The 52,858-nt window shown below is 70.8% G+C and carries 57 protein-coding genes, 1 tRNA gene and 1 riboswitch (1 of these 59 only partly in view); of the genes, 33 read left to right on the plus strand and 25 right to left on the minus strand.

The genetic code is table 11. The annotated features are described in order from the left end of the window. Window positions 1-102, plus strand: partial view of a Cmx/CmrA family chloramphenicol efflux MFS transporter gene (locus ACWFRU_RS21890; RefSeq protein ID WP_453689367.1) — the 3' end only. The gene continues 1,125 nt to the left of window position 1, outside the view; the window shows 102 of its 1,227 coding nt (coding positions 1,126-1,227); its start codon lies off the left edge, out of view; the stop codon is at window positions 100-102. On the opposite strand, the gene ACWFRU_RS21895 is transcribed toward ACWFRU_RS21890, so the two are convergent. The 3 genes from ACWFRU_RS21895 to ACWFRU_RS21905 are packed head-to-tail and all read right to left on the minus strand — an operon-like array spanning window position 85 to window position 1,051. Next, the gene (locus ACWFRU_RS21895; protein WP_453689368.1) at window positions 85-387 is read right to left on the minus strand and encodes an NIPSNAP family protein; all 303 of its coding nucleotides are present in this window, start codon (window positions 385-387) and stop codon (window positions 85-87) included. The two genes, ACWFRU_RS21890 and ACWFRU_RS21895, sit on opposite strands and share 18 nt — an antisense overlap. A gap of 41 nt (window positions 388-428) precedes the next feature. Next, window positions 429-695 carry a DUF4031 domain-containing protein gene (locus tag ACWFRU_RS21900; RefSeq protein ID WP_453689370.1) on the minus strand — a complete coding sequence of 89 codons (267 nt, stop codon included), beginning with the start codon at window positions 693-695 and terminating at the stop codon, window positions 429-431. After that, complete coding sequence (locus tag ACWFRU_RS21905) at window positions 692-1,051, minus strand: hypothetical protein (protein WP_453689372.1); 360 nt, start codon at window positions 1,049-1,051, stop codon at window positions 692-694. Before ACWFRU_RS21905 ends, ACWFRU_RS21900 begins: the two co-directional genes overlap by 4 nt. 111 nt (window positions 1,052-1,162) lie before the next feature. On the opposite strand from ACWFRU_RS21905, the gene ACWFRU_RS21910 reads away from it, so the two are divergent. From ACWFRU_RS21910 to ACWFRU_RS21925, 4 genes are all read left to right on the plus strand, one after another. Further along, window positions 1,163-2,086: a MurR/RpiR family transcriptional regulator gene (locus ACWFRU_RS21910; protein ID WP_367043178.1), complete on the plus strand. Its 924-nt coding sequence runs from the start codon at window positions 1,163-1,165 to the stop codon at window positions 2,084-2,086. An 85-nt stretch (window positions 2,087-2,171) separates the two neighbouring features. Then, window positions 2,172-3,182 (plus strand): N-acetylmuramic acid 6-phosphate etherase, encoded by a 1,011-nt coding sequence (gene murQ / locus ACWFRU_RS21915; protein WP_453689374.1) that lies wholly within the window; start codon window positions 2,172-2,174, stop codon window positions 3,180-3,182. Window positions 3,183-3,245: 63 nt separating this feature from the next. Continuing rightward, window positions 3,246-4,754 carry a PTS transporter subunit EIIC gene (locus tag ACWFRU_RS21920; RefSeq protein WP_453689376.1) on the plus strand — a complete coding sequence of 503 codons (1,509 nt, stop codon included), beginning with the start codon at window positions 3,246-3,248 and terminating at the stop codon, window positions 4,752-4,754. A gap of 164 nt (window positions 4,755-4,918) precedes the next feature. Beyond that, complete coding sequence (locus tag ACWFRU_RS21925; protein WP_453689377.1) at window positions 4,919-5,674, plus strand: polysaccharide deacetylase family protein; 756 nt, start codon at window positions 4,919-4,921, stop codon at window positions 5,672-5,674. Window positions 5,675-5,677: 3 nt separating this feature from the next. Here the strand turns inward: ACWFRU_RS21925 and ACWFRU_RS21930 are convergent, their stop codons facing one another. Then, window positions 5,678-5,905 (minus strand): hypothetical protein, encoded by a 228-nt coding sequence (locus tag ACWFRU_RS21930; protein WP_351168581.1) that lies wholly within the window; start codon window positions 5,903-5,905, stop codon window positions 5,678-5,680. Continuing rightward, window positions 5,902-6,114, minus strand: a complete 213-nt coding sequence (locus ACWFRU_RS21935) for a hypothetical protein (protein WP_351168579.1) — start codon at window positions 6,112-6,114, stop codon at window positions 5,902-5,904. Before ACWFRU_RS21935 ends, ACWFRU_RS21930 begins: the two co-directional genes overlap by 4 nt. A 115-nt stretch (window positions 6,115-6,229) precedes the next feature. Between ACWFRU_RS21935 and ACWFRU_RS21940 the strand changes: the two genes are divergently transcribed. From ACWFRU_RS21940 to ACWFRU_RS21960, 5 genes are all read left to right on the plus strand, one after another. Next, a complete protein-coding gene (locus ACWFRU_RS21940; protein WP_453689380.1) occupies window positions 6,230-7,072 on the plus strand; it encodes a helix-turn-helix domain-containing protein in 843 nt (280 codons plus the stop codon). Beyond that, window positions 7,053-7,319 carry a DUF397 domain-containing protein gene (locus ACWFRU_RS21945; protein ID WP_453689382.1) on the plus strand — a complete coding sequence of 89 codons (267 nt, stop codon included), beginning with the start codon at window positions 7,053-7,055 and terminating at the stop codon, window positions 7,317-7,319. Before ACWFRU_RS21940 ends, ACWFRU_RS21945 begins: the two co-directional genes overlap by 20 nt. Window positions 7,320-7,600: 281 nt before the next feature. Continuing rightward, on the plus strand, window positions 7,601-8,416 hold the full coding sequence (locus tag ACWFRU_RS21950; RefSeq protein ID WP_453689384.1) for a hypothetical protein: 816 nt from the start codon (window positions 7,601-7,603) through the stop codon (window positions 8,414-8,416). A 59-nt stretch (window positions 8,417-8,475) separates the two neighbouring features. Continuing rightward, entirely contained in the window at window positions 8,476-9,150 is a 675-nt protein-coding gene (locus ACWFRU_RS21955) for a Uma2 family endonuclease (protein ID WP_453689386.1), read from the plus strand. Window positions 9,151-9,449: 299 nt separating this feature from the next. Further along, window positions 9,450-10,688 carry an esterase/lipase family protein gene (locus ACWFRU_RS21960; RefSeq protein WP_453689388.1) on the plus strand — a complete coding sequence of 413 codons (1,239 nt, stop codon included), beginning with the start codon at window positions 9,450-9,452 and terminating at the stop codon, window positions 10,686-10,688. Here the strand turns inward: ACWFRU_RS21960 and ACWFRU_RS21965 are convergent. After that, the gene (locus ACWFRU_RS21965; protein WP_453689390.1) at window positions 10,666-11,742 is read right to left on the minus strand and encodes a PP2C family protein-serine/threonine phosphatase; all 1,077 of its coding nucleotides are present in this window, start codon (window positions 11,740-11,742) and stop codon (window positions 10,666-10,668) included. The two genes, ACWFRU_RS21960 and ACWFRU_RS21965, sit on opposite strands and share 23 nt — an antisense overlap. A gap of 310 nt (window positions 11,743-12,052) precedes the next feature. On the opposite strand from ACWFRU_RS21965, the gene ACWFRU_RS21970 reads away from it, so the two are divergent. Further along, window positions 12,053-14,137 carry an ATP-binding protein gene (locus tag ACWFRU_RS21970; RefSeq protein ID WP_453689392.1) on the plus strand — a complete coding sequence of 695 codons (2,085 nt, stop codon included), beginning with the start codon at window positions 12,053-12,055 and terminating at the stop codon, window positions 14,135-14,137. 51 nt (window positions 14,138-14,188) lie between these two features. Here ACWFRU_RS21970 and groL read toward each other — a convergent pair whose 3' ends face one another. From groL to thrC, 4 genes are all read right to left on the minus strand, one after another. Next, entirely contained in the window at window positions 14,189-15,814 is a 1,626-nt protein-coding gene (gene groL / locus ACWFRU_RS21975; RefSeq protein WP_268771946.1) for a chaperonin GroEL, read from the minus strand. A gap of 323 nt (window positions 15,815-16,137) precedes the next feature. After that, window positions 16,138-16,341: a cold-shock protein gene (locus tag ACWFRU_RS21980; protein WP_005315736.1), complete on the minus strand. Its 204-nt coding sequence runs from the start codon at window positions 16,339-16,341 to the stop codon at window positions 16,138-16,140. A gap of 450 nt (window positions 16,342-16,791) precedes the next feature. Continuing rightward, window positions 16,792-17,067 (minus strand): MoaD/ThiS family protein, encoded by a 276-nt coding sequence (locus ACWFRU_RS21985; protein ID WP_361194437.1) that lies wholly within the window; start codon window positions 17,065-17,067, stop codon window positions 16,792-16,794. Between the two features lie 87 nt (window positions 17,068-17,154). Continuing rightward, on the minus strand, window positions 17,155-18,462 hold the full coding sequence (gene thrC, locus ACWFRU_RS21990; protein WP_453689394.1) for a threonine synthase: 1,308 nt from the start codon (window positions 18,460-18,462) through the stop codon (window positions 17,155-17,157). A 17-nt stretch (window positions 18,463-18,479) separates the two neighbouring features. Continuing rightward, window positions 18,480-18,614: riboswitch (SAM riboswitch) on the minus strand. 169 nt (window positions 18,615-18,783) lie between these two features. Here thrC and ACWFRU_RS21995 point away from each other — a divergent pair. The 3 genes from ACWFRU_RS21995 (at window position 18,784) to ACWFRU_RS22005 (ending at window position 21,558) form a co-directional block, all read left to right on the plus strand. Then, a complete protein-coding gene (locus ACWFRU_RS21995; protein WP_453689396.1) occupies window positions 18,784-19,728 on the plus strand; it encodes a glucosyl-3-phosphoglycerate synthase in 945 nt (314 codons plus the stop codon). A gap of 89 nt (window positions 19,729-19,817) precedes the next feature. Further along, window positions 19,818-20,078 carry a hypothetical protein gene (locus ACWFRU_RS22000; RefSeq protein ID WP_453689398.1) on the plus strand — a complete coding sequence of 87 codons (261 nt, stop codon included), beginning with the start codon at window positions 19,818-19,820 and terminating at the stop codon, window positions 20,076-20,078. A 79-nt stretch (window positions 20,079-20,157) separates the two neighbouring features. Beyond that, complete coding sequence (locus tag ACWFRU_RS22005; protein ID WP_453689400.1) at window positions 20,158-21,558, plus strand: alpha,alpha-trehalose-phosphate synthase (UDP-forming); 1,401 nt, start codon at window positions 20,158-20,160, stop codon at window positions 21,556-21,558. 198 nt (window positions 21,559-21,756) lie between these two features. On the opposite strand, the gene otsB is transcribed toward ACWFRU_RS22005, so the two are convergent. Genes otsB through ACWFRU_RS22020 form a run of 3 tightly spaced genes read right to left on the minus strand, consistent with a single transcriptional unit; the run spans window position 21,757 to window position 24,182 of the window. Beyond that, entirely contained in the window at window positions 21,757-22,617 is an 861-nt protein-coding gene (otsB, locus tag ACWFRU_RS22010) for a trehalose-phosphatase (RefSeq protein WP_453689402.1), read from the minus strand. Between the two features lie 16 nt (window positions 22,618-22,633). Continuing rightward, entirely contained in the window at window positions 22,634-22,906 is a 273-nt protein-coding gene (locus tag ACWFRU_RS22015) for a DUF3263 domain-containing protein (protein ID WP_453689404.1), read from the minus strand. 10 nt (window positions 22,907-22,916) lie between these two features. Next, entirely contained in the window at window positions 22,917-24,182 is a 1,266-nt protein-coding gene (locus tag ACWFRU_RS22020; protein WP_453689489.1) for an ABC transporter substrate-binding protein, read from the minus strand. Between the two features lie 132 nt (window positions 24,183-24,314). Here ACWFRU_RS22020 and ACWFRU_RS22025 point away from each other — a divergent pair, with 132 nt between their 5' ends. The 6 genes from ACWFRU_RS22025 to ACWFRU_RS22050 all read left to right on the plus strand — a co-directional run bounded on the left by ACWFRU_RS22025 (window position 24,315) and on the right by ACWFRU_RS22050 (window position 30,062). Then, on the plus strand, window positions 24,315-25,208 hold the full coding sequence (locus tag ACWFRU_RS22025; RefSeq protein WP_453689406.1) for an SIS domain-containing protein: 894 nt from the start codon (window positions 24,315-24,317) through the stop codon (window positions 25,206-25,208). A gap of 249 nt (window positions 25,209-25,457) precedes the next feature. Further along, entirely contained in the window at window positions 25,458-26,426 is a 969-nt protein-coding gene (locus ACWFRU_RS22030) for an ROK family protein (protein WP_453689408.1), read from the plus strand. Beyond that, window positions 26,426-27,568: an N-acetylglucosamine-6-phosphate deacetylase gene (gene nagA, locus ACWFRU_RS22035; protein WP_453689410.1), complete on the plus strand. Its 1,143-nt coding sequence runs from the start codon at window positions 26,426-26,428 to the stop codon at window positions 27,566-27,568. Before ACWFRU_RS22030 ends, nagA begins: the two co-directional genes overlap by 1 nt. Before the next feature lie 157 nt (window positions 27,569-27,725). Next, window positions 27,726-28,658, plus strand: coding sequence for a 1-phosphofructokinase family hexose kinase (locus ACWFRU_RS22040; RefSeq protein WP_453689412.1), 933 nt, complete (start codon window positions 27,726-27,728; stop codon window positions 28,656-28,658). Between the two features lie 79 nt (window positions 28,659-28,737). Continuing rightward, window positions 28,738-29,586 (plus strand): class II fructose-bisphosphate aldolase, encoded by an 849-nt coding sequence (locus ACWFRU_RS22045; protein WP_453689414.1) that lies wholly within the window; start codon window positions 28,738-28,740, stop codon window positions 29,584-29,586. Window positions 29,587-29,669: 83 nt separating this feature from the next. Continuing rightward, the gene (locus tag ACWFRU_RS22050; protein WP_453689415.1) at window positions 29,670-30,062 is read left to right on the plus strand and encodes a hypothetical protein; all 393 of its coding nucleotides are present in this window, start codon (window positions 29,670-29,672) and stop codon (window positions 30,060-30,062) included. 80 nt (window positions 30,063-30,142) lie between these two features. Here the strand turns inward: ACWFRU_RS22050 and ACWFRU_RS22055 are convergent, their stop codons facing one another. Continuing rightward, complete coding sequence (locus ACWFRU_RS22055) at window positions 30,143-31,105, minus strand: CBM35 domain-containing protein (protein ID WP_453689417.1); 963 nt, start codon at window positions 31,103-31,105, stop codon at window positions 30,143-30,145. Between the two features lie 75 nt (window positions 31,106-31,180). Next, window positions 31,181-32,854, minus strand: a complete 1,674-nt coding sequence (gene cdgB, locus ACWFRU_RS22060) for a diguanylate cyclase CdgB (RefSeq protein WP_453689419.1) — start codon at window positions 32,852-32,854, stop codon at window positions 31,181-31,183. 408 nt (window positions 32,855-33,262) lie between these two features. Between cdgB and ACWFRU_RS22065 the strand changes: the two genes are divergently transcribed. Continuing rightward, window positions 33,263-33,787, plus strand: a complete 525-nt coding sequence (locus tag ACWFRU_RS22065; RefSeq protein ID WP_365821506.1) for a flavin reductase family protein — start codon at window positions 33,263-33,265, stop codon at window positions 33,785-33,787. Window positions 33,788-33,892: 105 nt separating this feature from the next. Here the strand turns inward: ACWFRU_RS22065 and arfB are convergent, their stop codons facing one another. After that, a complete protein-coding gene (gene arfB, locus ACWFRU_RS22070) occupies window positions 33,893-34,330 on the minus strand; it encodes an alternative ribosome rescue aminoacyl-tRNA hydrolase ArfB (protein ID WP_453689491.1) in 438 nt (145 codons plus the stop codon). 221 nt (window positions 34,331-34,551) lie between these two features. Between arfB and ACWFRU_RS22075 the strand changes: the two genes are divergently transcribed. From ACWFRU_RS22075 to ACWFRU_RS22085, 3 genes are all read left to right on the plus strand, one after another. Further along, the gene (locus ACWFRU_RS22075; RefSeq protein WP_453689421.1) at window positions 34,552-35,127 is read left to right on the plus strand and encodes a TerD family protein; all 576 of its coding nucleotides are present in this window, start codon (window positions 34,552-34,554) and stop codon (window positions 35,125-35,127) included. Window positions 35,128-35,265: 138 nt separating this feature from the next. Then, window positions 35,266-35,781: an N-acetyltransferase family protein gene (locus ACWFRU_RS22080; RefSeq protein ID WP_453689423.1), complete on the plus strand. Its 516-nt coding sequence runs from the start codon at window positions 35,266-35,268 to the stop codon at window positions 35,779-35,781. Between the two features lie 104 nt (window positions 35,782-35,885). After that, complete coding sequence (locus ACWFRU_RS22085) at window positions 35,886-36,485, plus strand: NAD(P)H-dependent oxidoreductase (protein WP_453689425.1); 600 nt, start codon at window positions 35,886-35,888, stop codon at window positions 36,483-36,485. Window positions 36,486-36,505: 20 nt separating this feature from the next. Here the strand turns inward: ACWFRU_RS22085 and ACWFRU_RS22090 are convergent, their stop codons facing one another. The 4 genes from ACWFRU_RS22090 to ACWFRU_RS22105 form a co-directional block, all read right to left on the minus strand. Then, on the minus strand, window positions 36,506-37,954 hold the full coding sequence (locus tag ACWFRU_RS22090) for a M1 family metallopeptidase (protein ID WP_453689427.1): 1,449 nt from the start codon (window positions 37,952-37,954) through the stop codon (window positions 36,506-36,508). A 64-nt stretch (window positions 37,955-38,018) separates the two neighbouring features. Beyond that, window positions 38,019-39,167, minus strand: coding sequence for a YncE family protein (locus ACWFRU_RS22095; protein ID WP_453689429.1), 1,149 nt, complete (start codon window positions 39,165-39,167; stop codon window positions 38,019-38,021). Further along, window positions 39,164-39,769 (minus strand): ankyrin repeat domain-containing protein, encoded by a 606-nt coding sequence (locus ACWFRU_RS22100; protein WP_453689430.1) that lies wholly within the window; start codon window positions 39,767-39,769, stop codon window positions 39,164-39,166. The genes ACWFRU_RS22095 and ACWFRU_RS22100 overlap by 4 nt, the downstream gene beginning before the upstream one ends. Window positions 39,770-39,813: 44 nt before the next feature. After that, the gene (locus ACWFRU_RS22105; RefSeq protein WP_363312868.1) at window positions 39,814-40,371 is read right to left on the minus strand and encodes a GlcG/HbpS family heme-binding protein; all 558 of its coding nucleotides are present in this window, start codon (window positions 40,369-40,371) and stop codon (window positions 39,814-39,816) included. Between the two features lie 296 nt (window positions 40,372-40,667). Between ACWFRU_RS22105 and ACWFRU_RS22110 the strand changes: the two genes are divergently transcribed. From ACWFRU_RS22110 to ACWFRU_RS22120, 3 genes are all read left to right on the plus strand, one after another. Next, on the plus strand, window positions 40,668-41,894 hold the full coding sequence (locus ACWFRU_RS22110; RefSeq protein ID WP_453689432.1) for a sensor histidine kinase: 1,227 nt from the start codon (window positions 40,668-40,670) through the stop codon (window positions 41,892-41,894). Next, window positions 41,894-42,529 carry a response regulator gene (locus tag ACWFRU_RS22115; protein WP_453689434.1) on the plus strand — a complete coding sequence of 212 codons (636 nt, stop codon included), beginning with the start codon at window positions 41,894-41,896 and terminating at the stop codon, window positions 42,527-42,529. Before ACWFRU_RS22110 ends, ACWFRU_RS22115 begins: the two co-directional genes overlap by 1 nt. Window positions 42,530-42,908: 379 nt before the next feature. After that, window positions 42,909-43,406 (plus strand): hypothetical protein, encoded by a 498-nt coding sequence (locus tag ACWFRU_RS22120; RefSeq protein ID WP_453689436.1) that lies wholly within the window; start codon window positions 42,909-42,911, stop codon window positions 43,404-43,406. Between the two features lie 28 nt (window positions 43,407-43,434). Here ACWFRU_RS22120 and ACWFRU_RS22125 read toward each other — a convergent pair whose 3' ends face one another. Continuing rightward, window positions 43,435-44,160, minus strand: a complete 726-nt coding sequence (locus ACWFRU_RS22125; protein ID WP_453689438.1) for a pentapeptide repeat-containing protein — start codon at window positions 44,158-44,160, stop codon at window positions 43,435-43,437. 114 nt (window positions 44,161-44,274) lie between these two features. Between ACWFRU_RS22125 and ACWFRU_RS22130 the strand changes: the two genes are divergently transcribed. Next, window positions 44,275-45,456, plus strand: a complete 1,182-nt coding sequence (locus ACWFRU_RS22130; protein ID WP_453689440.1) for an FAD-dependent oxidoreductase — start codon at window positions 44,275-44,277, stop codon at window positions 45,454-45,456. A 37-nt stretch (window positions 45,457-45,493) separates the two neighbouring features. Here the strand turns inward: ACWFRU_RS22130 and ACWFRU_RS22135 are convergent, their stop codons facing one another. After that, entirely contained in the window at window positions 45,494-45,979 is a 486-nt protein-coding gene (locus ACWFRU_RS22135) for an N-acetyltransferase family protein (protein WP_453689442.1), read from the minus strand. Window positions 45,980-46,025: 46 nt separating this feature from the next. Further along, complete coding sequence (locus tag ACWFRU_RS22140; RefSeq protein WP_453689444.1) at window positions 46,026-46,949, minus strand: aminoglycoside phosphotransferase family protein; 924 nt, start codon at window positions 46,947-46,949, stop codon at window positions 46,026-46,028. Between ACWFRU_RS22140 and ACWFRU_RS22145 the strand changes: the two genes are divergently transcribed. After that, on the plus strand, window positions 46,948-47,604 hold the full coding sequence (locus ACWFRU_RS22145) for a rhomboid-like protein (protein ID WP_453689446.1): 657 nt from the start codon (window positions 46,948-46,950) through the stop codon (window positions 47,602-47,604). The two genes, ACWFRU_RS22140 and ACWFRU_RS22145, sit on opposite strands and share 2 nt — an antisense overlap. On the opposite strand, the gene ACWFRU_RS22150 is transcribed toward ACWFRU_RS22145, so the two are convergent. Continuing rightward, window positions 47,582-48,343, minus strand: a complete 762-nt coding sequence (locus ACWFRU_RS22150) for a DsbA family protein (protein WP_453689448.1) — start codon at window positions 48,341-48,343, stop codon at window positions 47,582-47,584. The genes ACWFRU_RS22145 and ACWFRU_RS22150 overlap by 23 nt on opposite strands. 163 nt (window positions 48,344-48,506) lie before the next feature. On the opposite strand from ACWFRU_RS22150, the gene ACWFRU_RS22155 reads away from it, so the two are divergent. After that, the gene (locus tag ACWFRU_RS22155) at window positions 48,507-49,898 is read left to right on the plus strand and encodes an NAD(P)/FAD-dependent oxidoreductase (RefSeq protein ID WP_453689450.1); all 1,392 of its coding nucleotides are present in this window, start codon (window positions 48,507-48,509) and stop codon (window positions 49,896-49,898) included. A gap of 58 nt (window positions 49,899-49,956) precedes the next feature. Here the strand turns inward: ACWFRU_RS22155 and ACWFRU_RS22160 are convergent. Beyond that, window positions 49,957-50,030 (minus strand) — tRNA-Thr (locus ACWFRU_RS22160). A 202-nt stretch (window positions 50,031-50,232) separates the two neighbouring features. On the opposite strand from ACWFRU_RS22160, the gene ACWFRU_RS22165 reads away from it, so the two are divergent. The 3 genes from ACWFRU_RS22165 (at window position 50,233) to ACWFRU_RS22175 (ending at window position 52,803) form a co-directional block, all read left to right on the plus strand. Beyond that, entirely contained in the window at window positions 50,233-51,369 is a 1,137-nt protein-coding gene (locus tag ACWFRU_RS22165) for an ABC transporter ATP-binding protein (protein WP_453689451.1), read from the plus strand. Between the two features lie 214 nt (window positions 51,370-51,583). Continuing rightward, entirely contained in the window at window positions 51,584-52,045 is a 462-nt protein-coding gene (locus ACWFRU_RS22170) for a hypothetical protein (protein ID WP_453689453.1), read from the plus strand. 26 nt (window positions 52,046-52,071) lie between these two features. Beyond that, window positions 52,072-52,803 (plus strand): nucleotidyltransferase family protein, encoded by a 732-nt coding sequence (locus ACWFRU_RS22175; RefSeq protein ID WP_453689455.1) that lies wholly within the window; start codon window positions 52,072-52,074, stop codon window positions 52,801-52,803. Window positions 52,804-52,858 lie beyond the last annotated feature (55 nt).

A 52,858-nucleotide genomic window follows, 5' to 3' on the forward strand; every position in this document is an offset into this window, starting at 1 on the left:
CTGCGCCTGCACCGCAAGGCACCGAGCCGCGTGATCACGACGTCCCCGGCCGGACCCGAGGCCGCCCACACCTCTGCCGCGCCCTCACTCCAGAGGCCGTAGGAACCGCCGCTCGTAGCGCCGGATGCACCGCGTCCGGCGCGCGAGCTCGAAGGCCTCCTGGCACTCGGGGTCACTCGCGCTCTCGGTGCGGTAGCGCTCGTAGTCGGCGAGGCTCGGGAAGGAGAAGAGGGCGTACGCGATGTCGCTGTCGCCCTCGCTGGGCAGGAAGTAGCCGTGATGGTCGCCGCCGAGGCGGTTGACCAGGGCGACCCAACGGCGGCCGTACTCCTCGAAGTCGTCGATGCGGTCGGGGTCGATCTCGTACTTCAGGTGAACCGTGATCATGCGGCTCACCCTAGGCTCGCCCCGCGTCACACGGCCTGCCTTTACGCGGGCCGCCCCTTGGGCCTCCGCAGCCCCGCCTCCGTGAGCCTGCGCACCAGCTCCTTCGAGCCGATCTCGACCGCGCCCGCGCGCACCGCGTCGTCGTAGCGGTGCGAGGGCAGGTCGTAGTGGTCGCGCTCGAAGGCGCGCGCGGGGGCGCCGATGCCCGCCGCGAAGGCGTGCAGTTCCTCGTACGAGACGTCGCTGACCAGGTGCGACCACATGCGGCCGTGGCCCGGCCAGGTCGGCGGGTCTATGTAGACGGTCATGGCGTCAGGCCGCCCACGGGGGCGACGACGACGCCCGCCTTGCCGCACACCCAGTGCGGGTCGGGGCCCAACTCGGGCTCCACGTCCAGGGCGTGCGGGTCGCCCGTGCCGCAGACGGGGCAGAGCGGCCAGCGGCCGTAGCGCTCCAGGAGCGCATCCTGGACGTCCTGGGCGACGAGGCCCGCGACGTAATCGACGCCCTCGGGCCACTGCTCGACCCACCAGCGGCGGTGCGCCACCGACTCCTCGACCAGCGAGACGACCTCGGCCTCGGCGACCTCACGGGTCACGAGGTCGGCGAGGACAAGTGCACGAGCGGCGTGCAGCGCCTGCTCCAGAGGGTCGATCGCGTCCATGCAGCCATTGTCCACCCCACGCGCAACCCGTCGAAGATCCACCGGCACCCTCACGGACTTCGGGACCAAAGGGGTCTTGACCCATCCGGGGTCCGAAAATATCTTTCAAGCGTGACCAATGACGTGAAGGAAATTTTCGCGGGCGCGGCGCCCCCCGCCCCGGCCGCCCTCGCGGCCAAGGTGCGGACCCTCGCCCCGTCCATGACCCGCTCCATGCAGCTGGTCGCCGAAGCCGTCGCCGGCGACCCCGCGGGCTGCGCGGCCCTCACGGTCACCGGCCTCGCCGAGCTCACCGGGACCAGCGAGGCCACGGTGGTCCGCACCGCCCGCCTCCTCGGCTACCCCGGCTACCGCGACCTGCGGCTCGCCCTCGCCGGGCTCGCCGCCCAGCAGCAGTCGGGCCGCGCGCCCGCCGTCACCGCCGACATCGCCGTCGACGACCCGATCGCGGACGTCGTGGCGAAGCTGGCGTACGACGAGCAGCAGACCCTGGCCGACACCGCGGGCGGACTCGACACCGTCCAGCTCGGCGCCGCCGTCGCCGCGCTCGCCGTGGCGCCGCGCACCGAGATCTACGGCGTCGCCGCCTCCGGCCTCGTCGCCCAGGACCTCGCGCAGAAGCTCCTGCGCATCGGCCACATCGCCCACGCGCACTCCGACCCGCACCTTGCCGTCACGAACGCCGTCACCCTGCGCTCCAAGGACGTGGCGATCGCGATCACGCACTCGGGGTCGACCGGTGACGTCATCGAGCCGCTGCGGGTCGCCTTCGAGCGCGGGGCGACGACCATCGCGATCACCGGACGCCCCGGCAGCCCCGTCTCGCAGTACGCGGATCACATACTGACCACCTCCACCGCCCGCGAGAGCGAGCTCAGGCCCGCCGCGATGTCCTCCCGCACGAGCCAACTGCTGGTCGTGGACTGCCTGTTCGTGGGCGTCGCCCAGCGGACGTACGAGACCGCCGCCCCCGCGCTCGCCGCCTCGTACGAAGCACTCGCGCACCGGCACAGCCCGCGCGGCGGCACCCGCTGAGCCGACCCCCGCGACGCCCGCATCCGCCTTCACGTCACCCCCACCACCCCCACCACCCCCGCCGCACACGAAAGAGCCGCACTTCATGACCTCCACGACCGACGCCACGGACTCCCCTGCCCCCGAAAGCGGATCCGGGGACACGTACGGGGAACTCCGCGCCCAGCTGGACACGCTCACCACGGAGGCGTTCCGGCCCGAGCTCTCCGAGATCGACCGGCTGCCCACGGCGGAGATCGCGGAGATCATGAACGGCGAGGACGCGACCGTGCCCGCGGCCGTCGCCGAGCAGCTCCCGGCCATCGCCGCCGCCATCGACGGCACCGCCGAGCGCATGGCCCGCGGCGGCCGGCTCATCTACGCGGGCGCGGGGACGGCGGGACGCCTCGGGGTGCTGGACGCCTCCGAGTGCCCGCCCACCTTCAACACCGACCCGGCCGAGGTCGTCGGCCTCATCGCGGGCGGCCCGAGCGCCATGGTCACGGCGGTCGAGGGCGCGGAGGACAGCAAGGAGCTCGCGGCCGAGGACCTGGACGGGCTCGGGCTCACGGCGGACGACGTGGTCGTCGGTGTCTCGGCGTCCGGCCGCACCCCGTACGCGATCGGCGCGGTCGAGTACGCACGCACCCGCCACGGCGCGCTCACCATCGGCCTCTCCTGCAACGCGGACAGCGCTCTCGCGGCGGCGGCCGACCACGGCATCGAGGTCGTCGTGGGCCCCGAACTCCTCACCGGCTCGACCCGTCTGAAGGCGGGCACGGCCCAGAAGCTCGTCCTCAACATGCTGTCGACGATCACGATGATCCGCCTCGGCAAGACGTACGGAAACCTGATGGTGGACGTTCGCGCGTCGAACGAGAAGCTGCGGGCCCGCTCGCGCCGGATCGTCTCCCTCGCCACCGGGGCGTCCGACGAGGAGATCGAGGCCGCCCTCGCCGCCACCGACGGGGAGGTGAAGAACGCCATTCTCACCATCCTCGGCGGGGTGGACGGCCCCACCGCGGCCGACCTCCTCGCCTCGTCGAACGGCCACCTCAGGGCAGCCCTCGACACGTCCCGCACGACCAGCACCACCCACACCCCCCGCACCCCCTGACTGACCTCCCCCAGCCGCTGGAAGAACAGCGCCACCCGCACGCACAGCAAGGCACCCCGCACCATGGCAACAGACAAGAACCGCGCCACAGCCGCCGCGATCCTCCCCCTCGTCGGCGGTGCCCAGAACGTCACGTCCATCGCCCACTGCATGACGCGCCTGCGCCTGGGCCTCGCCGACCGTTCGCTGGTCGACGACGAGGCCCTGAAGGCGCTGCCCGCCGTGATGGGCGTGGTCGAGGACGACACGTACCAGATCGTGCTCGGCCCGGGCACGGTCGCCCGCGTCACCCCGGAGTTCGAGGCCCTGGTGGCGGAAGCCGGGGCGACGCCCCCGCCGGAACCCACCCGCACCGCGGACGAGCTGGCGGAGCAGGGCGCGGCCATCAGGGCGGCCCGCAAGGAGAAGAACGCCACCCCCTTCAAGCTCTTCCTGCGCCGCATCGCGAACATCTTCGTGCCGCTGATCCCGGCCCTCATCGGCTGCGGCATCATCGCGGGCATCAACGGCCTCCTGGTCAACCTGGAGTGGCTGCCCGCGATCACCCCGGCGCTCGCGGCGATCGCCTCCGGGTTCATGGCGCTGATCGCGGTGTTCGTGGGCTTCAACACGGCGAAGGAGTTCGGCGGTACGCCGGTCCTGGGCGGCGCGGTCGCGGCGATCATCGTGTACGCGGGTGTCGCGAACATCGAGGCGTTCGGCCAGAAGCTGTCGCCCGGACAGGGCGGCGTACTGGGCGCCCTCGGCGCCGCGGTCCTGGCGACCTACATCGAGAAGTGGTGCAGGCGCTGGGTCCCCGAGGCGCTCGACGTCCTCGTCACCCCCACCGTCACGGTGCTGCTGTCCGGCCTGGTCACGATCTTCGGCCTGATGTTCCTGGCGGGCGAGGTCTCGACGGGCATCGGCACGGCGGCGAACTGGCTCCTGGACAACACGGGCGCGTTCGCGGGCCTGGTCCTCGGCGGCCTGTTCCTCCCCCTCGTCATGCTGGGCCTGCACCAGGCGCTGATCCCCATCCACACCACGCTCATCGAGCAGCAGGGCTTCACGGTCCTGCTCCCCATCCTCGCGATGGCGGGCGCGGGCCAGGTGGGCTGCGCGATCGCGGTCTACAAGCGCCTGCGCCACAACACCTCGATCCGTACGACGATCAAGTCCGCGCTCCCCGCGGGCTTCCTGGGCGTCGGCGAACCCCTGATCTACGGTGTCTCGCTCCCCCTCGGCCGCCCGTTCGTCACGGCGTGCGTGGGCGGCGCGGCGGGCGGCGCGTTCATCGGCTTCTTCTCGATGATCGGCGACAAGGTCGGCTCCACGGCGATCGGCCCGTCGGGCTGGGCCCTGTTCCCCCTCCTCGACGGCAACCAGGGCCTTGGCCTCACGGTCGCGATCTACGGCGGCGGCCTCCTCGTCGGCTACCTCGTGGGCTTCTTCGCGACGTACTTCTTCGGCTTCAGCAAGCAGATGCTGATCGACCTGAACGCCGACACGACCGCCCACGAACAGGTCGTCGCGGCCTCCCCCGCCACGACACCCGGGCCGACGGCCCCGGAGGCGGAGCCCGCCAAGGTCTAACCCGAATGCGTCCGCCGCGGCGAGTTGTCCGCGGACTTCCCCGGGATTGTCCGTGATCCGTAACGGACCCGGGCCGGGTGCATCCTCCCGCCCCCGTTCCTCGTCCTGCCAGGTGCCGCGCGTGACCGGGGGGCGGCGAGGGACTGGACGCGAAGGGGCGGACGATGGCGCGGCACAGCGGCGGGCGTGGCTGGTACGGCAAGTTGATCGGGGCTGCGCTCGGGGTGACGCTGCTCGCCACCGGCGCAGGGGTGTGGAGCGCCCAGGCCGGTACCACGGACTCACCGGCGGCGAAGAAGCCCAGCGCCGTCAAGCCGGTCTCGGCGACCATCGCGCACGCCTCGCAGGCCGGCGAGCGCGGCATCAACCTCACCATCGACGACGGCCCCGACCCCAAGTGGACGCCCGAAGTCCTCGCCGTGCTCAAGGAGTACGACGTGAAGGCGACCTTCTGCATGGTCGGAACGCAGGCCGAGGCCCACCCCGACATGGTGAAGAAGGTCGTCGCCGCCGGACACCGCCTCTGCGACCACTCGGTGTCGCACGACACCGGCATGGACAAGGACTCCAAGGCCTACCAGTCGCGGCAGATCCTGGACGCCGAGCGCATGATCACCAAGGCGTCCGGCGGCGTACGGCCGATGTACTACCGCGCGCCCGGCGGCGCGTTCACCCCCTACAGCCGCAAGCTCGCCGCCGACCGGGGCATGCGCCCGCTCGGCTGGAACGTGGACACCAAGGACTTCGAGCTCCCGGGCACGGCCGCCATCGTCGCCACCGTCGAGCGGGAGCTGCCCAACGGGCCGACACTCCTCTTCCACGACGCGGGCGGCGACCGCACCCAGACCGTCGAGGCCCTGCGCACGCTCCTTCCCAAGCTCAAGAGCCAGGGCTACACCTTCGGCTTCCCGGTCCGCTGACCCTCACGGCAGCCGACGCTCCCGGTTGAGCTGCCGCACCCTCTCCCGCAACACCTCGCCCGGCGGGGCCTGCCCGACCTTCTCCGGCGGGCAGTCCCACTCCCGGCCGCCGTTCAGGGGCCTCAGCTGTACGAGCCCGCCCTCGCACCCCATGACCTGCCCGACGCTGCCGTCCCGGAAGTCGACGGCGTACGTCCCCGCCTCCGGCACGCTCGGATCGTCGTCGTTCACCGCGCGCTCTCCAGTACGGCGGCGAGCCGCAGCGCGGTGTCGAGGTTGCAGCGCCCCAACTCCACCAACGGCAGCGCGCCTTCCGCCGCTGCCGTCAACGGGTCCATCCGCAGGGAAGGCAGCGTGACGCCGACCTCTTCGAGCCCCGCTCTCAACTGCCGGACGGCCTCCTCCGCCGCCCGCACCCGTTCCTCCGCCGTCAGCGCCATGCGCCCCGCCTCTCACACTGGGTGTTGCTGTTTCCTCACTAAGCGTGTCCGTCGCTGCGTAGCCTGAGAAGCAACGGCGTCCCAACAAACCGCCTTGTTGGATGAGGAGTTGCTGATGACACGCCCCAAGGACCTCGATCCCTCGTCGAACCCCCGCGCCCTCCTCGGCTGCGAACTCCGTCACGCACGGGAGCGGAAGCGGATGAGCCAGGAGGCACTGGGTGCGCCGCTGTTCGTCAGCGGCTCCTTCATCGGCCAGCTGGAGGCCGGGACGCGGCGGATGCACATGGAGTACGCCCAGCACTTCGACGAGGTGCTGGATACGGGGGGCTTCTTCGCCCGGAATTGCCAGGCTGTGGCGAAGTCGAAGTACCCGGATCACTTCACCGAGGCGGCTGAGGCGGAGGCGGTCGCCACGGCTATCAAGGAGTACACGACGACGCTGATTCCGGGCTTGCTCCAGACGGGGACGTACGCGGCGGCGGTCTTCCGCGCCTACCATCCGACAGCAGCGGCCGAGAAGATCGACACCCTCGTCGCAGCGCGCCTCGAACGCGCCACTCTGCTCGACGACCCAACAACCCCCCTGTTGTGGGTGGTCCTTGACGAAGCCAGCATCAGGAGAAGGGTCGGCGGCAACGCGGTAATGGCCGAGGCGCTCCGCCACGTGGCGACGCTCGCACTCCAGCACCGGGTCATCGTGCAGGTGCTGCCGTTCGACGCTGGCGAACACGCCGCGATGCACGGGTCCCTAAAGCTCATGGAGTTCGAGGGCGCTCCCCCACTCTCCTTCGTCGAGGCGCCAGACATGGGGAAGCTGCTCGATGACCCCGCCACCGTCACGCGTCACACACTGATGTTCAACCTCCTCCAGGCCACGGCGCTCTCCCCGAAGAAGTCCCTGGCTCTGCTGGAGTCAGTGGCGCAGGATTACGAGCATGGAGAACAGCACCCCTAAGTACGACCTGTCCACGACCGTCTGGCACAAGTCCAGTTACAGCGGCGGCCAGGGTGGCGACTGCGTAGAGGTCGCCACCTGGCGCAAATCCACGTACAGCGGCGGCGACGGCGGCAACTGCCTCGAAGTTGCCGACGGGCACCCGCACATCGTCCCCGTCCGCGACTCCAAGAACCCCACCGGCCCGAAGCTCGTGTTCCGGGCCGCCAGCTGGTCCGCATTCGTCGCGGACCTCAAGAACAACTGACCCCGAGGCTCAAGCCACCAGCCCCGAGACCTCTTTTCAAGGAACGGGAGGCGGGCCTCAACCCGCCCTCCCTCCCTTGCAGTTGGCACAGCCGATCACTTTCGGGCTTCGACTTGCCACGCAGTGTGACGACGCTCTAGCGTGCCCGATTAACGAACAACCCCCGCCCGGTGCTGCGAACACCTGCGGGGGTTTAACCATCACGATCGAGAGAAGTTCGATCCATGGCTGACGCCAAGCTTAGTGCCGCCCCCCGCCCTGCGCACGCAGACCCGCACCCCATGGCCAGTCCGGGTTACGGAAAGCGTTCGGCGCCCGAACAACGGCCCCGTACGAACCGCGACTTCGCCCACCTCCCGCCCCGCGAGGCAGCCATCGCAGCCGCCGTCGACCGGCTGCCGGAGGGCGCGGACATCTCCGTGAAGACCCTGGCCAAGCACCTCCCGTACGGGCAGTGCGCCCTCCGCACGGCCCTCAACAGGCTCCAGTCCGCTGGGCACTTGAGGCGCGGCAGGGAACACGTGCACGGAAGCGGCAGCGCGCGCTGGATCACTCGAACGTGGTTCTCGCGCACCGCACGGGACGACACCTGGTGGGCCGCCTTCACGCGCGGCGACGTATTGGAGCCGGAGCCTGACAGACGGCCCCAACACCCTACCCGCAGCCGCGCGTTCATCCTTCTGGCCGCCCTCGGCCGGACGGCCCCCGCGTTGTCCCTCTCGTACGCGGACTGCGTCGCCCTGGAGCCCCAGCTCACCGAGTGGTTCACGCGTGGCGCCACGGAGCCGGACGTCCTCCGCGCCCTGACCGCAGGGATCCCCACCCCGGTCCACAGCCCGGCGGCCCTCATCCGCAACCGCCTCACGACGAAACTCCCGCCGGAACCAGCCCTCCGCCCCGCCCTCCGCGTCCTGGAGTGCGGCAGATGCGGCACCCCCGGCCGCCCCGAGGCCCTGCCCGGCGGCGTCTGCGGCCCGTGCCGGGGCGAACCCGCACCACCCCGCACGGCGGCGCCCCTGCCGCCCACGGCCGTCCGCAACCACGCGGCGGCAGCTCGCGCCGCAACCATCAGCGCACGGGAAAGGACACACGCATGAGCGCTCCAACGGTCCGAAGGCACACAGCCGGGGCACGATGGAAGGGAGGAGGCACCACCATGAACCCTGGCACCGATGAGCGCCCCCAGATGTCCGTCGAGGAATTCGAAGAGCTGGCCCGCCGGGCCCCGGAGACCGTGTCTCTCGAATTCCTCGACGGCAGGGTGCACGTCAAGCACGGTCCGATCGACATCGATGACTTCGAGGAGCTCGCCCGCGTGGCCCCCGAGACGGTCACGCTCGAACTCATCAACGGAAAGCTTGAGGTCAAGCCCGTGCCGGACGGCAACCACGGTTCGATCGCCATGTGGGTGCTTCGCCAGTGCATGATGCAGCGCCCCGAGCTGGCACTGCACCTGGAGCAGGGACTGCGCATCGACACGTATCGAAAGGGGTGCATCAGGCCGGACGGCTCTCTGACCCCGGTCGACTACTTCGCCGGACAGGGTGAGTGGGCATCCCCCGACGGCGTCCTGATGGCCGTCGAGGTGACCTCCCGCGACCGGGACACCGATCGCCGCGACCGCCAGGAGAAGCCGCGCGCCTACGCCTACGCCGGCATCCCCGTCTACCTGCTCATCGACCGTGACAACCACACCGTCGTCGTATACAGCTCTCCCGAGAACGGCGTCTATCAGAGCCGTCGCTCTTTCCACTACGGCTCCACCGTCCGCATCCCCGCCCCCGTCGCCATCACCCTGGAAACCGAAGCGCTCAAGGACTACGCCGACTGACCGCCCCACCCCAGCCCACCCCCTCCCCAGGTCACCTTCGGGACATACTTCCCCGCCCCCGACCGGCAGAAGTTGACCGAGACGCAGCCCGCCACGCCACACCCGTAACCGCCGCGCACCCGCTAGCCCCGGCCAAGGGCCCGGCGCCCCGGTCCGGCACAGGTGAAAACAGCCAATACCCCACTGTCCGAAATGACCCCGCTCACCCGGTGAATCCCGGTGACCGCCTTCCGGCGACTACGGCGCGTATCGAGGATGGCACCTGCCGTCATCGAAACGACCAACCGGAGGGGCCCTTCATGACCGAGTCCAACGAGCCCACGGAACAGCAGATTTCCGAGGCCCTGGGCGCCGCCGCCCACATCACGCTGGCCCCCGGCCCCAGGGAGATCTCCGAAGCCGCGCCCACCCCCGACCAGGAGTGGACCCTGCCGGAGGGCAGGGCCTGGGTGTATCTCGCCAACTCCAAGCACGGGCTCACCAAGCCGGTGATCCTCGCGGACGGGTTCAACACCGGGCCGAGCGAACTGGACTTCTCGTGGGAGATCCTGGAGCGGGGCCCGTACCCGTTCATCAGCAAGCTGCGGGAGCGCGGCTACGACGTCGTCCTGCTCGGCTTCGACGAGCGCAGCGCCTCGATCCTGGACAACGCCAAGGCCGCCAGGTCGGCGATCCAGGAGGCGATCGCGCGGCGCGTCGGCGACCACCCGCTGACCGTCGGCGGCTTCAGCATGGGCGGCCTGGTCACGCGGTACGCGCTCGCCAAGATGGAGCACGAGGACGTCGAACACGAGACAGCGGTCTACCTGTCCTTCGACAGCCCGCACCGCGGTGCCTGGATTCCCATCGCGCTGCAGTCGTTCGCGCACTACATCCGGCGGCTCAACGCCGCCTTCTCGAACCAGATGAACAGCCCGGCCGCGCGCCAGCTCCTGTGGCAGCACATCTCCGAGTGGGACGACAGCCCCGAGACCGACAAGGAGCGCATCGAGTTCCTCGCCGAGCTGGAGCGGGTCGGCGGCTGGCCCAGGCGCCCGAAGAAGATCGGCGTCGCCAACGGCGTGCGTACCGGCGTGGCCAATGGCATCGGCCCCGGCGAACGGGCCTTCCACGGCAGGGGCCTGGCCATCACCGGCACCCACCTCTACACGCAGCCCACGGGCGAGGAGAAGCTCGTCGCGCAGCTGCGGGTGGTGACCCTGCGCAAGCCGCAGATCCACACCTCGGGCCTGCCCGAGATCGACGGCGCCCCCGGCGGCACCCTGGAGGGCTTCGGCATCCTGGCCGACGAGCTGAACAAGATCCCCGCGATCATCGGCCTCGGCTCGGAGGCCACGATCCGCGAGCACTGCTTCGTCCCCTCCGTCAGCGCGGTCGCCCTGCGGGACATCGACACCCAGGAGAAGCTGCACGACCCGTTCCCGGAGCAGTCCGAGGACAGCGAGCTCGACGAGTACCTCTGCGCCACCCACAACGAGGGCCACACCCTCGTCACCGAGGAACTCTGCGCCTGGATCATGGACCGGCTTCCGGGCTGATCCCCTCCCGGGGGCAGGCGTCGAGCGGCGCCTCGGTGACACCGGTCGCCCGGCACAGGACGAGGACGACGTCGTCCGTGAGCGGGCGGCCGGTGTGCGCGACCGCCATGGCGTACAGGGCGTCGAGCGCGTCGGCGTTCGACGGCTCGGCCAGCGCCTCGGCCGCGCGCGGGAGCAGCGGGAAGTCGACGCCGTCGGCGTCGCGGGCCTCGCTCAGGCCGTCGGTGTAGAAGAGGAGGCGTTCACCGGGCTGGAGGTAGACGCGGTGCGGCACGGGGGCCGTCCGCAGGCCCAACGGGAGGGCGGGGTCCGGGGGTTCGAGGAGCTTGACCTGCTTGCCCACCCGCAGGGGCGGCGGGTGGCCGCAGTTGACCAGGCGGACCTCGCCCGGCGCGAACTCGGCGAGGACGGCGGTGACGAAGTCCTCGGGCCCCAGGCCGGGAGCGAGCCGGGTGTCCAGGGCCGCGGCCAGGTCGGCGAGGCTGGGGGTGACGTAGGCGAGGTCGCGGAAGGCCTTGATCGTCGCCGCGGTGGTCGGCAGGGTCTCCAGGCCGTGGCCGCGTACGTCCCCGACGCAGAGCCGCGGGCCGTACGGGGTGTGGACGACGTCGTACAGATCCCCGCACACCGAGGCGTCCCGCACCGGGCTGTGCTGCCGGGTGCACACCTCGATCCCGCCGAACTCGACCGCCAGGGGCTGCAGCAGCGCGCCCTGCGACGCGCGTGCCACCTCCGTGACCCGGGCCAGCGTCGCCTTGCGGTCGGCGTGCCGGGTGGCGTTGCGGACGGCGAGCAGTCCGCCCGCCGTCAGCGCCGCGAACTCCAGGGCGAAGCCCGGTGTGCCCACCGAGCGCCGCATGACACCGGTCACCGCCGCGAGCAGCACCGTCCAGCCGGCCACCGCGGCGGTACGCCGCGCGCTCGACCACACGCCGGCGAGGACCGGGCCGATCAGCAGTACGGCGACCCCCGTCGGTCTGCCGATGACCGCGAGGGCGGTGCTCACCGTCAGGGCGAGCGCAGACAGAAGGTCCCGGCCGCGCCATCTCTGCATGTCTGCCTCCCGGCACCGCCCCGCCGACAAGCCTGGCCCGGCGCCACCCGCTGTGCACGCTCCGTGATGGCTGCGGACACTATCGCTCACGCGCGGCGGGGCGCAGAGGTGGTTGATCGGTGTGGGCCTCAGATGACCGGACCTGACTCCGAAATGCGTCTGGACGAGCGGGACTTCCACGGAAATGGGCATCTCACGACATCCCCGGGCCCAGGACCGTGACAGGGAGCAGACTCACCTGGCGGCAAGCAAGCGGCTGCGGGGTCAATGGGGACCGTCGCGGCCCGCACGTCCGGGCGGGGAGGCCACCATGCGGGAATCCGGGCAAGGACGACGGGCCGGCAACCTGCCGGACGAGACGACGAGCTTTATCGGACGCGGGGCCGAACTGCGAGCCGTCGCACAGGCCGTGACCGACACCCGCCTGGTGACGCTGACGGGCGTGGGCGGGGTGGGCAAGACCCGCCTGGCACAGCGCGCCGGAGCCGGACTGCGGGACGGCTTTCCCGACGGGGTATGGCTGGTGGGCCTGGCGCAGCTGAGCGAACCGGCCCTGATGGCCCTCGCCGTGTACGAGGCCCTGCGTCTCGCCGACCAGAGCACCCGCCCCGCGTTCGACGTGGTGGCCGAATGGCTGGCCGACAAGAAGCTCCTCCTGATCCTGGACTGCTGCGAACATCTGGCCGCCCACTGCGCCGACTTCGTACGCACCCTGCTGGCCGCGGCCCCGGGCGTGCACGTCCTGGCCACCAGCCGTCACCCCCTGGCCCTTCGGGAGGAGCGCGCGATCAGCGTGCCCCCACTGCCCGTGCACGCCCTGGGCAGTCAACCGTCCGACGCGGCGCGGCTGTTCATGGAACGCGCGGGTGTCACGCCTCAGGACGGCACGGCGGTGGCGGACATCTGCGCGCATCTGGAGGGCATCCCCCTCGCCATCGAACTGGCCGCCGCCCGCCTGCCCGAGATGGACCTGGACACCCTGCGCCGGCGACTGCACGCCCGCTTCGAGACGCTCGACTCCCCCTCCCCCGGCACGTGGTACGGCGAGAGCGAACCCCGGCACCAGACCCTGCGCACGGCCATCGGCTGGAGCCACGAACTGTGCACCCCGCAGGAGCGGCTGGCCTGGGCCCGCCTCTGCGTCTTCGCCGACGGCTTCGAGCAGGAGGCGGCCGAACTGGTCTGCGCCGGCGGGCCGCTCGGCAGCGGTCAGATCGGGGGGCTGCTGTCGAGCCTCGTGGACAAGTCACTCCTGCGGTCGGTGAAGACCAGGCGTGGCCCGCGCTACTCGATGCTGGACATTGTCCGTGAGTACGGCCAGGAGTGGCTGCGCCGGCTCGGCGAGGAGCAGCGCCTCGCGGAGCGGCACCGGGACTACTACCGCTGGCTGGCCCGCACCGGCGGCCGGGAGTGGACGGGCCCCGACCAGGTGGCCTGGTACGAGCGGTGCACGGCGGAGCACGCCAACCTGCGCGCGGCGCTCGAAAGCTGCCTGGCCTCGCCGGACCCGCGCGACAGCCTGGAGATGGCCGGCGGCCTGTGGTTCTTCTGGCTCTGCTGCGGCTTCCAGCGCGAGGGCCGCCACTACTTGGACCGGGCCCTCGCCAAGCCTCCCGGTCCGGGCTCCGATCCGGGGCGTTTCTGGGCCCTGTGGGCGTGTGGAGCGGTGGCCTTCATGCAGGGGGATCTCGAAGCTTCCGGGCAACTGTCCGAGCTCTGCACGCCGTTGGCGCAGCAGGTCGACGATCGGGCGGCGGTCGACGCCGCGCTCTACCTCGAAGCGGTCCAGCTGGTCCTCACCAGCCGGCCGGCGCAGACGATCGAGCTTCTCGCACGGACGGCCGGTTCGCCCGACTGCGGCGGCGGTTCCCCCGCCGTCAAGCTCTTCGTGCTCTCCGCCGTGGTGTACGCCCATCTCCAGCTCGGCGAGTTCGACAAGGCCACCACGAGCGCCGACACCCTGCGCCAGGAGTGCGAACGGCACGGCGAACAGTGGATGCTCAGCTTCGCCTTCTACCTGCTGTCCAGGGCGGCGCTCGGCAACGGCGACCCGGCGTCGGCCGTCCGGCACGCCCGCGACGCCCTGCCGATCAAATGGCGGCTGCACGACGTCTTCGGTGCCGCGATGAGCATCGACGCGCTGACCTCGGCCATGGCCGACCCCGAACAGGCCGGGCGGCTTCTCGGCATCTCCGATGTCCTGTGGCGCTCCAGCGGTGTCGCGCAGATGGGCAGCCCGCACCTGATGGCCGCCCGCCAGGCCTGCGAGCGCCGCGTCCGCGACGCCATCGGCGACCTGGCGTACGAGGTCGCCTTCCGCCGGGGCCTGGAGACCGACGTGGACGACGGCATCGCCTATGCCCTGGCAACGCCCGAGGGCGGCACCCCTTCGTGAGAAGGAGTACCGCCCTCGGTACGTACGGGACGTAGATCAACCAGAGGTCGATCAGAAGTCCATGTCACCGCCCGGCATGCCGCCGCCGGCCGGGGCAGCGCCCGCCTTCTCCGGCTTGTCGGCGATGACGGCCTCGGTGGTGAGGAACAGCGCGGCGATGGACGCGGCGTTCTGCAGGGCAGAGCGCGTGACCTTGGCCGGGTCGAGGATGCCCTCGGCGATCATGTCGACGTACTCACCGGTCGCGGCGTTGAGGCCGTGACCGACGGTGAGGTTGCGGACCTTCTCGACGACGACGCCACCCTCGAGACCACCGTTGACGGCGATCTGCTTGAGCGGGGCCTCCAGGGCGAGCTTCACGGCGTTGGCGCCGGTCGCCTCGTCACCCTCGAGCTCCAGCTTCTCGAAGACCGCGGTGGCCTGCAGCAGGGCCACGCCACCACCGGCGACGATGCCCTCTTCGACGGCGGCCTTCGCGTTGCGAACGGCGTCCTCGATGCGGTGCTTGCGCTCCTTGAGCTCGACCTCGGTCGCGGCACCGGCCTTGATGACCGCAACACCGCCGGCGAGCTTCGCCAGGCGCTCCTGCAGCTTCTCGCGGTCGTAGTCGCTGTCCGAGTTCTCGATCTCGGCGCGGATCTGGTTGACGCGGCCCTGGACCTGGTCGCTGTCACCGGCACCGTCGACGATGGTCGTCTCGTCCTTGGTGATGACGACCTTGCGGGCGCGGCCGAGCAGGTCGAGACCGGCGTTCTCCAGCTTGAGGCCGACCTCCTCGGAGATGACGGTGCCACCGGTGAGGATGGCGATGTCGCCGAGCATGGCCTTGCGGCGGTCACCGAAGCCCGGGGCCTTGACGGCGACGGACTTGAAGGTGCCACGGATCTTGTTGACGACCAGGGTCGACAGGGCCTCGCCCTCGACGTCCTCGGCGATGATCAGCAGCGGCTTGCCGGACTGCATGACCTTCTCGAGGAGCGGAAGGAGGTCCTTCACGTTCGAGATCTTCGAGTTCACGATCAGGATGTACGGGTCGTCGAGCGACGCCTCCATACGCTCCATGTCCGTGGCGAAGTACGCCGAGATGTAGCCCTTGTCGAAGCGCATGCCCTCGGTGAGCTCAAGCTCGAGCCCGAAGGTCTGCGACTCCTCGACGGTGATGACGCCTTCCTTGCCGACCTTGTCCATCGCCTCGGCGATGAGCTCGCCGATCTGGGTGTCGGCGGCGGAGATGGAGGCGGTCGAAGCGATCTGCTCCTTGGTCTCCACGTCCTTGGCCTGCTCGAGCAGGGCGCCCGAGACGGCCTCGACGGCCTTCTCGATGCCGCGCTTGAGGGCCATCGGGTTGGCACCGGCGGCCACGTTGCGAAGGCCCTCGCGGACCAGCGCCTGGGCCAGGACGGTCGCGGTCGTCGTGCCGTCACCGGCGACGTCGTCCGTCTTCTTCGCGACCTCCTTGACCAGCTCGGCGCCGATCTTCTCGTACGGGTCCTCGAGCTCGATCTCCTTGGCGATGGAGACACCATCGTTGGTGATCGTGGGGGCGCCCCACTTCTTCTCGAGGACGACGTTGCGACCCTTGGGGCCCAGGGTCACCTTGACGGCGTCGGCGAGCTGGTTCATGCCGCGCTCGAGGCCGCGCCGTGCCTCCTCGTCGAACGCGATGATCTTGGCCATGTGAAGTGGTCCTCCCGGACAGGGGTGGCATGCTCCGGATCCTGTCGGTGCCCGCGACGGACGGCCTGCAAGCCTTGTGGTTCCTTGCCCCACCCGGCCTGCGGGCCTCACCGACCCGATCCAAGTTCTGTCACTCTCACTCGGAGAGTGCTAAGCCCAATGATTAGCACTCGACCCCTACGAGTGCAAGCGCCTCTTACGGATACCCGACGTACGAGGGGCGCACGGCCAGGGGCGTGCGGCGGACGCACGAGGGGCCCGCACCCCTGTCGGGATGCGGGCCCCTCGTCACTCGCTAAGTTCGCTGGCCGATCGCGCCGAGATCAGACGGCGAGCTTGACCATGTCCGCCTGCGGACCCTTCTGGCCCTGCGAGATCTCGAACTCCACTCGCTGACCTTCTTCAAGGGTGCGGTAGCCGTCCATCTGAATCGCGCTGTAGTGGACGAAAACATCCGCACCACCGTCGACCGCGATGAAGCCGTACCCCTTCTCCGCGTTGAACCACTTGACGGTGCCCTGAGCCATGCCTAACTCCCCTATTACTGGCCCTTGCACGGACCCGCACTTCGCGGACCCGGGTCAGACCTCACCCCCCCAATGGGTTGTGGAGGCGTGCGCCGGAACGCGTCGACCGCGGCTGAATGTATCTGTCCAACTGCCCTCTGCAACAGGTCAATCGGACGAGAATTCTGGGCACGCCTGATCGGTAATATGCGGAGAATTCGCCGGAGTTCAGGGCAAGTCGGGCCAGACAAATGCCACGGGAAGGGCAAATGGGCAGTGCACTTTGGCTGCTTCTTGTCGCCCTCAGGGCGACTTCGTATATGCGCTCGGCACAAACGGGGAAGCTCGCTTCCCAACTGTACCGCGCTCAACCACATGGAATTGCCCCCTCCGTTTCTCTCGCGGAGGGGGCAAAGACCATTACGCAGGGTATTTCCTTAAAGGATCAACCACCGGCACTGTGCTCGATGGTCAGCCTCCGGCGACGGCGGGGATGATCGAGATCCCCGCGCCGTCCGGCGTCGCGGTCTCGAGACCCTGCTCGAAGCGGACGTCGTCGTCGTTCACGTAGACGTTCACGAAGCGCCGCAGCTTGCCCTGGTCGTCCAGGACACGGGCGGCGATACCGGCGTGGTTCTTCTCCAGGTCGGCGATGACCTCGGAGAGATTGGCCCCCTCGGCGGCCACCTCGGACTGCCCGCCGGTGTAGGTGCGAAGAATGGTGGGGATGCGGACGTTGACGCTCATGAATTCACCTCGGGATATGCGGGCCCCGTAAGGGGCGCGGGGAACTGCGCGACCAGCCACGACGGCGCCGCAGTCAAGCGAACAAGCTCAGTCGGCAAGACCCGCGGAGCGAAACGCCTCAAGGCTGGGCTTGATCGTCGCGGTCGCCTGAGATGTCTCCGCGACCGCGTCGAGGGTCTTGAGGCCGTCACCGGTGTTCAGGACCACCGTGGTCAACGCCGGGTCAATGAGCCCCGCCTCGATCAGCTTCTTCGTGACGCCCACCGTCACACCACCGGCGGTCTCCGCGAAGATCCCCTCGGTCCGGGCGAGCAGCTCAATCGCGTGGACGACCTGCTCGTCGTTCACGTCCTCGACCGCACCGCCCGTGCGACGCGCGATGTCCAGGACGTACGGCCCGTCGGCGGGGTTGCCGATGGCGAGCGACTTGGCGATGGTGTTCGGCTTCTGGGGGCGCACGACGTCGTGGCCCGCCTTGAAGGCGGTGGACACCGGCGAACAGCCCTCGGCCTGCGCACCGAAGATCTTGTAGGGCTTGTCCTCCACGAGGCCGAGCGCGATGAGCTCCTTCAGACCCTTGTCGATCTTCGTGAGCTGCGAGCCGGAGGCGATCGGGATGACGAGCTGGTCGGGAAGGACCCACCCGAGCTGCTCGCAGATCTCGTACGCGAGGGTCTTGGAGCCCTCGCCGTAGTACGGCCGCAGGTTCACGTTCACGAAGCCCCAGCCCTCGCCCAGCGGGTCGCCGATGAGCTCGGAGCAGAAGCGGTTCACGTCGTCGTAGTTGCCCTCGATGCCGACGAGCTCGCCGCCGTAGACCGCGGCCATGACGACCTTGCCCTGCTCCAGGTCGTGCGGGATGAACACGCAGGAGCGGAAGCCGGCGCGGGCCGCGGCGGCGCCGACGGCGCCCGCGAGGTTGCCGGTGGAGGAGCAGGAGAGCGTGGTGAAGCCGAAGGCGCGCGCGGCCTCGATGGCCTGGGCGACGACGCGGTCCTTGAAGGAGTGCGTCGGGTTGCCGGAGTCGTCCTTGACGAACAGCTTGCCCTGCTCGACGCCCAGCTCACGGGCGAGGTTGTCGGCCTTGACGAGCTTGGTCCAGCCGGGGTTCATGTTCGGCTTCTCGGCGACGTCCGCCGGGACGGGCAGCAGCGGGGCGTAGCGCCAGATGTTGTCGGGGCCGGACTCGATCTGCTTCCGCAGGGCCTCGGGGTCACCGGTCGGCAGGTCGTACGCCACTTCGAGCGGGCCGAAACAGGCCTGACAGGCGAAGATCGGGCCGAGGGCGTAGAGCTCGCCGCACTCGCGGCAAGAGAGGCCCGATGCGGGGCCGAGGTCCACGGAACCCGTGGTGGAAGGGGTGGTGTCGTTCGTTGCGACAGTCTGCGCAGCCATGGAGGCGAGGCCCTTTCTCCTCATCTTCCCCGCGACGCATCTCGCCGCGAGACGGAATTGGCACCTTCCCCACCGAGACCTCGCGTGCGCGGTCGGCGGGATGGTTGCCGGGGCTTCAACGGGCCGTATCCCTCTGCCCCTCTGGATGAGCGGTATGGCGCCGGGGGCTTCAGGGGCCCCAGGGCATTTGTTACGCGATGACCCCGGCATGCGATGGTCATCGGCGTTGTTCAAGACTGTAACCGACGGCCTGGACCCTTGAGATAGTCGTCCGAACCGCGAGATGGATCACATGTAGGCCACACACAGGAGGAGCCACCCGTGCTGGAAGAGGCCGAGCGCTGGCTGACCAGGCGCTCCTGGTCCGTTGCCGACCGTCCGCTCAGCGCACTCGTCGCCGCCAAGCAGGCGTCGGGGGCCTCGGTGAGTGTCGTCCTGCCCGCGCTCGACGAGGAGGGGACGGTCGGCGAGATCGTCGCCGAGATCCGCCGTGAGCTGGTCGACAAGGCGGCGCTCGTCGACGAGCTCGTGGTGATCGACTCCGGCTCGCGGGACCGTACGGCCGAGGTCGCGCGGAGGGCGGGCGCGCGGGTCGTGCACCGGGACGTGATCCTGCCGCGCATCCCGGCCGTGCCCGGCAAGGGCGAGGTCATGTGGCGCTCGCTCCTGGTGACCGGCGGTGACATCGTCGCGTTCGTCGACGCGGACCTGAGGGAGTTCTCGGCGGACTTCGTCACCGGCATAGTGGGCCCGCTCCTGACCGAGCCCGACGTGGACTTCGTGAAGGCGATGTACGACCGCCCCCTGGGTGAGACCGCGGGGCAGGGCGGCCGGGTGACCGAGCTGATGGCGCGCCCGCTGCTCAACATGCACTGGCCCCAACTGGCGGGCTTCGTACAGCCGTTGGGCGGCGAGTATGCGGCGCGCAGATCCCTCCTGGAGCGGCTGCCGTTCCCCGTCGGTTACGGCGTGGAGCTGGGGCTGCTTGTCGACGCGCTGCACACCGTGGGCCTGGACGCGCTCGCGCAGGTCGATGTCGGGGTGCGCAAGCACCGGCACCAGGACGGGCAGGCGCTCGGCCGGATGGCGGCGGCGATCTACCGGACGGCGCAGCTGCGGCTCGCGCGCGGCCATCTCGTACGACCCGAGCTCACCCAGTTCGAACGGGGCGAGCAGGGGTTCGAGCCGCGGACCCATTCGGTGGACACGGAGGAGCGTCCGCCGATGTGCGGCATCGCGGAGTACACGGCTCGCCGCGTGGCGTAACCGCCCCAAGCCGGGCATTTTGTCTACATTCCCCACTTATGTGGGTCAGACAAGCAAGGGAAAGCGCGCTTCGTGCCGGTGCCGTGGCCTTGGCGACGGCCACCCTGGCGGCAGGAGCACTCGGCGGGGCCACCGCGTCCGCCGCCGCGGCGGACGCCGGCGCCGGTCCGCGGATCAGCCACACCGACGCCGTCACCCGGCAGGAAGAGCCCGTGCGCCGGGAGGGCGCCCGGGGGGAACTGGCCAAGTCGGGCAGCGACTCGGACACGATGCTGTACGCGGGACTGGCGATCTCCCTGTGCGCACTGGGAGCGCTGGCGGTGGCGGCAGCAAGAAGCAGGCGCGACTAGGCGGCCTTGCTGACGTGCCCCTTCTGACGTGTCCCTTCTGACGTGTTTGAGTCCCCGCCCCAGGGGCTAGGTTCGCCACATGGTCTCCGAGCACGCTTCCGCCCAGGTCCTCGTCGCGTCCAACCGCGGCCCCGTCACGTACACCCTGGAGGAGAACGGGGAACTGACGGCCAAGCGGGGCGGCGGCGGGCTCGTCTCCGGCCTCAGCGCGATCGGCGAGTCCGACGGCGACGCGGCCCTGTGGGTCTGCGCGGCACTGGGCGACGGCGACCGGGAGGCCGTGCGGCGCGGGGTGGGTGAGCCGGGCGTACGGATGCTCGACATCGACCCCCAGGTGCACGCCGACGCGTACAACGGAATCGCGAACTCGGTCCTGTGGTTCGTCCACCACATGCTCTACCAGACGCCGCTCGAACCGGCCTTCGGCCCGGAGTTCCGGGGACAGTGGGCGTCGTACGAGACCTACAACCGGGCCTTCGCCGAGGCGCTCGCCGAGAGCTCGGGCGCGGACGCCGCGGTCCTCGTGCAGGACTACCACCTGGCGCTGGTGCCGGGGATGCTGCGTGAGCTGCGCCCCGACCTGCGCATCGGCCACTTCTCGCACACGCCGTGGGCGCCGGTGGACTACTTCCGGATGCTCCCGGACGACGTCGCCGAGCAGCTCCTGCGCGGCATCCTGGGCGCCGACCGTGCGGCGTTCCTGACGGGCCGGTGGGCGGACGCGTTCACGGAGTGCTGCGTCGCCGTCCTCGGCGGTACGTCCGGTACGCGGATCGGGGTGCACGGGCTCGGGGCGGACGCGGACTTCCTGCGGGAGCGGTCGCGGCGGGCGGACGTGGAGGAGCGTCTTGTCGCGCTGCGGGAGCAGATCGGGGGCTCCGGCGACCGGAAGGTGATCGTCCGGGTGGACCGGACGGAGCTGTCGAAGAACATCGTGCGGGGACTGCTGGCCTACCGGGAGCTGCTCGAGACCCGCCCCGAGTGGCGGGAGCGGGTGGTGCACGTGGCCTTCGCGTACCCCTCGCGGCAGGACCTCGCGGTGTACCGCGACTACACGGCCGAGGTCCAGCGGGTCGCCGACGAGATCAACTCCCGCTTCGGGGTGGAGGGCTGGACCCCGGTCGTCCTGCACGTGAAGGACGACTTCGCGCGGTCGCTCGCGGCGTACCGCCTCGCGGACGTGGCACTGGTGAATCCCATCCGGGACGGGATGAACCTGGTGGCCAAGGAGGTGCCGGTCGTCTCCGACGACGGGTGCGTTCTTGTCCTGTCCCGGGAGGCGGGGGCGTACGAGGAGCTGGGCGAGGACGCGGTGGTCGTGAACCCGTACGACGTCACGGGGACGGCAGTCGCGTTGCACGCGGCGCTGACGATGCCGGAGGCGGAGCGTTCGGAACGCACGAAGCGGCTCGCCTCGGCGGCGACGGCTCTCCCCCCGGCCCAGTGGTTCCTGGACCAGCTGCGGGCGCTGAGGGCCTGATTTCTCCCCAACCCCGCCCCTTCCCGCAAACTCGCTCGGCGCGAGGGCCCTCCTCAAACGCCGGAGGGGCTGAAAAATCAGCCCGTCCGGCGTTTGAGGACGAACTCGGCGGAGCCGGTGATGAGGGCGCGCAAGGCCCCCGCGCCAGAGCGGGTTTTCGGGAAGGGGCGGGGTTGGGGACTTAAAAGTCCGTCCGCCTCACCTCAGCCGCGCGGCTACCGCGCCCAGCAGCCCCACCACACCCTGGGGCCCGTCCACCACCAAGTCCGCCCGCTCCGCCAACTCCGCCACCTCCGCACTGCCACTGCACACAAGCAGCCCCCGCACCTGGTCCGAGCGAAGCTTCTCCACGGCCGCGAAAGCGGGCAGGTCGCCCAAGTCGTCGCCCGCGTAGAGCACCGTCTCCGCACCCACCTCCCGCACGTAGTCCGCGAGGGCCACGCCCTTGTCCATGCCGGGGGGCCGCAACTCCAGGACCAGGCGGCCCGGTTCGACGATGAGGCCGTGGCGGGACGCCAGCTCCGCCAGCGGCTCCCGCAGCGCCTCGAAGGCGGCCTGCGGATCGGCCGCACGACGCGTGTGGACGGCGACCGCACGCCCCTTCTCCTCTATCCACGTACCGCGCCACGCGCCCATCGTGTCCAGGAATCCGGGCAGTTCGGCACGCACGGCCGCCACACCGGGGTGCGGCTCCGCCGCGTGCACGGTGGACGAGACGGCGTCCCAGCGCTCGGCGCCGTAATGCCCGAGCACGACGAGGTGCTCCAGGCCCGGCACGCCCGCGAGGCCGCCATACCGCACCGCCACACCCGCGGGACGCCCGGTGACGACCGCCACGGAACACACCTTCGGCGCGAGCGCGGCGAGGGCGGGGACGGCGCCGGGGTGGGCGCGGGCCTGCTCGGGGTCGGGCACGATCGGAGCGAGCGTGCCGTCGAAGTCGAGCGCGATCACGGCTTTCCCGGGGCGCGCGAGCAGCGCGGCCAGGCCCTCGCGCCCGGCGGGGGTCACGGGCTCGGGCAGCTCGGGAGAGTACGTCGAGTACACAGGGTCACCCATGGGCCCGACCCTACGCTCAACGCTCCCCGCGCCGGGACTCCCTGACCCGCCGAAGCCGGTTGACGGTGACCGGATCGTGCGCGAGGGCGCGGGGATCGTCGAGCAGGGCGTTCAGGAGCTGGTAGTAGCGGACCGGCACCAGGCCGAGCTGCTCGCGCACGGCCCGCTCCTTGGCGCCGGGACCGGTCACCCAGTCACGGCGCTCCAGGGCGAGGATCGCGCGGTCACGCTCGGAGAGCCCGGTGTCGGGAAACGTGTCGTCCGGGACGCCGTCCGCTGCCTCAGTCATGCCGGTCACGCTATTCCGAGTTCTCCTCGGTCGCCGCCTTGGACTGGATCTGGCTGAGGATCGACGCCGGATTGCCGTTCGGGTCGACTGCCTTGCCGATGTACTTCTTGACCTCGACGGACACCTGCGCCCAGGACGTCTTGCCCACGGGGTACAGCTGCGAGGTGGGCAGCTCGTCGAGGAACTCGGCGAGCGCCTTGTCGTTCTTGTTGCCCGTCATCTCCTCGGCGGCGGAGTTCGTGACCGGCAGCAGGTCGTACTCGCGGGAGAAGTCCAGGACGTTCTTCGTGCTGTAGGCGAAGTCGAGGAACTTGCCGATCTCCTCGCGGTTGCCGCGCTGCTTGAAGGCCATCATCCAGTCGGCGACGCCCATGGTGGCCTGGGTGTGGCCGTTCACCCCGGGCATCGGCACCATGCCGTACTTCACGCCCTTCTTCGAAGCCATCTGCATCAGCGTGGGGTGGCCGTTGAGCATGCCGACGTCGCCGCGCGTGAAGGCGGCGAAGGCCTCGGCGCGGTCGAGCTTGGCGGGGGGCGTGGCACCCGTCAGGCCCTTGCCGACGAGCTCGTCCTTCAGCCACGTGAAGGTCTTCACGTTCTGCGCGGAGTCGATGTCGTACGTGTCGACGTTGTCGGTGTAGCCGCCGCCACCGCTGAGCAGCCACTGCATCGTCTCGGCCTGCGCCTCTTCCTTGCCGAGCGGAAGGGCGTAGGGGATCTTCACGCCGCGCGCCTTGAGCGTCTTGGCGGCGGCGGCGAGCTCGCCCCAGCTCTGCGGCGGGGTGAGGCCGGCGTCCTTGAAGATCTTCTCGTTGTAGAAGAGCAGGCGCGTGGAGGAGGCGAACGGCATGCCGTACTGGACGCGCTTGACCTCGCCCGCCTCGGAGAGCGGGGCCATGAAGTCGGCCTGGGTGGAGATGGAGACCAGGTCCTCGGTGCGGTAGAGCTTGTCCGCCGCGGCGTAGTCGGCGTACGCGCCGATCTGGGCCATGTCGGGGGCGTCGCCGGCCTTGACCATTTCCTTGACCTTGCGGTCGACGTCGGTCCACGAGTAGACGCTGACGTCGACCTTGATGCCGGGGTTCTCGGCCTCGAACTTCTTGGCGATCTTGTCCCAGTACTTCTGGGAGCTGTTGGCCTTCGAGTCGCCGTAGTCGGCGGCCACCAGCTTGAGGGTGACGTCGCCGGAGTCGCCCGGACCGCCGCAGCCGGCGAGTACCGCCGCCATGCCCAGTACGGCTATCGCCGCGGTCAGTCCTGTCGCGCGCCGCTGCACAGCTGTTCCCACCCTCGATGATCTTCGTGAACTGCGATTTTCCCTCGCGTATGGACACGAGGTCTACACCACCTCAGTATCGCTTGTGCAACGGCGTACCACTGACAGCCCACCGGCAAGGAGTCCCGACGCATGTCGCGTACCGCAGCAGAGATCGCAACTCAGCCCGCCTGCTGGCACCGGGCGGCCGAGGCCGCTCTCACCTTCGACGGACTGCCGAAGCCGGGCGAGCGGGTCGCCGTCACGGGGTGCGGGACGTCGTGGTTCATGGCCATCGCGTACGCGGCGCTGCGCGAGGCCGCCGGGCAGGGCGAGACGGACGCGTTCGCGTCGTCGGAGTTCCCGGCGGGGCGGACGTACGACCGGGTGGTGGCCATCACCCGGTCCGGTACGACGACGGAGGTCCTCGAACTCCTCGGACAGCTGAAGGGCGTCGTCCCGACCACGGCCCTGACCGCCGACCCGAAGACACCGGTCATGGACGCGGCCGACTCGGTGGCGGTCCTGGACTGGGCGGACGAGGAGTCGGTCGTCCAGACCCGCTTCGCGACGACCGCGCTCGCCTTCCTGCGGGCCGGGCTCGGTGACATCCCCGGCGTGAAGTCGGTCGCCGAGGCGGCGGTGGACGCGGAGCTCGCGGTGTCGGAGCCGCTGCCTCCGGCGGTCCTTGGCGCTGAGCAGTGGACGTTCCTGGGGCGTGGCTGGACGTACGGGCTCGCTCTGGAGGCCGCGCTGAAGATGCGGGAGGCCGCGGGCGCCTGGACGGAGTCGTACCCGGCGATGGAGTACCGCCACGGTCCGATCTCCATCACCGGTCCCGGCCGGGTGGCGTGGATGTTCGGGGTGCTTCCGGAGGGGCTCGCGGGGGATGTCGCGCGCGTGGGCGGTGAGCTGGTCGCCCGGGAGGAGGCGGACCCCCTGGCTGACCTGATCCGGGCCCAGCGGCTCGCGGTTGCACTGGCCGAGTCGCGGGGCTTCGACCCTGACCGGCCCAGGAACCTGACGCGGAGCGTCATCTTGGGCTAATACTGACCCGCCGCTTCGCGGCGGACGCTCCCCACCCACCCATCCGATTGCCCCGCGGGGTAACGAGTGGGCGTATCGCCGCGCAGCGGCGGGGGTGCGACGGTTTCGAGGCGATGCGGGGTTACGGGTGGGTGGGCGGGAGACATCCGCCGCGAAGCGGCGGTTTAGGGGGCACCCGCCCACCGGGGTAAGCGGCGATTGGCCGAAGTGGACTAGACCTCTCGCGGCGTAGGCGCGACACTGTCCCCCGTGAGACACGTCATCGCCCTCGATGTGGGCGGCACCGGAATGAAGGCCGCCCTGGTCGGGGCGGACGGCGCGCTCCTCCACGAGGCGCGGCGGCCCACCGGCCGTGAACGCGGTCCCGACGCCGTGGTCGAGTCCATCCTCGACTTCGCCGCCGATCTGCGCGCCCACGGGATCAAGGAGTTCGGGGAGCCCGCCGCCGCGGCCGGCGTCGCGATCCCCGGGATCGTCGACACCGAGCGCGGCACGGCGGTCTACGCCGCGAACCTCGGCTGGCGCGACGTCCCGATGCGCGACCTCCTGAGCCGGCGGCTCGAAGGCATCCCGGTGGCGCTCGGCCACGACGTCCGTACCGGCGGCCTCGCCGAGGGGCGGATCGGCGCGGGCAAGGGCGCCGACCGCTTCCTCTTCGTGCCCCTGGGCACGGGCATCGCCGGGGCCATCGGGATCGGCGGCGGCATCGAGCCCGGCGCCCACGGCTCGGCGGGCGAGATCGGGCACATCATCGTGCGCCCCGGCGGCCCGCCCTGCGGCTGCGGCCAGCGCGGCTGCCTGGAGCGGCTCGCCTCCGCGTCCGCCGTGAGCGAGGCGTGGGCGGCGGCGAGCGGCGCCCCGGAGGCGGACGCCGCGGACTGCGCGAAGGCCGTGGAGTCCGGCGACCCGCGCGCCCGGGAGGTCTGGCAGAACGCGGTCGACGCGCTCGCCGACGGCCTCATCACGGCGCTCACCCTCCTGGACCCGCACACCCTGATCATCGGTGGCGGTCTGGCCGAGGCCGGGGAAACCTTGTTCACACCCCTGCGGGCGGCCATGACGGAACGCATCGTCACGTTCCAGACCCAGCCCCTCATCGTCCCCGCCGCCCTGGGGGACACCGCCGGGTGCCTGGGCGCGGGCCTGCTCGCCTGGGATCTGCTCGAAGGAACCGCCACCGCTCCCGACGCCACCCACTCCACGGAGGTAACCGCCTGATGGCCGCTAGCAAAGTTCTCGCCGGTGCTCAGGTGGTCCTGCCCACCGGGACGCTCACCAACGGCCGCGTGATCGTCGAGGGTTCGCGCATTTCCGGGAGCGCTCCCGCGGACGCCGAGATCATCGAACTCCCGGCCGGCCACTGGGTCGTCCCCGGCTTCGTCGACCTCCACAACCACGGCGGCGGCGGTGCCTCCTTCACCTCCGGCACGGTCGACGACGTGCTCAAGGGCGTCCACACGCACCGCCTGCACGGCACGACCACGCTCGTCGCCTCCACCGTCACCGGCGAGATGGACTTCCTCGCCCAGCGGGCGGGCATGCTCAGCGAGCTGGCCGAGCAGGGCGACATCGCGGGCATCCACTTCGAGGGCCCCTTCATCTCGCCGTGCCGCAAGGGCGCGCACAGCGAGGTGCTCCTGCGCGACCCCGACCCCGCCGAGGTCCGCAAGCTGATCGACGCGGCCCGCGGCCGGGCGAAGATGCTGACGCTGGCCACCGAACTGCCGGGCGGCATCGACTCCGTACGCCTGCTCGCCGAGCACGGGGTGATCGCGGCCATCGGGCACACGGACGCCTCGTACGAGCAGACGGTCGAGGCCATCGACGCGGGCGCCACCGTCGCCACGCACCTCTACAACGCGATGCCGGGGCTCGGGCACCGCGAGCCGGGCCCGATCGCCGCGCTCCTGGAGGACGAGCGGATCACGGTCGAGCTGATCAACGACGGCACGCATCTGCACCCCGCCGCGTTCGAGCTGGCCTTCCACCACGCGGGCGCGGCCCGCACCGCGCTCATCACGGACGCGATGGACGCGGCGGGCTTCGGCGACGGCCGGTACATGCTCGGCCCGCTGGAGGTCGAGGTGAAGGACAGCGTCGCGCGACTCGTCGAGGGCGGTTCGATCGCGGGCTCGACCCTGACCCTGGACCGCGCGTTCAAGCGCTCGGTGACCGTGGACGGGCTGCCGGTCGAGGACGTCGTGCGGACCATCTCCGCCAACCCGGCCAGGCTCCTCGGGATGTACGACGAGATCGGCTCGCTCGAGCCCGGCAAGGACGCCGACCTGGTGATTCTGGACGCGGAGTTCGACCTGAAGGGCGTCATGCGCAAGGGCGAGTGGGTACTTGCACCCCATTAGGCCCAACTGGGGCGATTTCACCACCCGTTGAAGAAGCAACGAAGAGAAGGCGGTTGGCCCTGACCTCTGGGCCAACCGCCTTCTCTTTGGCATGATCAGCCCCGGAAAGAGACGGGCGGCAGGCGCGTTGTGAAGCGGACTCGGGGGTGAGTGACGAGTGATCCTCACGGTGACGCTGAACGCCGCCCTCGACATCACCTACCGGGTCCCCGCCCTCGTCCCGCACGCCTCGCACCGCGTCACCGAGGTCATCGAACGGCCCGGCGGCAAGGGCCTGAACGTCGCCCGCGTCCTCGCGGCCCTCGGCCACGACGTGACGGTGACCGGCTTCGCGGGCGGCGACACGGGCCGCGTCCTGCACGAGCGCCTGGCGCGCGAGCCCCGCGTCACGGACGCCCTCGTGCCCGTCGCCGGCGCCACCCGCCGCACCCTCGCCGTCGTCGACGCGGCGACCGGCGACACCACCCAGCTGAACGAACCGGGACCGGCGGTCTCACCCGCCGAATGGACCACGTTCCAGGGGGCGTACGAGGAGTTGCTGCGCCGGGGCGTCGCCGCGGTCGCGCTCTGCGGAAGCCTGCCGCCGGGGGTCCCGGTCGGCGCGTACGCGACGCTCGTACGGGCCGCGCGCGCCGCCAAGGTCCCCGTGCTCCTGGACACCAGCGGCGAGGCGCTGCGCCGTGGCGTCGCCGCCCGCCCCGACATCGTCAAGCCGAACGCCGACGAACTGGCCGAGCTGACCGGCTCCCACGAGCCCGCCCAGGCGGCCCGCGACGCTCGCCGCAGGGGCGCGCACGCCGTGGTGGCGTCCCTGGGCGCGGACGGCCTGCGCGCCGTCACGCCGGAGGGCACCTGGCAGGCGGCGCCGCCCACCCGTGTGCGCGGCAACCCGACGGGCGCCGGTGACTCGGCGGTGGCGGGTCTGCTCTCCGCCCTCGTGGAGGAACTCCCGTGGCCGGACCGCCTCGCGCGTGCCGTGGCGCTGTCCACGGCGACCGTCGAGTCCCCCGTGGCGGGCGAGTTCGCGCGCGCGACGTACGAAGACCTGCTCGCGCGGGTCGCGGTGACCGGGGAGGCCACCGCGGCGTGAGATCACGCGTCACCGCGTGGGCGACGCACAACGCGACGCACAACGGGCCGTGCCGGCCCAGGAATTGGGGACATTCATCGTGCCACTCGTATCCACCGGCGACCTGGTTTCCGACGCGCGTGCCACGGGACGCGGGGTCGCCGCGTTCAACGTGATCACGCTGGAGCACGCGGAGGCGATCGCCGCGGGCGCCGAGCGGGCGGGCACCCCCGCGATCCTCCAGATCTCCGAGAACGCCGTGAAGTTCCACGGCGGCAGCCTGTCCGCGATCGCCGCGGCGGCGACGGCGGTGGCCAAGGCCTCATCGGCCCCGCTCTCCCTGCACCTGGACCACGTCACGGACCCGGAACTCCTGCGGGCCGCGCACCCCGAGGGCTTCAGCTCGGTGATGTTCGACGCGTCGAAGCTGCCGTACGGCGAGAACGTCAAGGCGACGGCGGAGGCCGTGCGCTGGGGCCACGAGCGGGGCATCTGGATCGAGGCCGAGCTGGGCAAGGTGGGCGGCAAGGAGGGCGAGGCCCCACTGGACGCGCACGCCCCGGGCGTCCGCACGGACCCCACGGAAGCGGCGACGTACGTAGCGGACACAGGCGTCGACGCCCTCGCGGTGGCGGTGGGCTCCTCCCACGCGATGACGTCCCGCACGGCAACGCTGGACCACGAGTTGATCGCGTCCCTCGCGACAGCCGTGCCCGTGCCTCTCGTCCTGCACGGCTCAAGTGGCGTACCGGACGCGGAGATCCGGCAGGCCATCACGTCCGGCATGGTGAAGATAAATGTCGGCACGGCCCTCAACACGGCATTCACGGGCGAGGTCCGCGCGTACCTCGCCGCCCACGAGAAGGGCGTAGACCCCCGCAAATACCTCGCCCCGGCTCGCGAGGCGATGGCCGGGACGGTGGCGGGGTTCCTGGGGCTCATGGCGTGAATGCGCGCATATAGGTGTGCGGGCACGCGCGGCGGGGACGTATCGTGATCAACGACCAAGATCACGATTTAGTTGGGGGAACCTTGCGTACGTCCAGCAAGACGTTTCGTATCGCCGTGGCGGCCGCCGTCGCCTGTGGCGCCTTCACCGCCACCGCCGCGAGCGCGAGCGCCGATTCCAGGTCCGCCGAGACCTCCGTCAGCGCGCGGGCGGCCCAGGACTGGGGCGGCGGCTGGAACAACTACGGCGACACCAGTGTCCGCGAGAAGGCCAGCACGAGCTCGCGGAAGGTCGGCACGCTGAAGCGCGGCAAGAAGATCAAGTGCTGGGTGTCCGGCTGCAGCGGCACCCACAACGGCGGCACCTACCGCTGCTCCAGCTCCAGTCCGAAGGAGAAGGACTGGCACGCGGTGCGCTGGAACGGCAAGAAGGCCTGGGTCGCCAGCCGCTGCATGGAGTGGGGCCGCGTCGCCTAGCCGACGGCACCCGGCAGCACGAGGCGCCGGTGGTCACCGTCCGTGGACGGCGGCCACCGGCGCCGGTGTCATGCCACGCGTCAGTTCTTCAGCGTCAGCAGGTCGATGTTGGCGTTGCACTTGTTGCCCTCGGCGCACTCCAGCTCGACCACGTTCGTCCCCTTGGTGAGATCCACCGGGGCCCACGTCGTCTGCCAGCCCTTCTCCCAGTCACCCTTGGGAGACGAGATGAAGTTCTTCATGCCGAGCGGCTGCGCGTTCGGCTTGCCGTTGACGTTCAGCGTGGCATCGGCGTCCTCGCCGGGAATGCCGTATCGCACGTACAGCCGGTAGCTGCCCGCCTTCTTGATGCTGACGGTCCAGGAAACCTTGGCGCCGACCTGGTTGAAGCCCTGGACGTAATAGCCGCCCGCGGCCTTCGCGCCCTTGACGTCCGAAGACGCCGACGTGCCGCCCTCCAGCTTCAGGGCCTTCGCGTCCGTCTTCGGGAGCTCGGCCGGGTCCGCCGGGTCCTGGGTCGGCTTCTCGCTGGGCTTCACCGTCTCGCCCTGCGTGGAGCCGCCGCCCGCTTCCTTCTTGCCGCCCTCGTCGTCGCCGCCGCCGAACGTCATCGCGGCGCCGATCCCGATGGCGACGACCGCGACGACCGCGATCGCGGCGATCAGGAGGCCCTTCGTGTTCGGGCCGGAGCCGCGACCGCCCGAGCCTCTGGGCGCCGGGGTGTACTGCGGGGCCGTCGGGGCCCCGCCGGGCTGCGTCTCCGGAGCGGCGTAGTGCGCGTTCGGCTGCCCGTACGCCTGCTGCTGCGGCGGGACCTGCTGGCCGTACGTGGGCGCCGCCTGCGTGCCGTAGGCGTTGGGCCGGCGGTCACCCACCGCGCGCACGTGGTTGTACGAGGACCGCGGACCGGGGTACCCGTAGCCGCCCCCGCCGCTGGGCGGGGTGGCGCCGGCCGCCTGTCCGTCTTCGTACAGATAGCCGAACGGATCGTCTTCGCCCTCCGGCGGGTTCGGCGTGTGCTCGCCGTTGGTGCCGGGCGTCATTCCCTGGTCACTCCCTCATGTCGCTGACCGGGGGAGCCTACCCGCTTCGAGTGAGACCACGGGGTGGCGTTTGCCTCATCCGGCACGCCTGTGCTGCTTGGCACGTGAGCGCTTCTCCACGTACATCCGCTGGTCAGCGGAGTGCAACACCTCGTCCGCTGACATCCCGCAGTGCGCCCACCCGATGCCGAAACTGGCACCGACCCGGACCGCCCTGCCGTCCACCCGGATCGGCGGGATGATCGCGTTCCGCAGCCGCACCGCGAGGTCCTGGGCGTCGGCGCGGCCGAGCCCGTCGGCCAGGACGACGAATTCGTCACCCCCGAGCCGCGCGACGGTGTCCCCGTCACGGACGCCGCTGGTCAGCCGCCTGGCCACCTCGATGAGAACCGCGTCACCCGTGTGGTGCCCGAAGCGGTCGTTGATCGACTTGAAGCCGTCGAGGTCGCAGAAGAGCACCGCGAGGCCCTTCGTGCCGTCGTCCGTGTCCCCGTGGCCCTCGGGGGGCGCGACGGTGTGCACGTGGTGGTCGAAGCCTTCGGCACCCTGCTGGAGGCTGTGCGCGTTCTGCGAGCCGTAGTCGAAGCTGTGCCGGCCCTCCGCGTCGTACACGCCGTCGTACGCCGCGTCCAGCGAGTCGACCGCGCTCGGCTGGCCCGCGTGCGGCCTGCGACAGAGCCGGGAGCTGAGGCGGGAGCGGAGCTCGGCGGAGTTGGGCAGGCCGGTGAGGGAGTCGTGCGAGGCGCGGTGCGCGAGCTGGAGCTCGCGGCGCTTGCGCTCCTCTATGTCCTCGACGTGGGTCAGCAGGAAGCGCGGCCCGTCGGCGGCGTCGGCGACCACGCTGTTGCGCAGGGACACCCAGACGTACGTCCCGTCGCGGCGCGCCAGTCGCAGCTCGGCCCTGCCGCCCTCGGCGGAGGTCCGCAGGAGGGTGCCGATGTCCTCGGGGTGGACCAGGTCGGAGAACGAGTAGCGGCGCATCGCGGACGCGGGGCGGCCGAGCAGGCGGCACAGCGCGTCGTTCGTGCGCAGGATGCGGCCGTGCTGGTCGCCGCCCATCTCGGCGATGGCCATGCCGGAGGGCGCGTACTCGAAGGCCTGGCGGAAGGACTCCTCGCTGGCCCGCAGCGCCTGCTGCTCGCGCTCCAGGCGGACCAGGGCGCGCTGCATGTTGGCGCGAAGGCGGGCGTTGCTGATCGCGATGGCGGCCTGGAAGGCGTACATCTGGAGGGCCTCGCGGCCCCAGGCGCCGGGCCTGCGGCCGTTGCGGGGCCGGTCCACGGAGATCACGCCGAGCAGTTCGCCGCCGGCCGCGCCCGTCGCGTACATCGGGGCGAAGAGGCGGTCCGCGGGGTGCCACTCGTCCTCGAAGCGGGGCTCGGGGCCGTCGGTGTACCACTGCGGGACGTCGTCCTCGTCCAGGACCCAGCCCTCGGTGTACGAGATGAACCTCAGGCCGCCCCAGGCCTCGCCCATGGAGAGCCGCTTCTCCCAGGCCTCGCGGGAGCCGACCCGGCCGGTGATGAGGGCCTCGGCGGCGGTGTTGCCCGCGAAGGCGGCGACCACGAGGTCGCCGTCAGGGCGCACGAGATTGACGCACGCCAGTTCATAGCCAAGGCCGTTGACCACGCCGTCGGCGACGGTCTGCAGCGTGTCCGCCAGGCTCCGGGCCGTATTGAGATCCGCCACCACCTGATGCAGCTGCCGCAGGGTCGCAAGACGGACGTACGGCTCCGACTCGGTCTCCATTGCTCGCTCTCCCCGAGACCTCGACAGCAACTCCAGGATTCGCAGCGCCCTTAGTGTTCTCGTCGTACCTGAGTTCTCTCAGTGTCCGATTGCCACCGTCACTGAATCACAGCGAGCAGCTCACTCGGTACACAGGGTCAACAAAATATGGGTCCTGTGACTCAAGTCACAGATGGGAAGCCTTCGTTGGTCCAGTCCACTTGCCCGATACACGGCTTCCCACGCCCCCGCCGCCGCCTCGGTCGCCGGTCCTAGGCCCGGTCTCGGACCACGGCCCGATGTGGTGGCAGGGGCGGCCGGGCTAGCGTCGGCCTCGTGGTTCCCGTACTGAAGACATCCCTGGCGAGCGCCTCCGCGACTCCCCCCGCCCCGCCCTCCCCCCGTGCCCCGTCCCCCGACGGGCATCCTGTGGGGGTGAGCAACGAAGAGTTCCGCGCCGCCATGTCCCGGCTGGCCGCGGGTGTGGTCCTGGTGACCGCCAGAGAGCCGTCACTGGACGCGGACGACCCGCAGGCACCGGACGGCGAGGACGTCGGCATGACCGCGACGGCCTTCCTTTCCGTCTCCCTCGACCCGCCGCTCGTGCTGGTCAGCCTGCGCGAGGGCTCCCGGATGGACGACCTGCTGGCCGAGCAGCCGCTGTGGGGCGTCTCGGTGCTCTCCGAGAGCCAGCGCCACATCGCGGGCCGGTTCGCGATGAAGGGCAGGATCAGCGACCGGCTGCTCTTCGAGGACCTTCCCTACTCCCGTGGGGAGACGTCGGGGGCGCCGCTGATCGGCGGTGCGCTCTCGACGCTGGAGTGCCGGACCGAACAGACGGTGACAGCGGGTGATCACACCCTCGTCATCGGGCGTGTACTTTCGGCTGCTCTGCCGAGCGCCGACGGGGGCCCGCTGATGTATTTCAAGGGCAAGTACCGACAGCTGGGCTAAATGGTTTTGGGTTGAACGGACTTTGCCCGCGGAACCGTTTGCTGCGGTGGCCATGGGCCGGGTCCGGGTCCGGGTCCGGGTTTGGGTCCGGGTTTGGGTCCGGGTTCAGCCCCAGCCCTCGCCCGAGCGGCCGCGCTTGGTCTGGCTGCGCTGCTTCTTCTCGCGGAGCCGCCGTTCGTTGATCCCCCGGGGGATCTTCGTGGCGCGGCGGGGCCGCGGGGGCGGCGCGGTGGCCTCCGCGAGCAGCGAGGCGAGGCGGGTGGCCGCCATCTCGCGGTTGCGCCACTGGGAGCGGTGCTCGGAGGCGCGCACGCTGATGACGCCGCCGACGAGCCTGTTCGCGAGCCGCTCCAGGGCGCGCTCCTTCCACACCGGGGGCAGCGCTTCGGTGTTGGCCAGGTCGAATCTCAGCTCCACCTGCGAATCGCTGGTGTTGACGTGCTGACCGCCCGGCCCGGACGACCTGGAGAAGCGCCACATGAGCTCGGCCTCGGGCAGGGAGACGGAGCCGCGGATGACATAGGGACCGGACATGGGTCCTATGGTCCCGCGTCTGTCCGGTCCACGTCACCCGCATTTACGGCGCGCCGTGCTTGCCACCCCGGGTGCGACCCGCGTGTGGCGGGTGTGACGTCAGAGGTTGGCAAAGAAAGTAAAAGGACCTGGAACCTCTGGGACCCTGATCGACGTTCATAGGGGTGACGGTAGCTTCGTCCCCAGTACGAAGCCCGTTCGTAAAGCAACGAGGGAAGGGACTCCCAACAATGGCAGTAAGCCTGTCCAAGGGTGGCAACGTCTCGCTCACCAAGGAGGCTCCGGGCCTGACCGCCGTCACCGTGGGCCTCGGCTGGGACGTCCGTACCACCACTGGCACCGACTTCGACCTGGACGCCTCGGCCATCGCGGTGAACCCGCAGGGCAAGGTCTTCTCGGACGCCCACTTCGTCTTCTTCAACAACAAGGCGACGCCGGACCAGACCATCGTGCACACCGGTGACAACGTCACGGGTCAGGGCGAGGGCGACGACGAGCAGATCAACGTCAACCTGGCCGGCCTCCCGGCCGACATCGACAAGATCGTCTTCCCGGTCTCGATCTACGACGCGGAGAACCGCTCGCAGAACTTCGGCCAGGTGCGGAACGCCTTCATCCGCATCATCAACCAGGCCGGCGGCACCGAGATCGCCCGCTACGACCTGAGCGAGGACGCCGCCACCGAGACCGCCATGGTCTTCGGCGAGCTGTACCGCAGCGGCGCCGAGTGGAAGTTCCGCGCCGTGGGCCAGGGCTACGCGTCCGGCCTCGTCGGCATCGCGCAGGACTTCGGCGTCAACGTCTGAGGTTCCTAGGCGAGTTCACGAGGGCCCCCGGCGGATGTCTCCGCCGGGGGCCCTCGTGGTTCACCGCCACCCCGCCACGGACCCGCCGCGGCCCGCCACGACCCCGCGGCGGAAGGGCGCGGGGCTAACCTGCGCCGCATGATCCTCGAACCGCTCACGCCCGCGGACGACGGCGCGCTCCCCGGCGAGCTGCTCACCGAGCTCACCGCCCTGTACGCGTCGAACCACGTCTTCCACGCCCTCTCCGGGGACTTCCCCGACCCCCACGACATCCGCCCCGAACAGGTCGCCGCCGCGCTCGCGGACGAGCTGGCCGTGCCGGGCGCCGAGGTGCTCGTCGCACGGTCCGAGGGGCGGGCCGTCGGGATCGGCATCACCCTGGACCACCATCCCGACCCCGCCGACCCGGACCCGTGGATCGGGCTCCTCATGGTGGACGCGCACCGCCGACGCCACGGCTTCGGGCGGGAGTTGACGGGCCGGATCGAGGAGCGCTTCCGGGCGGACGGGCGCACCGGGCTGCGTCTCGCGGTGCTCGCGGGGAACGACGCCGGGCTCGCCTTCTGGAGGGCGCTCGGATACGAGATCATCGACCACCAGCAGGACCTCGAAGCGGACCGCCCGTGCGCCGTACTGCGCAAACCGCTGCTGTGAGCCCGCTGCTGTAGGTCCGCTCCCGTAAGTCCGCCGCCGCACGTCAGACAGGTGTAAGTCAGCCAGGTGTAAGTCAGACAGGTCACCCAGGGGGGAACCCGTTCATGTCCAAGTCCGTCGCCGTCTACCTCGCCCACCCGCGCCCCGGCAGCTTCAACCACGCACTGGCCGAAGCCGTCGCCGACGAACTGGCGGGGCGGGGCTGCCAAGTCGTCGTGCACGATCTGTACGCCGAGGGGTTCGACCCGATGCTGCCCGCCGACGCCACGGGCACGGTCGGCGCCGCCCCCGCCGACGACGACCCGCTCGTCACGCGCCACCGCGCCGAGGTCGTCGCGCAGGACGCCCTGGTGTTCATCCACCCCAACTGGTGGGGCATGCCGCCCGCCGTCCTCACCGGCTGGATCCAGCGCGTCCTGGCGCCCGGCATCGCCTACAAGCTGGGCACGGCGGACGGCGAGCCCGCCGGACTGCTCAAGGCCCGGCGCGCCCTCGTCCTCAACACCTCCGACACGCCCGCCGAACGCGAGGACGACGAGTTCGGCGACCCCCTCCAGCGCATCTGGGCGGCCTGCGTGCTGCCCTACGTCGGCGTCGACGACGTACGCCGGCACGTCCTGCGCACCGTCACCGACTCCGGCGACGGCGTGCGGGCGGACTGGCTGCGCCTGGCCAGGGAGCAGGCCGCCGCCCTGGTGGTGTGACGGCAGGGAAGGCCGACGGCCTACGGGTTCTTCGGCTTTCCCTCTTCGTACAGCCACGGGCCCCAGATCGCCCGGACCTTCTCGCGCGCCTTCTGGCCGCCCGCGTGCTTCTCCACGTACCGCGTGAAGTCCTCGGTGTCCGCGTTGCCGTGGCGGTGGGTCTTCGTCCAGCCCTGCACGATGTCGTAGAAGGTGGCGTCGCCCACCGCCCGGCGGATCTTGTGGACGACCATGGCGCCCCGCTCGTAGACCGGGCTGTCCGAGATGGTCGCGGCGGACGGCGGCTTCGCGGGCGGGAAGGCCCAGATGGCGTCGTTGTCCTCCTTGGCCTCGTAGTAGTCGCCCGCGTAGACCTGGTCGAAGATCTCCTGCGCGCTGTCGCCGTCGTTGTCCTCCTGCCAGAGCCACTCGGCGTACGTCGCGAAGCCTTCGTTGAGCCACATGTCCCGCCAGGACTTGGGCGTCACGGAGTTCCCGAACCACTGGTGGGCCAGCTCGTGGACGATGAGTTCGGTGTCGGGGGCGCCCGGGTAGGTGGGGCGGGTCTGGGTCTCCAGGGCGTAGCCCGCGTCCCCCTCGCGGCCGACGATCGCGCCGGCCGACGAGAAGGGGTAGGGGCCGAAGTTCAGCTCCTGCCACTCCAGGATCTCGGGAATCCGGGCGAGCGCCTTGGCACTGGCCTTGGCCTCGGAGGGCTCCACCGCCGTGAGCACCGGTATGCCGGACTTGGTCGTCGACTTCTTCACCTCGTACGGCCCGATCGCCACCGTGGCGAGATAGCTCGCCATCGGCTCGGCGCTGTGCCAGGCGAAGGTGGTGCGGCCGTTCTTGGTCGACTCGCGGGTCAACTCACCGTTGGAGATGGCCTTCAGGCCCTTGGGGACGGTGACGCGTATGTCGTACGAGGCCTTGTCCGACGGGTGGTTGTCCGACGGGAACCACGCCATGGAGCCGGTCGGTTCGCCCAGCGCGATGGCGCCCTCCTCCGTCCGCAGCCAGCCCTCCTCGGAGTCGTCCGGGTCGGTGATGGTCTCCGGGTTGCCGGAGTAGCGGACGACCGTGCGGAACGTCTCGCCCTCGTCGAGGTCGTCCGGGGGCCGGATCGTCAGCTCCTGCCCGTCGCGGTGGAAGGAGGCGCCCTTCCCCTCGACGGTCACGCCCTTCACCTCAAGGCCCTTGAGGTCCAGGTTGAAGGCGCTGAGGTCCTGCGTCGCGCGCGCCGTGATCTCGGCGGTGGCGGTGAGGTGCCGCGCGTCGGGGTCGTAGCCGAGGGTCAGGTCGTAGTGCGCGACGTCGTAGCCGCCGTTGCCGAGCCTCGGGAAGTACGGGTCGCGCACGCCGTCGGCCCCGGGCGTGCCGTGCACTCCGGAGCCGCTGCACGCGGTGAGGACGAGAGCGGTGAGGGCAGCGGCCGACGTGCCGCGCAGCGCCGTGGATCGTGGGTGCACGCCTGTGATCTTATGCGGCATATGTTCGGTCGTGCACCGCGCACGCCCACCGCGTCGGGTCCGCCCGGCCCCCCGTGCCTCGCGCCTACAGGACTGCGATGCCCAACGGACGTTCGCCTGCCGGGAGTCGGTGGGTGTCGCCGCTCTTCAGGTCGATGACGGTGATGCCGTTCCAGAAGCCGTCGCGGGTGAAGCCGCCGGTGACGTAGGCGGTGCCGCCGTCCTCGGAGACCGCGACGTCCTCGTGCGGACCGTCCAGCGGGAAGACCCTCTCCTCGCCGTCCTTCGTGCGCATGGTCAGCGAGGGTCCCTCGTCCGACGACGGGTCGATGGGGCCGGTGCCGACCGCGAAGAGCGTGCCGTCCGGCGTGATCAGCGCGCCGTGCTGATGGGTGTTGGCCGTCATCCTCTCGATGTCGGACTCGCCGGTGCGCGGGTCGAGCACGACGAGCCTCTCGCCCTCGAAGGGCAGCAGGAGCTTGCCGTCCGACGGGCGTACGGCGGCGTAGTGCGGCTTCAGCCAGGAGCCGAGGCCGCCTTCCGTGCCGTAGGGGGCGACCTCGATGCGGCGCGGCTCAAGGGAGTCCGCGCGGACGACCGTCACGTCGAAGGAGTCGTGGTTGGTCGCGTAGACCTCCTTGCCGTCCTTGGACACGTCGACGTCGAAGGGCCGGCGGCCCACCGGGACGGTGTCCGTGACCTCGCGCTTCTTCGTGTCGATGACCTCCAGGGTGCCCTTGCCGTCCGGGACGTTGACGCCCACGTAGGCGTGCTCGCCGTCCGGGGAGAGGGCGATGCCCATGCCGCCGCCGCGGTACTCGCCGGTCGTCGTGGGGCCGCTGTCGGTCTCGTACGGGATGCGGTCGACGCGTTCGCGGGATTGGGGTCTCCCCTGCTCTTTGGAGCTTGGGGAAGTGTCGACGACGGCCACGGCGTCGGCGGTGGCGACCCAGGCGCGGCCGTCCTCCCCCACGGCGATCCCGTACGGCGCGGTGCCGACCTCCACGGACTCGACGGGCCCGCGCTCGGGGTCCACGAACGTGACGGTGTCCGAGCCGAAGTCGCCGACCAGGAGGGTGCCTTCGGGAGTGCGCTGGTCCGCGGGCAGGGTGGCCGTGGCCTTCGCGCGGGTGGGCTCGGCGCCGGACGCCCCGGCGTCGTCCCCGCCGGCGCCGCAGCCCGCGACGAGGGCGGCACCCAGGAGAGCGATGGCCACCGTCCCGGGAGCCTTCACGAGGCGGCCCCCCTCAACAGCGCGGCGATCCCCGCGAAACCGCGGCGCTCCGCGTGCCCGAGAGGGGTGACGCCGTCCCGGTCGGCGAGTCCCGGCGTCGCGCCCGCGGCGAGCAGCAGCTCCACGATCTCCTGGTGCGCGGGGCCTCCGTCGCCGAGGATCACGGCCTCCAGCAGGGCGGTCCAGCCGAGGTCGTTGACGTGGTCGACGTCGATGTCGGTGACGCGCAGGACCTCCCGTACGTACGCGACGTGGCCGCGTTCCGCCGCGGGAATCACGGAGATCCCGCCGAACCGGTTACGGAGCTTCAGGTCGGGCCCCGCGGGAAGCAGGGCGTGCAGCATGGCGACGCTGCCGGTCACGCCGGTGGCCAGCCAGGGGCTGTCGGCGCGGTGGTCCTGGGCGTCGACGTCGGCGCCGGCGGCCACCAGGACCCGTGCGGCCTCGACGCGGTCGCCGATGACGGCGAGCAGCAGGGGGGTGCGCAGCTCGGGGTCACGGGTCTCGACGCGGGCTCCCGCGTCGAGGGCGGCTCTCACTTCGTCGGCGTTCCCGGTCCGTGCGGCATCGAGCAGCCGCTCGTCCTGCGCGGTCCTTGCCATGTTCGTCCTCCTCGTGGTCGTACGGACCGGGAACAGCCTCAGCATCAGCGGCCGAGCGCCGCGACGCCTGCCTTCGCGAACTTCTCGTCCAGGTCGCCGCTCGGGGCGCCCGCGACACCGATGCCCGCGATGGGCGCGTCCTTGGCGGTCACCGGGGCGCCGCCCGCGAGGAACAGGGTGCCGGGGATGTCCTTCAGGTTCGGGGCCTGCTCCAGGCGCTTGGTCAGCTCGGAGGTGGGCGCGTTCCAGGAGACGGCGGTGTACGCCTTCTTCACGGCGGACTCGGGGGACTGCGGGCCGGCGCCGTCGCCGCGCAGCTCGACGATGGTGTTGCCGTTGCGGTCGACGACGGCGACGGAGACGCGCTGGTTCTCCTTCTTCGCGGCGTCGAGGGTGGCCTGCGCGGCCTTGGTCGCGGCGGCGACGTTCAGGTGCGTCGACTGCGTGAGGTTCTTGTCGGCCGCGTCGGCGGCGACGGCGGCCTTGGGGGCGGCGGCCGGGGACTCGGCGCTGGCGGAGACGGCGCCGAAGGTGCCGGCGCCGAGGACGGCGGCGGTCGCGGCGATGGTCAGGACACGGGTGCGGCGGGAGAGCTTCTGCATGGGGTGCTCCTTGGGTGACGGTGAAGGTGGAGGCGGGGTTTGGGGGAAGTCCTCGGGGAGGTCGTTCTCCCTGTCACCAATCCTGTGGCCGGTACCGGCCCGCACCCGTCGACGTACCGGCTGGGAGCCGCGCGCGACTCGGCCGACACGAGGGTCAGCCGATCGGTTGACCCCCCGGTGGCCCCACCGGGTCACAATGAGGGTGTTTGCCCAGTTCAGCGACCGCGTTCGGGCGACCGGAGACGTACGTCAGCACGACGAGGCACGGCGGAACGGACACGAGAGGGAGGCGCCCGATGGGACAGCGACAGCGCACGCCACGCACACCGGGCCCCGACCCCCGTATGCCGGACCCCGACGCACGCTGGCTCGCAGCCGTCATGCACACGGCGTTCTTCCTGCTCCTCGGCTCGTCCCTGACCCGCTACCTGATGCGGCACCCCGGTGAACCGCGTACGCCGTGGATCATCGCGCTCTCGATCTCCCTCGCCCTGCTCTACGTACTGGGCCCCGCCATCGGCGCCCGCCCCACCGCGCCGCGCCGCCTCACCTGGCTGATCCTCGTCGTGGCCGTCTGGGTCGTCATCGTCATACTCGCGCCGAGCTTCGCCTGGTGCGCGGTGCCGCTCTTCTACACGGGGCTGCGGACGCTGCCGCCGCGCGCCGCGCTGTTCCTGGTGGCCGTCCTGACCGCCTTCGTGGTCGTCGCGCAGCTGCAGCTCGCGGGCCGCTTCGACCCGAACCTGCTGCTCGCCCCGCCCGCCTGGGCGGCGGTCGCGACCGCGGTGTTCCTGTACATGCAGCGCCAGGCGGCCCGCCAGCGCACCCTCATCGACGACCTGATCCGCACCCGCCGCGAGCTGGCCGCCATCGAGCGCCGCGAAGGCACCCTCGCCGAGCGCCAGCGGATCTCCATGGAGATCCACGACACCCTCGCCCAGGGCCTGTCCAGCCAGCAGATGCTGCTCCAGGCCGCCGACCGCGTCTGGGACACCGACCCGGCCAAGGCCCGCGCCCATGTCCGTACCGCCGAGTCGATCACCGAACTCGGCCTCACCGAAGCCCGCCGCTTCGTGCACGACCTGGCGCCCGCCGACCTCGCCGACGGCGGCGGCCTCGACGCGGCGCTGCGGACGCTGGCCGAGCGCACCGCGCAGGACGCGGGCCTGACGGTCCGCTTCCACGCCGAGGGGACACCCGTCCCGCTTCCCGACCGCACCCAGTCCGCGCTCCTGCGCATCGCGCAGGGCGCGCTCGCCAACGTGACGGAACACGCCGACGCGTCCACCGCGGCGCTGACGCTCACGCACCTGGACGATCAGGTGGTGCTCGACATCGCGGACGACGGCCGTGGCTTCACCCCCACCGAGCAGCCGCCCGCCTCCGACCGGCGGGGGCACGGGCTGCCCGCGATCCGCGCCCGCGCGCGGCAGCTGGGCGGCACACTGACGATCGAGTCCGCGCCGGGCGAGGGCACGGTCCTCTCGGTCGCGATCCCCCTCTCCCCGCAAAGGACCACCTGATGTCACAGCCTTCGGTCCGTCTCCTGGTCTGCGACGACCACATCGTCGTACGCGCCGGACTGCTGGCCCTGCTGGGCAGCGCGCCGGACATCGAGGTGGTCGGCGAGGCGGGCACCGGCGAGGAGGCGATCGCGCTCGCCGCGAAGCTGACGCCGGACGTGGTCCTGATGGACCTCCAGCTCGGCGAGGGGATGGACGGCGTGGAGGCGACACGCCACATCACGACGGCCGCCGACCCCGCGCCCCACGTCCTGGTCCTGACGACGTACGACACGGACGCCGACATCACCCGTGCCATCGAGGCGGGGGCGACGGGCTACCTCCTGAAGGCCGAACGCCCCGAGGAGCTCTTCGCCGCGATCCACGCCGCGGCGCAGGGCCGTACGACGCTCTCCCCGCCGGTCGCGTCCCGCGTCATGGCCCGCATGCGCAAGCCGCTGCCCACCCTCACCGACCGCGAACTCGACATCCTCGCGCAACTCTCCCAGGGCCTCGGCAACCGCGACATCGCCCGCGCCCTGTTCATCAGCGAGGCCACGGTAAAAACACACCTGGGCCGCATCTACGACAAACTGGGCGTGGACACGAGGGCAGGAGCGGTATCGGTGGCAAAGGAACAGCGACTGCTTCCGTGAGGAGCGGCGCCTCAGACGCTCGCCTGTTGACCGACGGCCCGCGGCCCCCGGCCGATGAGGGGCGGCCCATAGCGCCGGGCCGAGGAGAGGCCTCCCAGCGCTCCCAGCCAAGCAGCGGCCGACCAAGGCCCCGGCCAAGCAGCTCCAGCCCACGGCCCCGGCCGAGCAGCGCCAGCACATAGCCCTCCGCCAAGGAGCAGCGGCGACCCAAGGCACCCGGCCAGGAGCGACGGCTCACGGTCCCCGGCTGAGCAGCGACGCACGGCTCCGGGCCAAGAGTGACGGCCCAGGGCCCCCGGCCACGGAGCAGCGGCATCCAAGGCCCCCGGCCAAGGAGCAGCGGCGGCCAAGGCCCCCGGCCCGTGACACCATCGACCACGTGCTCGACATCGGCTACGCCCTCTCCCACCGCTTTCCCGACCCCCCGCAGTTCGACTACCGCCGTGCGGACGTCCACGCGCTGCGGCACGACCTGTTCTGCGGGGACGTGTATCTCGCGGACACGAAGGCGGACCGGGAGCTGTCCACAGCCTGGGGATGGGTTCCCGTGCTCGACTTCGCGTGGGCCCTGTGCGACATCGTCGAGCTCCTGGACCAGGACCCCCTGGGAAGCCGGGCGTCGCGCCCCCAGTACGCCGAGCTCGACTTCACGGAGTCCACGGACCGCATGCTGTTCACCCGCCGTTTCGGCTGGGTGGACATCGAGGCGGACTGGATGCAGGCGGAGGAACCCCCTCTCACGTTCTCCCACGCCGAGCTGCGCCGCGAGGCCCGGGACTTCCTCCAGGACCTCCTGGCCGACCTGACGGACCTCCACGAGCCGCTCGCGGAGAACCCGGCGATCTGGACGCTCCAGTCCCGTTTCCCCCGGGCATAGACGCCCCCGGGGAGGGGGCGCAGGCACGCTAGTCCACCCGTACGCCGACCTGCGCGGCGAACGCCGGTGCCAAGTCCATCAGTTGGGCCGTACTGATCACCGACCCCGCCAAGCAGTCGATCCCCCGCAGGATGTCCACCTCGGCCGCCTCCCGCAGGTCGACGTCCTTCATGCGCACGCCGCTGAAATCCGCCCCCTTCAGCACGCAGCCCACGAACTCCACCCGCTCAAGGGCCGCCTGCCCGAAGTCCGGCTCCACCAGCACGCAGCCCTCGAAGACGACGTCCTTCAGCCGGGCCTTCCGCAGGTTCAGATAGTCGATCTTCCCGCCCCGCACGACCACCCGCTCCAGCACACCCCCGTGCAGCTGAACACCCCCCAGCCGCGCGTCCACCACCTCCACGTCCCGCAGCGAGGCCTCCACCAGCTCCGTGCCGACCCCGCGCAGTTCCGTCAGCACCGAGTCCACGAACCGCGCCCGGCTGAGCCGTGTCTCCGTCACCCCGCAGCCCGTCACCGCGCAGTCCAGGAACAGGGCTCCCCCGCCGTCCTGCCCCGAAAGGTCGAGGTCCCGGAACTCGACCCCGTCGTAATCCCCGTCGGGCTCCAGCTCGCCCCCGCCGAGCCCCAGCTCACCGAACCCCCGCAGCGCGGGCAGCCGCACCTCGGGCCGCCGAGCCTTCTTCACCCCCGCCGCGTCCGTGTCCCTCTGACGCCCCCGCTGCCCATCCCGCTGTCCATCCCGCAGTCCCATGCGCCCATCGTGCACCCACCCACTGACAACACCGCCGCGCCCCCATGTCACATCCCGGGCACCCCCGTCCGTCGTACCGAGTGAACGCACCGACCACGGCAGGAGCCCAGCCACATGCCCACTCAGCGCACCACCATCACCATCATCGGCGGCGGCTTCGCAGGCCTCACCGCGGCCATCACCGCCGCGGAGTCCGGCGCCCGCGTGACCCTCCACGAGTCCCACCACACCCTCGGCGGCCGGGCCCGCACCGCCGAAGGCCCGTACCGCACGAACGAAGGCCCGCACGCCCTCTACAACGGCGGCCCCCACTGGACCTGGCTCAAGCAGCGCGACCTCATCGGCCCCCTCGCCTCCATCCCGCCCATCGAGGGCACCTGGCTCCGCCTCCACCACCAGGGCAAGCTGCGCCGCACCCCGCCCCTCGCCATGCTGAAGCTCCTGCGCCGCAAGGCCGAACAGGCGCCCGTCGACCAGGACTTCATGACGTGGGCCACCGGCGAGGTGGGCGAGGAAGGCGCACGCGCCGCCGCTCACTACATCGCCGTGGCGACGTTCCACCACGACCCCGGCTCCCTCTCCGCCAGGTTCGTGCACGAGCGCCTGCGCCGCGCCACGAAGCTGCCCCCGGAGGCGCACTACCCGAGCGGCGGCTGGGGCTCGGTCATCGACCGCATGGCGACACACGCCTGGAACCTGGGCGTACGGGTGGAGACGCTGTCCCGCGTCGACTCCCTCGCCCCGCTCTGCGCCAAGGGGCCGGTCGTCGTCGCCACGTCACTGCCCGCGGCACGCCACCTGCTCCAGGACGACGGCCTGCGCTGGGACAGCGCCCGCACGGCCCTCGTCGACGTGGCCCTCACCTCCCGCAAGGGCGACCCGTTCGCGATCTCCGACCTGGACGGGACCGGCTGGATCGAACGGTTCACCACCCAGGACCGAAGCCTCGCCCCCGCGGGACAGGAGCTCATCCAGGGCCAGCTCCCGCTCGCCCCCGAGGAGTCCAAGGCGGACGGCGTGGCCCGCGCCGACCACCTGCTCGACCTCGGCTTCCCCGGCTGGCGCGACCGCCTGGTCTGGCGCCGCGACGCCGTGTCCAACGGCCGCACCGGCGCGGTCGACCTGCCCGGCACCACCTGGCGGGACCGCCCGGCGATCGACCGCGGCAACGGGATCTACCTGGCCGGGGACCAGGTCGCGGCGCCCGGCCTGCTCTCCGAGGTCTCCTTCAACAGCGCGCTGGAGGCGGTGACACTAGCCCTCACCTCCACGAGGCTCGACCTCAAGTCCGCATGAGTCACGGGATGGACCCGTCACCCCGCGGCGGACCCCGTCACTCCGCCGCGGCGGCCCCCAGCCCCGCCAGTGCCCCATCGGTGAGCCGGTAGACGGTCCACTCGTCCTGCGGCAGCGCGCCCAGCGACTTGTAGAAGTTGATCGACGGCTCGTTCCAGTCGAGCACGGACCATTCGAGCCGCTCGTAACCCCGCTCCACACAGATCCGCGCGAGCTCGGTCAGCAGCGCCTTGCCGTGCCCGCCGCCGCGCGCCTCCGGCCGTACGTACAGGTCCTCCAGGTAGATCCCGTGCACCCCACGCCACGTGGAGAAGTTCAGGAACCACAGCGAGAACCCGACGGTCTCCCCCGTGGCATCGTCCTCGGCGATGTGCGCGAACGCGGCGGGCCGCTCGCCGAAGAGCGCCTCACGCAGCTGCTCCTCGGTGGCCCTGGCCTCGTCGAGCGCCTTCTCGTACTCGGCGAGGTCGCGGACCATGGCGTGGATGACGGGGACATCGGCAGGAGTGGCGGTACGAATCATGGCGGCAGAGTACGACGGTCCGGCGCCGCACAGCAGGTCGTCATCGTCACCGTGACAGGAGCCGCCGCGCCACCTCCAGATCCTCCTCGTCCACCGGCCGCCCGTCCTCGATCTCCCACAGGGCGTTCTGCAGCACCCGCCCCAGCGTCCACGCCCGGGCCCGCCCACGGTCAAGGCCCAGCACCTCGCTCATCGCGTCGAAACGCCACAGCACGTCACCCGGCTCGAAACGGTTGTTGAGCGCGGGCCACAGGTCGAAGCCCGGGTCCCCGGCCAGCGGCTTCGGGTCGATGGCGAGCCACGGCTCACGCTCGGCCGCCAGGACGTTCTCGAAATGCAGGTCCCAGTGCAGCAGCTGCTCCCCCGGCTCCCCCAGGACCTCCCGCATCGCGCCCCCGCACCGCTCCACGAGCGCCCGCTCGGCCGGGTCGGGGATCGCCTTCAGCGCATCCGGCAGATCGTCGAGCATCTCCGCCGCGATGTCCGCGAGCCGCCGCATCCCCGCAGGCGCGGTCACGGACGTGAGCCGTGCGAGCAGCTCGGCGATGACGAGCACCGCCTTGTGGGTGTCCTCCACCGTCGACAACATCCGCCCGGAGTCGAGGCGTTCGAGCAGCATCGTGCCGGTGCCCTCGTCGTGATCCAGCAACCGCACCGCCCCGTCGCCGTCCCACACCCGGAGCCCCACCGGCTCCCCCTCGGTCTCCTCGTCCAGAAGCTGGAACTTGACCGCGGCAGGAGTGCCGTCGCGCCGCACCACGGGCAGCACGAGCGCCGCCATGCCGTGCATCGAGGGCCCGTCGACCCGCAGGTCCCACCGCTCGACGAACTCCGCCACGCGCGCGGGCAGCGCCGCGATGAAGGCACGGCCCGGCTCCCCCGCGTACAGGTGCTGCGACTCGATCAGCCCGTCCGGAATACGAATGTCGATCACGCCGGCGACGCTACCGGCGTGCGTGAATCGCCGCATGGGGATTAATCGGGCCACACGAACGGTGCGGGCCTACGTCCGCAGCGCCCCCGGCACGTACATCTGGCTCGCGGTCCTCTTCGTCACGACGGTCGCGATGCACCACATGTCACCGGAGTTCGAGAGGGACTTCCTGCTCCAGCGCTCCACGAACATTCACGAGCTGTCGCAGAACCCCGTCCGGGTCCTGGTCGCCAGCGCGTTCTGGACCGACGGCGGCACCTGGCTGTCGTACGCCGTGCTCTACACCCTCTTCCACGCCACCGCCGAGCGGTGGCTCGGCACCGCCCGCTGGCTCGCGGTGGCCGCGGGCGCGCACATCATGGCCACGCTCATCAGCGAGGGCGTACTCGCCCTCGCGATCCGCCACGGCGCGGCCCCGACGTCCGCCGTCAACACCCTGGACGTAGGCGTGAGTTACGCCCTCGCGGGCGTGGTGGCGGTCCTCACCTACTGGGTGCCGAGCCCCTGGAGACACGCGTACCTGCTGATCGTCCTCGCCGTGTACGGCACTCCGCTGATCACCGGCAGGACCTTCACCGACCTGGGCCACTTCACGGCGGTCCTGATCGGCCTCGCCTGCCACCCGCTGACCCGGAGCACCGTACGCCCGGCACCGAGGACAATCCCGCTCAAGAAATCCCGGAAGCCTTGAGCTCCTTGGCGAACGCGTCCTGATCGAACAGCGAATTGCTCTCCGCCTTCTTGCCGTCGATGACGACGGTCGGCGTGCCTTGCATGCCGTCGTCGGTGAAGGCCTGCATGGCCTCACCGACCCAGCCCTTGTACGAGCCCTTCTTCACCGCCTTGTCGAACTCGGCGCCCCGCAGCCCGTCCACGTTGTCCGCGATCTTCAGCAGGAAGGCAGGCGTGAAGGCGTCCTCGGTCTCGCGCTCGGGCTGGTTGGCGAAGACCGCGGCGTGGAACTGCGGGAACTTGCCCGCGTCCACCGAGGCCCGCAGCGCGTTCGCCGCGTTCACCGAACCGCTGCCACCGAGGTTCTTGTCGAGGAACGAGGCGAGCGTGTACTCGACCTTCACCTTCCCCTCGGCCACCGGCTTCACCAGGGCCTGCGCACCCGTCTCCTCGAACTTCTTGCAGATCGGGCAGCGCGCGTCCTCGTACAGCTTGACCGTGTGCCCGGCCTTCGGGTCGCCGACCGTGATCACACCGCCCTTCACCGAGGCGGGCACCTTGGCGAGCGCGTCCGTACCGGCCGACGGCTGCTTCGCCGCGGGGCCGCCGTCGGAGGCGGACGCCGAAGCCGACGCCCCCTTGTCGTCGCTCCCGCTCCCGCCCGTGAGGTCCTCGGGCCCGCAGGCGGCTGCGCCCCCGGCGACGAGTGCGGTGGCGGCCACCGCGGCGACGATGCGCCCGGCCTTGCGTACGGCCATCTGAACAGTCCTCCTGGATCTCGGCACGTGCCGCTTCAACATCGCGCCTCAACATCGCCACGTGCCGCACCAACGTATCGGACCAGCCCTCCCCCGGCGCCTCCCCAAGACCCCTCCCCAACCCCCTCCCCAAAGCCCCCACCAGCGCAGTAACGTCCCGCACATGAGCACGATCAACGGCGGTATCTCGCACTGGTATGCGGACCACGGCACCCCGGCCCCCCGCGAACCCCTGCCTGGCGACGAGAGTGCCGACGTCTGCATAGTCGGCGGCGGCTACACGGGCCTGTGGACCGCGTACTACCTGAAGAAGGCCGCCCCCTTCCTCCGTATCACCGTCCTGGAACAGAAGTTCTGCGGCTACGGAGCCTCCGGCCGCAACGGCGGCTGGCTCTACAACGGCATCGCGGGCCGCGACCGCTACGCACGCCTGCACGGCAAAGAGGCCGCGGTCCGCCTCCAGGAAGCCATGAACGAAACGGTCACCGAGGTGATCGAGACGGCGAAGGCGGAAGGGATCGACGCGGACATCCACCACGGCGGCGTACTCGAAGTGGCGTACACGCCCGCCCAGTTGGCGCGCCTGAAGGAGTTCCACGCCACGGAACTCGCGTACGGCGAGAAGGAACGCACACTCCACGGCGCCCGGGAGACGGCCGACCGCATCCGCGTCGCGGGCGCCGTCGGCTCCACCTGGACCCCGCACGGCGCGCGCCTGCACCCGGTGAAACTGGTGAAGGGCCTGGCGGCGGCGGTCGAGTCCCTGGGCGTCACGATCCACGAATCGACACCGGTCACGGAGATCAAGCCGAAGCACGCGATCACTCCGTACGGCACGGTCCGCGCCCCCTACATCCTGCGCTGCACGGAGGGCTTCACGGCGTCCTTGAAGGGCCAACGCCGCACCTGGCTCCCCATGAACTCCTCCATGATCGCAACAGCACCCCTCTCTGCCACCCAATGGGAGTCAATCGGCTGGGAGGGCCGCGAAACGCTGGGCGACATGGCGCACGCGTACATGTACGCGCAACGCACGGCGGACGGCCGCATCGCACTGGGCGGCCGAGGCGTCCCGTACCGCTACGCCTCCAAGACGGACAACGACGGCCGCACCCAACCGGCCACGATCGAGGCCCTGCGCGAGATCCTGACCCGCTTCTTCCCGCAACTGGCCGGAGTCGAGATCGCCCACGCCTGGTCCGGCGTCCTCGGCGTCCCCCGCGACTGGTGCGCCACGGTCACCCTGGACCGCGCGACGGGCCTCGGCTGGGCGGGCGGCTACGTCGGCTCCGGCGTGGCCACCGCCAACCTGGCGGCCCGCACCCTGCGCGACCTGGTCCAACAGGACTCGGGCCAGGCAGGCCCCACGGACCTCACGGCCCTCCCCTGGGTCAACCACAAGGTCCGCAAATGGGAACCGGAACCCTTGCGCTGGCTGGCGGTCCACAGCATGTACGCGACGTACCGCAAAGCAGACCACAACGAATTGGCGACCCCCACGGCACAGTCATCCCGCCTGGCCCAGTGGGCGGACAAGGTATCGGGCCGCCACTGACCCCTCCACTGAACAACAGAACCCCAGCTCAGAGCGGTCTGAGCTGGGGTTCCAGGTGAGCCCCCTGTCGGATTCGAACCGACGACCTACGCATTACAAGTGCGTTGCTCTGGCCATCTGAGCTAAGGAGGCGTGCAGCGGTGTGCCCGAGCAGTGTAACCAACGCCGCATGTGCCCCCGTCGAAAATTTCCTCGAAGGTCGCGGGTGCAGGACTACTGACAGATCCGTCCCCCCCGGGGTACCGTCCGAGCAGTTCACTCAGGTGGACTACACCACTCCTCTCTTTACAACGGATCGTCCGGCACGTTCCTGCCGGTGAAGGGGGCCCTCACCATGGCCACTGTTTCGTTCGACAAGGCGACCCGCATCTATCCGGGTGGCGACAAGCCCGCCGTCGACCAGCTTCAGCTCGACGTCGCGGACGGCGAGTTCCTCGTGCTCGTCGGTCCCTCCGGCTGCGGAAAGTCCACCTCCCTGCGCATGCTCGCGGGCCTGGAGGACGTGAACGCCGGAGCCATCCGCATCGGTGACCGCGACGTCACGCACCTGCCGCCGAAGGACCGGGACATCGCCATGGTGTTCCAGAACTACGCGCTCTACCCGCACATGACCGTCGCCGACAACATGGGCTTCGCCCTGAAGATCGCCGGCGTCAACAAGGCCGAGATCCGCCAGAAGGTCGAGGACGCCGCCAAGATCCTCGACCTCACCGAGTACCTCGGCCGCAAGCCGAAGGCGCTCTCCGGTGGTCAGCGCCAGCGTGTCGCCATGGGTCGCGCCATCGTGCGTGAGCCGCAGGTCTTCCTCATGGACGAGCCGCTGTCGAACCTCGACGCCAAGCTGCGTGTCTCCACCCGTACGCAGATCGCCAGCCTGCAGCGCCGCCTCGGCATCACCACCGTGTACGTCACCCACGACCAGGTCGAGGCCATGACCATGGGTGACCGCGTGGCCGTGCTCAAGGACGGGCTCCTCCAGCAGGTGGACAGCCCCCGCAACATGTACGACCGCCCGGCCAACCTCTTCGTCGCCGGCTTCATCGGCTCCCCCGCCATGAACCTCGTCGAGGTCCCGATCACCGACGGCGGCGTGAAGTTCGGCAACTCCGTCGTGCCGGTCAACCGCGAGGCGCTGTCCGCCGCGGCCGACAAGGGCGACCGCACGGTCACGGTCGGCGTCCGCCCGGAGCACTTCGACATCGTCGAGCAGGACGGCGCCACGGCGAAGTCCCTCTCGAAGGAGACCGAGGACGCCCCGGCGGGTCTGGCCGTCTCCGTGAACGTCGTCGAGGAGCTCGGCGCCGACGGGTACGTCTACGGCTCCGCGGAGGTCGGCGGCGAGCACAAGGACCTCGTGGTCCGCGTGAACGGCCGCAGGGTCCCGGAGAAGGGCACGCAGCTGCACGTCGTGCCGCGTCCGGGTGAGATCCACGTGTTCTCGACGTCGACGGGCGAGCGCCTCAGCGACTGACCTGCGGACATGGCCGGACGAGCCTGAGCAGACGAAGGGCCCCGCACCTCGGTGCGGGGCCCTTCGCGTGCGCTCGCGTTGTCGACAAATACCCCGGCAGACCGGTCATTTCACCTCGAGCCCGTCAACACCGCTCCAAAAAAACCTCATTCTCCGTCGCTCGACCGAGTGACGTAATGTCGCCAAATCATCACCGAGCGCTACGCTCACTCGCGTGACGCACTCCGCCAACTACACCCAGAAGCCGCGCCGAGCCCACCGGGGCCCCGCCCGACGCATCGGCCGCACGCTCGCTCTCGTCCTGCCCGTGATGCTGGTGCTCTCCGGGACCCTCGCGGTCACCAGCGTCAACTGGTCCGGGAACTCCTCGGATTCGATGCTCACCGCATCCGCCGACAATCTTTCCAAGCCGGCCAAGTCCCGCGCCGCGCAGGACATCCTGCGCGACAAGCTGCTCCTGGAGCTCCAGGAGAAGAACCCGGGCGTCGCGCTCACGCACCTCCAGCAGGAGGTGAACCGCCACCCGTCGCTCGCCAGGCACTGCGTCTCCATCGCCCGTGCCCTCGGCCGCGCGGCCGTCCGGGCGTACGGCCCGACACGCGCGCAGTCGTATGCCCGCCCGGTCTGCGACACGTCCTTCGCGACGGGCGTCGCCGCCGCCCATCAGAACGGCTGATCGGGCCGGCACGTAGGGTTTCCGGCATGACCGGCGACCCTCACGCTCACAGACCCACGCAGGCCGTCGTCCTGGCCGGAGGCCAGGGCTCGCGCCTCCGTCCGTACACCGACGACCGGCCCAAGCCGATGGTCGAGATCCCCGGCACGGGGACCCCGATCATCGGCCATCAGCTTTCCTGGCTCGCGGCCGAGGGCGTGACGGACGCCGTGGTCTCCTGCGGCCATCTCGCCGAAGTGCTCCAGGAGTGGCTGGAGTCGGCGGACCTCCCCCTGAACGTCACCACGGTCGTCGAGAACGAACCGCTGGGCCGCGGCGGCGGCCTGAAGTACGCCGCCCGCCACCTCCCGCACGCGGACCGCCCCTGGTACGCGACGAACGGCGACATCTGGACCCGCTTCTCGCTGCGCGACATGGCGGCCTTCCACGCCGAGCGCGACGCCACCGCGACCCTCGCCCTGGCCCGCCCCCGCATCCCGTGGGGCGCCGTCGAGACGGACGCCTTCGGGCACATCACGGACTTCATCGAGTCCCCGCCGTCCCCGTATCTGATCAACGCGGGCGTGTACGTCTTCTCCGCCTCGTTCACCGCACTCCTGCCGGACCGCGGCGACCACGAGCGCACCACGTTCCCGCGTCTGGCCCGTGAGAAGAGCCTGGCGGGCTTCCCGCTGCCGCAGGGCGCGTACTGGCGGGCGATCGACACCGCGAAGGACCTCACCGAGGCCGCCAAGGAGCTGGCGGCCCAGCAGGGTTGAGGCCCCCGCCCTTCCGTATACGCCGACGGGGCCCCGCACAGTGTCTGTGCGGGGC

It is taken from the genome of Streptomyces sp. NPDC055099 (assembly GCF_053607685.1).

Bases quoted from the DNA above. Each gene is read 5' to 3' on its own strand.
- ACWFRU_RS21970 (WP_453689392.1), top strand. From the start codon at position 12,053: ATGCGGGAATCCGGGCAAGGACGACGGGCCGGCAACCTGCCGGACGAG.
- ACWFRU_RS22085 (WP_453689425.1), top strand. From the start codon at position 35,886: ATGTCCAAGTCCGTCGCCGTCTACCTCGCCCACCCGCGCCCCGGCAGC.
- ACWFRU_RS22150 (WP_453689448.1), bottom strand. From the start codon at position 48,343: ATGGCCGTACGCAAGGCCGGGCGCATCGTCGCCGCGGTGGCCGCCACC.
- ACWFRU_RS22125 (WP_453689438.1), bottom strand. From the start codon at position 44,160: ATGGGACTGCGGGATGGACAGCGGGATGGGCAGCGGGGGCGTCAGAGG.
- thrC (WP_453689394.1), bottom strand. From the start codon at position 18,462: ATGGCTGCGCAGACTGTCGCAACGAACGACACCACCCCTTCCACCACG.
- ACWFRU_RS21945 (WP_453689382.1), top strand. From the start codon at position 7,053: ATGGAGAACAGCACCCCTAAGTACGACCTGTCCACGACCGTCTGGCAC.
- ACWFRU_RS22080 (WP_453689423.1), top strand. From the start codon at position 35,266: ATGATCCTCGAACCGCTCACGCCCGCGGACGACGGCGCGCTCCCCGGC.
- ACWFRU_RS22135 (WP_453689442.1), bottom strand. From the start codon at position 45,979: ATGATTCGTACCGCCACTCCTGCCGATGTCCCCGTCATCCACGCCATG.
- ACWFRU_RS21980 (WP_005315736.1), bottom strand. From the start codon at position 16,341: ATGGCTCAGGGCACCGTCAAGTGGTTCAACGCGGAGAAGGGGTACGGC.
- ACWFRU_RS21920 (WP_453689376.1), top strand. From the start codon at position 3,246: ATGGCAACAGACAAGAACCGCGCCACAGCCGCCGCGATCCTCCCCCTC.
- otsB (WP_453689402.1), bottom strand. From the start codon at position 22,617: ATGGGTGACCCTGTGTACTCGACGTACTCTCCCGAGCTGCCCGAGCCC.
- ACWFRU_RS22175 (WP_453689455.1), top strand. From the start codon at position 52,072: ATGACCGGCGACCCTCACGCTCACAGACCCACGCAGGCCGTCGTCCTG.
- ACWFRU_RS21960 (WP_453689388.1), top strand. From the start codon at position 9,450: ATGACCGAGTCCAACGAGCCCACGGAACAGCAGATTTCCGAGGCCCTG.
- ACWFRU_RS21965 (WP_453689390.1), bottom strand. From the start codon at position 11,742: ATGCAGAGATGGCGCGGCCGGGACCTTCTGTCTGCGCTCGCCCTGACG.
- ACWFRU_RS22075 (WP_453689421.1), top strand. From the start codon at position 34,552: ATGGCAGTAAGCCTGTCCAAGGGTGGCAACGTCTCGCTCACCAAGGAG.
- ACWFRU_RS22025 (WP_453689406.1), top strand. From the start codon at position 24,315: ATGTCGCGTACCGCAGCAGAGATCGCAACTCAGCCCGCCTGCTGGCAC.
- ACWFRU_RS21940 (WP_453689380.1), top strand. From the start codon at position 6,230: ATGACACGCCCCAAGGACCTCGATCCCTCGTCGAACCCCCGCGCCCTC.
- cdgB (WP_453689419.1), bottom strand. From the start codon at position 32,854: ATGGAGACCGAGTCGGAGCCGTACGTCCGTCTTGCGACCCTGCGGCAG.
- ACWFRU_RS22015 (WP_453689404.1), bottom strand. From the start codon at position 22,906: ATGACTGAGGCAGCGGACGGCGTCCCGGACGACACGTTTCCCGACACC.
- ACWFRU_RS22090 (WP_453689427.1), bottom strand. From the start codon at position 37,954: ATGCCGCATAAGATCACAGGCGTGCACCCACGATCCACGGCGCTGCGC.
- ACWFRU_RS21935 (WP_351168579.1), bottom strand. From the start codon at position 6,114: ATGGCGCTGACGGCGGAGGAACGGGTGCGGGCGGCGGAGGAGGCCGTC.
- ACWFRU_RS22130 (WP_453689440.1), top strand. From the start codon at position 44,275: ATGCCCACTCAGCGCACCACCATCACCATCATCGGCGGCGGCTTCGCA.
- ACWFRU_RS21895 (WP_453689368.1), bottom strand. From the start codon at position 387: ATGATCACGGTTCACCTGAAGTACGAGATCGACCCCGACCGCATCGAC.
- ACWFRU_RS21955 (WP_453689386.1), top strand. From the start codon at position 8,476: ATGAACCCTGGCACCGATGAGCGCCCCCAGATGTCCGTCGAGGAATTC.
- ACWFRU_RS22100 (WP_453689430.1), bottom strand. From the start codon at position 39,769: ATGGCAAGGACCGCGCAGGACGAGCGGCTGCTCGATGCCGCACGGACC.
- ACWFRU_RS22145 (WP_453689446.1), top strand. From the start codon at position 46,948: ATGGGGATTAATCGGGCCACACGAACGGTGCGGGCCTACGTCCGCAGC.
- ACWFRU_RS22110 (WP_453689432.1), top strand. From the start codon at position 40,668: ATGGGACAGCGACAGCGCACGCCACGCACACCGGGCCCCGACCCCCGT.
- ACWFRU_RS21900 (WP_453689370.1), bottom strand. From the start codon at position 695: ATGACCGTCTACATAGACCCGCCGACCTGGCCGGGCCACGGCCGCATG.
- nagA (WP_453689410.1), top strand. From the start codon at position 26,426: ATGGCCGCTAGCAAAGTTCTCGCCGGTGCTCAGGTGGTCCTGCCCACC.
- ACWFRU_RS22165 (WP_453689451.1), top strand. From the start codon at position 50,233: ATGGCCACTGTTTCGTTCGACAAGGCGACCCGCATCTATCCGGGTGGC.
- ACWFRU_RS22005 (WP_453689400.1), top strand. From the start codon at position 20,158: ATGGTCTCCGAGCACGCTTCCGCCCAGGTCCTCGTCGCGTCCAACCGC.
- ACWFRU_RS22105 (WP_363312868.1), bottom strand. From the start codon at position 40,371: ATGCAGAAGCTCTCCCGCCGCACCCGTGTCCTGACCATCGCCGCGACC.
- ACWFRU_RS21950 (WP_453689384.1), top strand. From the start codon at position 7,601: ATGGCCAGTCCGGGTTACGGAAAGCGTTCGGCGCCCGAACAACGGCCC.
- ACWFRU_RS21985 (WP_361194437.1), bottom strand. From the start codon at position 17,067: ATGAGCGTCAACGTCCGCATCCCCACCATTCTTCGCACCTACACCGGC.
- groL (WP_268771946.1), bottom strand. From the start codon at position 15,814: ATGGCCAAGATCATCGCGTTCGACGAGGAGGCACGGCGCGGCCTCGAG.
- ACWFRU_RS22155 (WP_453689450.1), top strand. From the start codon at position 48,507: ATGAGCACGATCAACGGCGGTATCTCGCACTGGTATGCGGACCACGGC.
- ACWFRU_RS22140 (WP_453689444.1), bottom strand. From the start codon at position 46,949: ATGCGGCGATTCACGCACGCCGGTAGCGTCGCCGGCGTGATCGACATT.
- ACWFRU_RS22115 (WP_453689434.1), top strand. From the start codon at position 41,894: ATGTCACAGCCTTCGGTCCGTCTCCTGGTCTGCGACGACCACATCGTC.
- ACWFRU_RS21905 (WP_453689372.1), bottom strand. From the start codon at position 1,051: ATGGACGCGATCGACCCTCTGGAGCAGGCGCTGCACGCCGCTCGTGCA.
- murQ (WP_453689374.1), top strand. From the start codon at position 2,172: ATGACCTCCACGACCGACGCCACGGACTCCCCTGCCCCCGAAAGCGGA.
- ACWFRU_RS21925 (WP_453689377.1), top strand. From the start codon at position 4,919: ATGGCGCGGCACAGCGGCGGGCGTGGCTGGTACGGCAAGTTGATCGGG.
- ACWFRU_RS22055 (WP_453689417.1), bottom strand. From the start codon at position 31,105: ATGACGCCCGGCACCAACGGCGAGCACACGCCGAACCCGCCGGAGGGC.